The organism is Rhizobium sp. NFR03, from assembly GCF_900111275.1.
GTDB lineage: Bacteria > Pseudomonadota > Alphaproteobacteria > Rhizobiales > Rhizobiaceae > Ferranicluibacter.
Genome location: NZ_FOGR01000001.1, coordinates 57672 through 113992, shown reverse-complemented (window position 1 = coordinate 113992; position 56321 = coordinate 57672). Strand labels below are relative to the sequence as shown.

53 protein-coding genes, 1 tRNA gene, 3 pseudogenes and 2 riboswitches (1 of these 59 only partly in view) are annotated in these 56321 nt (G+C 61.9%); of the genes and pseudogenes, 20 read left to right on the top strand and 37 right to left on the bottom strand.

The window, feature by feature from the left end; genetic code table 11:
• Positions 1–363, top strand: a pseudogene (gene ttcA, locus BSG19_RS00530) (tRNA 2-thiocytidine(32) synthetase TtcA); its annotated part reaches 474 nt to the left of the window's first position; the annotation flags it as partial.
• The gene (locus BSG19_RS00525; protein WP_092983874.1) at positions 360–1187 is read left to right on the top strand and encodes an inositol monophosphatase family protein; all 828 of its coding nucleotides are present in this window, start codon (positions 360–362) and stop codon (positions 1185–1187) included. The pseudogene ttcA and the gene BSG19_RS00525, both read left to right, overlap by 4 nt.
• A gap of 74 nt (positions 1188–1261) precedes the next feature.
• On the opposite strand, the gene BSG19_RS00520 is transcribed toward BSG19_RS00525, so the two are convergent.
• The 8 genes from BSG19_RS00520 to BSG19_RS00485 all read right to left on the bottom strand — a co-directional run bounded on the left by BSG19_RS00520 (position 1262) and on the right by BSG19_RS00485 (position 9684).
• Positions 1262–2539: a multidrug effflux MFS transporter gene (locus BSG19_RS00520; RefSeq protein WP_092983872.1), complete on the bottom strand. Its 1278-nt coding sequence runs from the start codon at positions 2537–2539 to the stop codon at positions 1262–1264.
• A gap of 29 nt (positions 2540–2568) precedes the next feature.
• Positions 2569–3825: a multidrug effflux MFS transporter gene (locus BSG19_RS00515; protein ID WP_092983870.1), complete on the bottom strand. Its 1257-nt coding sequence runs from the start codon at positions 3823–3825 to the stop codon at positions 2569–2571.
• A 401-nt stretch (positions 3826–4226) separates the two neighbouring features.
• Complete coding sequence (grxD, locus tag BSG19_RS00510) at positions 4227–4562, bottom strand: Grx4 family monothiol glutaredoxin (RefSeq protein ID WP_092983868.1); 336 nt, start codon at positions 4560–4562, stop codon at positions 4227–4229.
• Positions 4563–4712: 150 nt separating this feature from the next.
• Positions 4713–4943, bottom strand: a complete 231-nt coding sequence (locus BSG19_RS00505) for a hypothetical protein (RefSeq protein ID WP_092983866.1) — start codon at positions 4941–4943, stop codon at positions 4713–4715.
• A gap of 4 nt (positions 4944–4947) precedes the next feature.
• Entirely contained in the window at positions 4948–5181 is a 234-nt protein-coding gene (locus BSG19_RS00500; RefSeq protein WP_062593005.1) for a BolA/IbaG family iron-sulfur metabolism protein, read from the bottom strand.
• A gap of 65 nt (positions 5182–5246) precedes the next feature.
• Entirely contained in the window at positions 5247–7478 is a 2232-nt protein-coding gene (purL, locus tag BSG19_RS00495) for a phosphoribosylformylglycinamidine synthase subunit PurL (protein WP_092983864.1), read from the bottom strand.
• A 104-nt stretch (positions 7479–7582) separates the two neighbouring features.
• Positions 7583–8176 (bottom strand): acyloxyacyl hydrolase, encoded by a 594-nt coding sequence (locus tag BSG19_RS00490; protein ID WP_092983862.1) that lies wholly within the window; start codon positions 8174–8176, stop codon positions 7583–7585.
• A 98-nt stretch (positions 8177–8274) separates the two neighbouring features.
• Positions 8275–9684, bottom strand: a complete 1410-nt coding sequence (locus tag BSG19_RS00485; protein WP_092985429.1) for an aminotransferase-like domain-containing protein — start codon at positions 9682–9684, stop codon at positions 8275–8277.
• A gap of 80 nt (positions 9685–9764) precedes the next feature.
• Between BSG19_RS00485 and BSG19_RS00480 the strand changes: the two genes are divergently transcribed.
• Positions 9765–10046, top strand: a complete 282-nt coding sequence (locus BSG19_RS00480) for a DUF1127 domain-containing protein (protein ID WP_244529046.1) — start codon at positions 9765–9767, stop codon at positions 10044–10046.
• A gap of 121 nt (positions 10047–10167) precedes the next feature.
• Here BSG19_RS00480 and BSG19_RS00475 read toward each other — a convergent pair whose 3' ends face one another.
• From BSG19_RS00475 to BSG19_RS00415, 13 genes are all read right to left on the bottom strand, one after another.
• On the bottom strand, positions 10168–10557 hold the full coding sequence (locus tag BSG19_RS00475) for a hypothetical protein (protein WP_092983860.1): 390 nt from the start codon (positions 10555–10557) through the stop codon (positions 10168–10170).
• 80 nt (positions 10558–10637) lie between these two features.
• A complete protein-coding gene (purQ, locus tag BSG19_RS00470; RefSeq protein WP_092983858.1) occupies positions 10638–11309 on the bottom strand; it encodes a phosphoribosylformylglycinamidine synthase subunit PurQ in 672 nt (223 codons plus the stop codon).
• Positions 11306–11563, bottom strand: coding sequence for a hypothetical protein (locus BSG19_RS00465; RefSeq protein WP_092983856.1), 258 nt, complete (start codon positions 11561–11563; stop codon positions 11306–11308). The genes purQ and BSG19_RS00465 overlap by 4 nt, the downstream gene beginning before the upstream one ends.
• An 18-nt stretch (positions 11564–11581) precedes the next feature.
• The gene (gene purS / locus BSG19_RS00460; RefSeq protein WP_092983854.1) at positions 11582–11824 is read right to left on the bottom strand and encodes a phosphoribosylformylglycinamidine synthase subunit PurS; all 243 of its coding nucleotides are present in this window, start codon (positions 11822–11824) and stop codon (positions 11582–11584) included.
• Between the two features lie 43 nt (positions 11825–11867).
• A complete protein-coding gene (gene purC / locus BSG19_RS00455; RefSeq protein WP_092983852.1) occupies positions 11868–12632 on the bottom strand; it encodes a phosphoribosylaminoimidazolesuccinocarboxamide synthase in 765 nt (254 codons plus the stop codon).
• Positions 12633–12819: 187 nt separating this feature from the next.
• On the bottom strand, positions 12820–14655 hold the full coding sequence (locus BSG19_RS00450) for a putative bifunctional diguanylate cyclase/phosphodiesterase (protein WP_139274702.1): 1836 nt from the start codon (positions 14653–14655) through the stop codon (positions 12820–12822).
• Between the two features lie 94 nt (positions 14656–14749).
• The gene (locus BSG19_RS00445; RefSeq protein WP_092983849.1) at positions 14750–15307 is read right to left on the bottom strand and encodes an RBBP9/YdeN family alpha/beta hydrolase; all 558 of its coding nucleotides are present in this window, start codon (positions 15305–15307) and stop codon (positions 14750–14752) included.
• Between the two features lie 85 nt (positions 15308–15392).
• Positions 15393–15677 (bottom strand): PilZ domain-containing protein, encoded by a 285-nt coding sequence (locus tag BSG19_RS26300; RefSeq protein ID WP_348272123.1) that lies wholly within the window; start codon positions 15675–15677, stop codon positions 15393–15395.
• A 188-nt stretch (positions 15678–15865) separates the two neighbouring features.
• On the bottom strand, positions 15866–17167 hold the full coding sequence (gene purB / locus BSG19_RS00435; RefSeq protein WP_092983845.1) for an adenylosuccinate lyase: 1302 nt from the start codon (positions 17165–17167) through the stop codon (positions 15866–15868).
• Between the two features lie 61 nt (positions 17168–17228).
• Positions 17229–17804 carry a hypothetical protein gene (locus BSG19_RS00430; protein WP_210185374.1) on the bottom strand — a complete coding sequence of 192 codons (576 nt, stop codon included), beginning with the start codon at positions 17802–17804 and terminating at the stop codon, positions 17229–17231.
• Positions 17801–18478 (bottom strand): ribulose-phosphate 3-epimerase, encoded by a 678-nt coding sequence (rpe, locus tag BSG19_RS00425; protein ID WP_092983843.1) that lies wholly within the window; start codon positions 18476–18478, stop codon positions 17801–17803. Before rpe ends, BSG19_RS00430 begins: the two co-directional genes overlap by 4 nt.
• A 140-nt stretch (positions 18479–18618) precedes the next feature.
• On the bottom strand, positions 18619–19632 hold the full coding sequence (locus BSG19_RS00420; RefSeq protein WP_092985425.1) for a P1 family peptidase: 1014 nt from the start codon (positions 19630–19632) through the stop codon (positions 18619–18621).
• 16 nt (positions 19633–19648) lie between these two features.
• On the bottom strand, positions 19649–20740 hold the full coding sequence (locus BSG19_RS00415) for an ABC transporter substrate-binding protein (RefSeq protein ID WP_092985423.1): 1092 nt from the start codon (positions 20738–20740) through the stop codon (positions 19649–19651).
• Positions 20741–21084: 344 nt separating this feature from the next.
• On the opposite strand from BSG19_RS00415, the gene BSG19_RS00410 reads away from it, so the two are divergent.
• Genes BSG19_RS00410 through BSG19_RS00400 form a run of 3 tightly spaced genes read left to right on the top strand, consistent with a single transcriptional unit; the run spans position 21085 to position 24092 of the window.
• Entirely contained in the window at positions 21085–22119 is a 1035-nt protein-coding gene (locus tag BSG19_RS00410) for an XdhC family protein (protein ID WP_092983841.1), read from the top strand.
• On the top strand, positions 22116–23765 hold the full coding sequence (locus tag BSG19_RS00405) for an NTP transferase domain-containing protein (protein ID WP_092983839.1): 1650 nt from the start codon (positions 22116–22118) through the stop codon (positions 23763–23765). The genes BSG19_RS00410 and BSG19_RS00405 overlap by 4 nt, the downstream gene beginning before the upstream one ends.
• A gap of 3 nt (positions 23766–23768) precedes the next feature.
• Positions 23769–24092, top strand: coding sequence for a TfoX/Sxy family protein (locus tag BSG19_RS00400; protein ID WP_092983837.1), 324 nt, complete (start codon positions 23769–23771; stop codon positions 24090–24092).
• Between the two features lie 63 nt (positions 24093–24155).
• Here BSG19_RS00400 and BSG19_RS00395 read toward each other — a convergent pair whose 3' ends face one another.
• The 5 genes from BSG19_RS00395 to BSG19_RS00375 form a co-directional block, all read right to left on the bottom strand.
• Positions 24156–24593: an NUDIX domain-containing protein gene (locus tag BSG19_RS00395; RefSeq protein WP_092985421.1), complete on the bottom strand. Its 438-nt coding sequence runs from the start codon at positions 24591–24593 to the stop codon at positions 24156–24158.
• Positions 24594–24740: 147 nt separating this feature from the next.
• Entirely contained in the window at positions 24741–26357 is a 1617-nt protein-coding gene (locus BSG19_RS00390; protein WP_092983835.1) for a DEAD/DEAH box helicase, read from the bottom strand.
• Between the two features lie 200 nt (positions 26358–26557).
• Positions 26558–27886: a M23 family metallopeptidase gene (locus BSG19_RS00385; protein ID WP_244529044.1), complete on the bottom strand. Its 1329-nt coding sequence runs from the start codon at positions 27884–27886 to the stop codon at positions 26558–26560.
• 92 nt (positions 27887–27978) lie between these two features.
• Positions 27979–28788, bottom strand: a complete 810-nt coding sequence (locus BSG19_RS00380) for a ferritin-like domain-containing protein (RefSeq protein WP_092985419.1) — start codon at positions 28786–28788, stop codon at positions 27979–27981.
• A gap of 71 nt (positions 28789–28859) precedes the next feature.
• Positions 28860–29333, bottom strand: coding sequence for a peroxiredoxin (locus BSG19_RS00375; protein ID WP_092983831.1), 474 nt, complete (start codon positions 29331–29333; stop codon positions 28860–28862).
• Positions 29334–29673: 340 nt separating this feature from the next.
• Between BSG19_RS00375 and BSG19_RS00370 the strand changes: the two genes are divergently transcribed.
• On the top strand, positions 29674–33138 hold the full coding sequence (locus BSG19_RS00370; RefSeq protein ID WP_092983829.1) for a YhdP family protein: 3465 nt from the start codon (positions 29674–29676) through the stop codon (positions 33136–33138).
• Positions 33139–33229: 91 nt separating this feature from the next.
• On the opposite strand, the gene tyrS is transcribed toward BSG19_RS00370, so the two are convergent.
• The gene (gene tyrS, locus BSG19_RS00365; protein WP_092983827.1) at positions 33230–34483 is read right to left on the bottom strand and encodes a tyrosine--tRNA ligase; all 1254 of its coding nucleotides are present in this window, start codon (positions 34481–34483) and stop codon (positions 33230–33232) included.
• A 125-nt stretch (positions 34484–34608) separates the two neighbouring features.
• On the opposite strand from tyrS, the gene BSG19_RS00360 reads away from it, so the two are divergent.
• Positions 34609–35733: an anhydro-N-acetylmuramic acid kinase gene (locus BSG19_RS00360; protein ID WP_092983825.1), complete on the top strand. Its 1125-nt coding sequence runs from the start codon at positions 34609–34611 to the stop codon at positions 35731–35733.
• Positions 35734–35743: 10 nt separating this feature from the next.
• Here the strand turns inward: BSG19_RS00360 and BSG19_RS00355 are convergent, their stop codons facing one another.
• The 3 genes from BSG19_RS00355 to BSG19_RS00345 are packed head-to-tail and all read right to left on the bottom strand — an operon-like array spanning position 35744 to position 37058.
• Positions 35744–35953, bottom strand: coding sequence for a hypothetical protein (locus BSG19_RS00355; protein WP_092983823.1), 210 nt, complete (start codon positions 35951–35953; stop codon positions 35744–35746).
• Positions 35950–36375: a putative toxin-antitoxin system toxin component, PIN family gene (locus tag BSG19_RS00350; protein ID WP_092983821.1), complete on the bottom strand. Its 426-nt coding sequence runs from the start codon at positions 36373–36375 to the stop codon at positions 35950–35952. Before BSG19_RS00350 ends, BSG19_RS00355 begins: the two co-directional genes overlap by 4 nt.
• Positions 36376–36380: 5 nt before the next feature.
• Entirely contained in the window at positions 36381–37058 is a 678-nt protein-coding gene (locus BSG19_RS00345; RefSeq protein WP_092983819.1) for an alpha/beta hydrolase, read from the bottom strand.
• 54 nt (positions 37059–37112) lie between these two features.
• On the opposite strand from BSG19_RS00345, the gene BSG19_RS25625 reads away from it, so the two are divergent.
• The 9 genes from BSG19_RS25625 to BSG19_RS00305 all read left to right on the top strand — a co-directional run bounded on the left by BSG19_RS25625 (position 37113) and on the right by BSG19_RS00305 (position 46429).
• Positions 37113–37301: a hypothetical protein gene (locus BSG19_RS25625; protein WP_139274701.1), complete on the top strand. Its 189-nt coding sequence runs from the start codon at positions 37113–37115 to the stop codon at positions 37299–37301.
• A gap of 23 nt (positions 37302–37324) precedes the next feature.
• The gene (locus BSG19_RS00340; protein ID WP_092983817.1) at positions 37325–38491 is read left to right on the top strand and encodes a cysteine desulfurase family protein; all 1167 of its coding nucleotides are present in this window, start codon (positions 37325–37327) and stop codon (positions 38489–38491) included.
• A 137-nt stretch (positions 38492–38628) separates the two neighbouring features.
• The gene (gene sufB, locus BSG19_RS00335; RefSeq protein WP_062593059.1) at positions 38629–40098 is read left to right on the top strand and encodes a Fe-S cluster assembly protein SufB; all 1470 of its coding nucleotides are present in this window, start codon (positions 38629–38631) and stop codon (positions 40096–40098) included.
• Positions 40099–40232: 134 nt separating this feature from the next.
• Entirely contained in the window at positions 40233–40988 is a 756-nt protein-coding gene (gene sufC, locus BSG19_RS00330; RefSeq protein WP_062694333.1) for a Fe-S cluster assembly ATPase SufC, read from the top strand.
• Positions 40989–41002: 14 nt separating this feature from the next.
• Positions 41003–42277 carry a Fe-S cluster assembly protein SufD gene (gene sufD / locus BSG19_RS00325; protein ID WP_092983815.1) on the top strand — a complete coding sequence of 425 codons (1275 nt, stop codon included), beginning with the start codon at positions 41003–41005 and terminating at the stop codon, positions 42275–42277.
• Positions 42278–42322: 45 nt separating this feature from the next.
• Positions 42323–43564 carry a cysteine desulfurase gene (locus tag BSG19_RS00320; RefSeq protein WP_092983813.1) on the top strand — a complete coding sequence of 414 codons (1242 nt, stop codon included), beginning with the start codon at positions 42323–42325 and terminating at the stop codon, positions 43562–43564.
• A gap of 10 nt (positions 43565–43574) precedes the next feature.
• Positions 43575–43967, top strand: a complete 393-nt coding sequence (locus BSG19_RS00315; protein ID WP_092983811.1) for an SUF system Fe-S cluster assembly protein — start codon at positions 43575–43577, stop codon at positions 43965–43967.
• Between the two features lie 75 nt (positions 43968–44042).
• Positions 44043–44435, top strand: a complete 393-nt coding sequence (gene sufA / locus BSG19_RS00310; RefSeq protein ID WP_092983810.1) for a Fe-S cluster assembly scaffold SufA — start codon at positions 44043–44045, stop codon at positions 44433–44435.
• 176 nt (positions 44436–44611) lie between these two features.
• Positions 44612–46429 (top strand): PAS domain S-box protein, encoded by a 1818-nt coding sequence (locus BSG19_RS00305; protein WP_092983808.1) that lies wholly within the window; start codon positions 44612–44614, stop codon positions 46427–46429.
• Positions 46430–46508: 79 nt separating this feature from the next.
• On the opposite strand, the gene gcvP is transcribed toward BSG19_RS00305, so the two are convergent.
• Genes gcvP through gcvT form a run of 3 tightly spaced genes read right to left on the bottom strand, consistent with a single transcriptional unit; the run spans position 46509 to position 50923 of the window.
• The gene (gene gcvP, locus BSG19_RS00300) at positions 46509–49379 is read right to left on the bottom strand and encodes an aminomethyl-transferring glycine dehydrogenase (protein WP_092985417.1); all 2871 of its coding nucleotides are present in this window, start codon (positions 49377–49379) and stop codon (positions 46509–46511) included.
• Between the two features lie 11 nt (positions 49380–49390).
• Positions 49391–49753 carry a glycine cleavage system protein GcvH gene (gene gcvH, locus BSG19_RS00295; RefSeq protein WP_092983806.1) on the bottom strand — a complete coding sequence of 121 codons (363 nt, stop codon included), beginning with the start codon at positions 49751–49753 and terminating at the stop codon, positions 49391–49393.
• A gap of 15 nt (positions 49754–49768) precedes the next feature.
• Entirely contained in the window at positions 49769–50923 is a 1155-nt protein-coding gene (gcvT, locus tag BSG19_RS00290) for a glycine cleavage system aminomethyltransferase GcvT (RefSeq protein WP_244529043.1), read from the bottom strand.
• 67 nt (positions 50924–50990) lie between these two features.
• A riboswitch (glycine riboswitch) is annotated at positions 50991–51065 on the bottom strand.
• A 3-nt stretch (positions 51066–51068) separates the two neighbouring features.
• A riboswitch (glycine riboswitch) is annotated at positions 51069–51153 on the bottom strand.
• A gap of 306 nt (positions 51154–51459) precedes the next feature.
• Between gcvT and BSG19_RS00285 the strand changes: the two are divergent.
• Positions 51460–51840 (top strand): annotated as a pseudogene (locus BSG19_RS00285) (copper chaperone PCu(A)C); the annotation flags it as partial.
• A gap of 9 nt (positions 51841–51849) precedes the next feature.
• On the opposite strand, the gene BSG19_RS00280 reads toward BSG19_RS00285, so the two are convergent.
• A complete protein-coding gene (locus BSG19_RS00280; RefSeq protein WP_244529042.1) occupies positions 51850–52959 on the bottom strand; it encodes a mechanosensitive ion channel family protein in 1110 nt (369 codons plus the stop codon).
• A gap of 186 nt (positions 52960–53145) precedes the next feature.
• On the opposite strand from BSG19_RS00280, the gene BSG19_RS00275 reads away from it, so the two are divergent.
• Together BSG19_RS00275 and BSG19_RS00270 are read left to right on the top strand one after the other, a co-directional pair.
• Entirely contained in the window at positions 53146–54174 is a 1029-nt protein-coding gene (locus tag BSG19_RS00275; protein WP_092983798.1) for a L,D-transpeptidase family protein, read from the top strand.
• Positions 54175–54461: 287 nt separating this feature from the next.
• Positions 54462–54821 carry a DUF4189 domain-containing protein gene (locus tag BSG19_RS00270; protein WP_092983796.1) on the top strand — a complete coding sequence of 120 codons (360 nt, stop codon included), beginning with the start codon at positions 54462–54464 and terminating at the stop codon, positions 54819–54821.
• A 698-nt stretch (positions 54822–55519) separates the two neighbouring features.
• Here BSG19_RS00270 and BSG19_RS25920 read toward each other — a convergent pair.
• From BSG19_RS25920 to BSG19_RS00255, 3 genes and pseudogenes are all read right to left on the bottom strand, one after another.
• On the bottom strand, positions 55520–55660 hold the full coding sequence (locus tag BSG19_RS25920; protein WP_170865816.1) for a hypothetical protein: 141 nt from the start codon (positions 55658–55660) through the stop codon (positions 55520–55522).
• 129 nt (positions 55661–55789) lie between these two features.
• Positions 55790–55978: pseudogene (locus BSG19_RS00260) on the bottom strand (hypothetical protein); the annotation flags it as partial.
• Between the two features lie 131 nt (positions 55979–56109).
• Positions 56110–56185, bottom strand: a tRNA-Lys gene (locus BSG19_RS00255).
• Positions 56186–56321 lie beyond the last annotated feature (136 nt).

Here is a 56321-nt window from a genome sequence, read left to right as displayed (position 1 = left end):
CGGCTGGCGACGATGCCTGCGAAGCTCGTCAATGACGAGGGCGACCTGACGGTTCTCAGGCCGCTGGCCTATGCCGCGGAAGACGATCTTACGAAGTTTGCCGCAGCCATGCAGTTCCCCATCATCCCCTGCGATCTCTGCGGCTCTCAAGACGGGCTGGAGCGCAATGCGATGAAGGCGATGCTTGCCGACATCGAGACACGCATGCCCGGCCGCAAGGACACGATGCTGCGCGCCCTTGGCCACGCCAACCCGTCACACCTGCTCGACCCCAAGCTTTTCGACTTCCACGCGCTGACGACGCAGGCAGCGAGCAAGCAACCCGAGCCATCCCAACCAAAGACATCGGAGCCCTCTTCATGACCCGCGAGATCGACATTGCCGGACTGGCCAACCTGCTGCAGGAGGCCGCCGCGATCGAAATCATGCCGCGTTTCCGCAATCTCTCCAGCGGGGATGTCAGGATGAAGACGGAGGCGATCGATCTCGTCACCGAGGCCGACGAAGCGGCGGAGCGCCTGATCAAGGCGCGCATCAACGATGTCGTTCCCGGTGCCCTGTTCATCGGCGAAGAATCCGTCGCGGCCGATCCCGCTTTGTTGGACAAGCTTGCAGGTGCCGACCTTGCCGTGATCGTCGATCCGATCGATGGCACGTTCAACTATGCTGCGGGCATGCCGCTGTTCGGCGTCATGGCGAGCGTGGTTTCCGGCGGGGAAACGATCGCCGGGATCATCTACGATCCGATGGGCAATGACTGGGTGATCGCCGAAAAAGGTGCCGGTGCCTGGGCATGCCGTGCGGATGGATCGCAGGACCAGCTCTCGGTGACCCCCGCGCCGACGACACTTGAGGATCTGGTCGGCTGCGCGTCCACCGGCTTCTATCCGCCGGAAGCGCGCCGCACCATCATGGGCAACATGGCAAGCGTGCGAATTGCGACCAGCTACCGTTGCGCGGCGCATGAGTATCGCGCCTTTTCGTCCGGGCACTTCCACTTCCTCATGTACCAGAAGCTGATGCCCTGGGACCATCTGGCGGGTTGCCTGATCGCCGAGGAGGCCGGCGCCTATGTCCGACGGTTCGATGGCTCCCGCTACCAACCGCAGCATCTCGACGGCGGCCTGCTGGTCGCCTCAGACGAAGCGAGCTGGCACCTGCTGCGGGAGCAGGTTTTCACGATCTGAGGACCGGCGACATGGTTTGATAAGAGAAGGGCAGCCACTGGCTGCCCTTTCTGATTCTTGGATAGTGGAACGTATCAGTGGCCGCCCATGCCGGGCTCCATCTCCGGCTCGTCGCCGGGATGGGTAAAGAGCTGGCCGCGTTCGGCCCAGAGCACGGCGAGGATCGTGAAGATGCCGAAGAGCGCGAAGCCGATGAAGAACGGGCGGACCGTGCCGTCGAACATTTGCCCGATCATGCCGCCGAGGATGGCGCCGCCTGTCGTGGAAACGAAGCCAGTCACGGCGGTTGCCGTCCCTGCGATATGACCCATGGGCTCGAGGCAGATGGCGGTGAAATTCGTGGCGATGACGGCGAAGAACATCAGCATGACGCTCAGCATCAGATAGGTGAAGAGGAAGGAGGGTGTGCCGATCAGCGCGACGCCGCTGGCAAGCAGTCCGAGCGCCGTGAAGGCGATCATGCAGGCATGAGAAATGCGGCGCATGCCGAAGCGGCGCACGAAATAACCATTCATGAAGTTTGCCACCGCGATGCCGGAGCCTGTGCCGGCAAAGGCGATGGGCAGCCAGTCCCCAAGCCCGTAGACCGTTCCGAAGATCTGCTGCACGGAGACGATGAAGGTGCAGATGACGGCAGAGAACAGCGTGAGGCCGAGCATGTAGCCGCAGGTGATGCGGTTGGTCAGGACCGTGCGAAAGCCGCCCGAGATGGCCGCGACCGAAAGCGGCAGACGCTCGTGCACCGGCAGGGACTCGCGCATGCGCATGCCGGCCCAGACGAACAGGATGGCGCCGATGACGCCGAGTAGCAAGAAGATCCAATGCCAGTCCGCATAGGTCAGTACGGCCTGGCCGAACGACGGCGCAAGGATCGGCACCAGCATGAAGACGATCATGATGTAGGACATGACCCGCGCCATCTCGCGGCCATCGAAGCAATCGCGCGTTATTGCTGTCGTGGTGATGCGGATGGCGGCGCCGCCGACCCCTTGCGCGAAGCGGAAGGCGAGCAGGGCGGTGAAACTCTCCGTCCAAGCAGCGGCGAAGGTCGTGACCGTGAAGATGGCGAGGCCGAGCAACAGGATCGCACGACGGCCGAAGGCATCGGCGAGGCTGCCGAACACGAGCTGAGCGAAGCCGAAGCCGAAGAAGTACACGGCGATGACCAGCTGCGCATCATTCGGGTTGGGCACGTTGAGCGAGCTGGCGATATGCGGCAGGGCCGGGAGCATGCTGTCAATGGCGATGGCGATGCTCGCCGTCATCAGGGCGATGGTGACGACGAACTCGCGGAAGCCGAGCCCGATGCGTTGCGAGCCTTGTGGCAGAGGAGGCTGGGGAGAAGTGGACATACGGATCTCGATCTATGAGGCGTTAAGGCTCAGCCGGCTGGGTTGTGTTGATCTGACGAGAAAAGGCGCCCGCGCTCTGCCAGCAGGACGAAGAAAAGACCGATAATGGCGACAGAGAGAAAGCCGAAGGCCAGTGGCGTAACCGTACCATCGAAAGCCTGCCCGATCATGGCGCCGATGAGTGCGCCGCCGATGGTTTGCATGAAGCCGATGACGGAGGATGCGGTGCCCGCGACATGGCCGAGCGGCTCCATGGCCATGGCATTGAAGTTCGCGCCGATCAGGCCGAACTGGAACATGGCGCTCCCGTAGAGGATCGCGAAAAGCCAGAACGGCAGGAAGCCGGCAGCGGAGAACAGAGCCCACACGGCGCTGGCCGCCACGAACAGCAGAAGCGCGATGTGGGAGACCCGGTGCATGCCATAGCGGCCGACGAGGCGCGAATTGACAAAGGACGCCACCGCCATGAGGCCGGCGAAACAGGCGAAGACCAAGGGAAAGTAATGACCGAGGCCGAAGACGCCGACCATGACCTGCTGTGCCGAATTGATGAAGCCGAACAGCGCGCCGAAGATGAAGGAGATCGCGAGCGCATAACAAAGCGCCGTACGGTTGCCAAGAACGATGGCAAAGGAGGCGGCGATGCCCTTGATGGTGAACGGGCGACGGCGCTCCGTGCCCAGCGTTTCCGGCAGATAGAGAACGACGAGCACCGTTGCAAAGAAGGCATAGATGGAGATGACGAGGAAGATCATATGCCATTCGGCAAAGAGCATGACCAGCTGACCGATGCTCGGCGCGATGACCGGGACGACCATGAAGACCATCATGACGAGGGACATGACCTCTGCCATCATGCGCCCGCCATAGATATCGCGGACGATGGAGACGCTGATGACGCGGGTGGCGGCAGCGCCGAGACCCTGTACGAAGCGAAGTGCGAGCAGCGCGCCGAAGCTTGGCACGAAGACGATGGCGAAAGCGCAGAGCGCATAGATCACCAGCCCGCCGATCAGCGGCATCTTGCGTCCGAACCGGTCGGAGAGCGGCCCGAAGAAGAGCTGGGCGCTACCCATGCCGATCAGGTAGGAGGTAATCACAAACTGGCGGCTATTCTCGTCAGCAACGCCGAGGCTCTGCCCGATCTCCTGGAGGCCCGGCAGCATCATGTCGATTGACAGGGCGTTGATCGACATCAGCATCGCCATGATGGCGATGAACTGACCCTTCGACAACGGCATGGCGATCGCGGGTTTGTTGACAGCGGGCTCTGTGGTGGACGTCATTCTCAAAAGTCCTTCCATCCCGCCGCTACGCGGCAGGCGGTCCGACGGCTGCATACGGTCGCTCCGCATGTCGGTCGGACGTTCAGCCACAGGTGTCAGCTGATCGCGAGATCACTGGCCTATGGCGTTTTTCAACGAAATCTGCCGGAAGCCGGCAATGATGGGAGGCGTCGCAACTATCCCGGCAGGTTTGTCCGGGGCAGGGCCAACGCGTGATTCGCAAACCGAAGCAACCATATCGCGATGTCCACCGCTTCGGTAGCACAATCGGGCAACAGCCTCGTGACGATATACTGTGCATAATTCGTCATATACGCAGTTATCGGCGATCTCTAGGCAAAGTGCAGAAACGATGACCCCGGCGCACGGCCGGGGATAGATTTTTCAAAGATGAAACCGGATCAGGCCGAGGCTTTGACCTCGACACCCTTTTCCTGAAGGTGCGTCTGAAGTTCGCCGGACTGGAACATCTCGCGGACGATATCGCAGCCGCCGATGAACTCGCCCTTGATGTAGAGCTGGGGAACCGTCGGCCAGTTCGAATAATCCTTGATGCCTTGACGGAGATCCGCATCAACCAGGATGTTGACGCCCTTGTAGTCGACGCCGAGGTAATCGAGGATCTGTACGACCTGTCCGGAGAAGCCGCACTGCGGAAACTGCGGGGTGCCTTTCATGAAGAGCACGATGTCGTTGGTCTTCACTTCGTTGTCGATGAAATCGTGGATGCCGGTCATGCTTGAAATCCTTCTCTGTCCCGCTTCAAGGACGGGTGTCGATCACAGTCACATAGCATGCCGCAACGCAGTTTTCACCCATGCGGCGTGAAAAAACGATGGGACCTCCGCATGAAGCGGAGGACAAGGTATAGCGCCGGAAGAAAGGGCTCAGACGCGTTTCTGCTTGCTGCGCGCAGCAGCGGTGCGCTTGCGGCTGACTTGTTTTTTCGGCGCCACCGCCTTGATGATCGCATCCTTTACCAGTCCGGTGACCACGCCGGTCGGGGTGCGTGCCTGCCGACGCGTCCGCTTCGTGGTGCCGGTGCCGCTCTTCTTCAGGATCTCTTTCAAGACCCCGTCTACGACGCCTGACACCAGCATCCTGAACAGACCGGCCATATGCTTACTCCGGAACCGAGGTCTGGAGGGCGAGGGCGTGGAGCACGCCGCCCATGTTTCCCTGAAGCGCGTTGTAGACCATCTGGTGCTGCTGCACCCGGCTCTTGCCGCGGAAGGCTTCCGCGACGACCTCGGCCGCGTAGTGATCGCCATCGCCCGCAAGATCGCGGATGGTCACCTGAGCACCGGGAATACCGGTCTTGATCATGTCTTCGATGTCGCCCGGTTTCATCGCCATGCGGTGTCCTCCTTGTTCCCGTACCGGTTAACCCCTTCAGCCGGGATCCGGTTCATTCCGTGGTCTTACTCGGTCGCGGGCAATTCGCCGGACATGAAGTCAGGGAACCACGATTCATACGCCTTTTGCAATCTCTCGATCGGAACGGGACGGGCAGAGCCGAGTGTGACGGTTGCGCCGCCCGTCTTGCCGATGACGGGAGCGTAAACGCCGCGGAGTTCGGCGATGTTCTGGATTTCCTCGACGTCGTCCGTCTTGACCGTGACGACGTAGCGAGCCTGATCCTCGCCGAAGAAAACGGGAATGGGGTCGCGGCCTGTGACCGGATCAATCGTTGCCCCGATGTCGGAGGCGATTGCCATCTCCGCAATGGCGAGAGCCAGACCACCGGACGAGCAGTCATGTACGGATGTGACGAGGCGATCGCGAATGAGTTCGCGGACGAAGTCGCCGGACTTGCGTTCCAGTGCGAGGTCGACATGCGGCGGCGGGCCGTCGGTGCGACCGTGGATGTCGCGCATGTAGACCGACTGGGCGAGGTGTGTGCCGAGTTCGGCCGGTGCGCCGATCAGCAGGATCGTCTGTCCTTCCGCCGCAAAGCGGATACGGGCCATCTTCGACCAGTCATCGATGAGCCCGACGCCGGCGATGGTCGGGGTCGGCAGAATCGCCTGGCCATGCGTCTCGTTGTAAAGGGAGACATTGCCCGAGACGATCGGGAAATCGAGCGCGAGGCAGGCCTCGCCGATGCCCTTGATGGCGTGAACCAGCTGGCTCATGATCTCCGGCTTTTCCGGGTTGCCGAAATTCAGGTTGTCGGTGGCGGCCAGCGGCAGAGCGCCGGTCGCGGTCATGTTGCGCCAGCATTCTGCAACGGCCTGCTTGCCGCCTTCGAAGGCATCGGCTTCGACATAACGCGGCGTGACGTCGGAGGAGAAGGCGAGCGCCTTGGTGGCATGTCCCTCGACGCGCACGACGCCGGCATCCCCGCCCGGCAGCTGCAGCGAGTTGCCCTGGATCAGCGTATCGTACTGCTCATAGACCCAGCGGCGCGACGCGTTGTTCGGAGAACCGACGAGTTTCAGCAGCGCGTCCGCAATATCCGCCTGGGGAATGTCGTCCGCCGCGAGGGGAGCCGGTACTTTTGCCGGTGTCCACGGGCGATCATATTCCGGAGCTTCGTCGCCAAGTTCCTTGATCGGCAGGTTGGCGACTTCCTCGCCCTGATGGAGAACGCGGAAGCGAAGGTCATCCGTCGTTTTGCCGACGATGGCGAAATCGAGCCCCCATTTGACGAAGATCGCCTTGGCGACCTCTTCCTTGGAGGGTTCGAGAACCATGAGCATGCGCTCCTGGCTTTCCGACAGCATCATCTCATAGGCCGTCATGCGCTCTTCGCGCACCGGTACCTGATCGAGGATCAGCTCGATGCCGAGGTCGCCCTTGGCGCCCATCTCCACGGCCGAGCAGGTGAGGCCGGCGGCACCCATGTCCTGAATGGCAATGACAGCACCCGTCTTCATCAATTCGAGGCAAGCCTCCAGCAGGCATTTTTCGGTGAAGGGGTCGCCGACCTGCACGGTCGGACGCTTCTCCTCGATCGATTCGTCGAATTCGGCAGACGCCATCGTGGCACCGCCGACGCCGTCGCGGCCGGTCTTCGCGCCGAGATAGACGACCGGAAGGCCGACGCCTTTGGCTTCCGACAGGAAGATCGCATCCGTCTTGGCGAGGCCCGCCGCGAAAGCGTTCACGAGGATGTTGCCGTTGTAGCGGGCGTCGAATTCGACTTCGCCGCCAACCGTGGGAACGCCGAAGGAATTGCCGTAACCGCCGACGCCGGCGACGACGCCGGAAACGAGGTGGCGGGTCTTGGGATGATCCGGCGCGCCAAAGCGCAGCGCGTTCATGGCTGCGATCGGTCTTGCACCCATGGTGAAGACATCGCGCAGGATGCCGCCGACGCCGGTTGCCGCGCCCTGATAGGGCTCGATGAAAGAGGGGTGATTGTGGCTTTCCATCTTGAAGACGACGCAGTCGCCATCATCGATATCCACCACGCCCGCATTTTCGCCCGGGCCTTGAATAACGCGCGGACCCTTGGTCGGCAGCGTCTTCAGCCACTTCTTCGAGGACTTGTACGAGCAGTGCTCGTTCCACATGGCCGAGAAGATGCCGAGTTCGGTAAAGCTCGGCTCACGGCCGATCAGATCCAGGATACGCTGGTATTCATCCGGCTTCAGGCCGTGGGAGGCGATGAGGTCCGGCGTGATCGGGCGGGCATTTGAGATGGCCATGTGCAGGTTCCCTGAGACGTTGGGCGGTTCTTAGCCGAAGCCCGCCCGTCGCGCGACAGGAAAATGCCTTGTGAATGATGCGAAATCGAGGGGGAATCTGTTTTTTAGAACCGATAGCCGACCATCAGGCCGGTTCGCGTGAAGCCGTCGTTCGGACCGTCGCAAAGCTTGGCATGGGATGCATGTTCCACTTGACCGACAAGGCTCCACTTTTCATCGAGGCGATAGCCGACAGCGGCATATTCGTGAAAGAGAAGCCGGCAGCCGAGGCGGGGTCCATCTTTGCGTGGCCCATCGAGATTGCCATCATGCACGAGGCCACCAAAGCCGGCATCGAGAAAGATCTTGGGGCTGACGTCGAAGGTCCAGTTGAGGCCGGCGAACGCCATGTCGGCGCCATCGCCTGTGCCGATCTCCCCGCCGACATGGACGCGTGGTCGCGCCAGCGCATCGCGCCATCCTGTTGCGGTTCCGCGATCGAAGGGATCGAAAAACAGAGTTGCCGAGGGAAAGGCGCCGTCCTCGTGGAGATTGCCATCCGCAACAGACGCAGTCGCGCCAAAGCGCAGTTCATCGAACGTGCGGTCACCGGCGAAAACGGGCGATGCAAGTCCGATCTGCCCGCCGACGAGAAGGAGACAGGCCAGCGCCACGGGGTGACGTCTCGGCTCTCGCTGGGTCTTGCCGGCAGGTATCATTTGAATGTCCACGCTTACGAAGGTCGTGCGCGGACTGAAGCAGGCCTGTCTTGCCGGAGGCTTACCTTCAAACCCTCCAAGCCGGCAATTGCCTTGCTTCAACTGTCGCTGTCATAGCCGGCAAGACCTCCATCCAGAACGTTTCTCAGCAGGTGGAAGCCGCGGCGGACATCCTCCCGGCTGTGATTGGAAAAGGCGATGCGGACCCGGTGGTGGACCTTGTCGGAGCGTCCCGCCCTGAACTCGTCCTCGCCATCGATCATCACGCCGGCCTCAAACGCCGCAGCCTTGAATGTGCCCGACAGCCAGGGCTCGGGCAATTGCAGCCAGAGGAAGGGGATCTGGGGGAGGGAGCGGAAATCGTGACCACTGAGGATCTCGCGGGCGAACGCTTCCCGGGCTTCCAGTTCCGCAATGACGCGGCTGCGGATCGATTTCGCCTGCCCTGATAGTACCAGCCTTGCCGCGCATTCCGCCAGCAGGAAGGCGGTGCCTCCGGTCAGCATCTTGTGAGCGATCCTCACGCGGGCAGCAAAGTGAGGCGGGCAGGAGACCCAGCCACCGCGAACGCCGGGTGCGACGGACTTCGACAGGCCGGACACGACGAAGGTCCGCTCCGGTGCAAGGGCTGCGAGCATGGGCTGGGTATCGTTCGTCAGAACGCCGTAGATGTCGTCCTCTATCATGAGAATATTGTGCCTGCGCGCGATGGCGGCAATCGCCTGACGTCGGGTGCGGTCCATGGCGGCCAGAGTAGGGTTTTGCAGTGTCGGCATCAGAAAGACGACGGATGGATGCTGTTGCTGGCAGATGCGCTCGAAATCCTCAGGGACAAGGCCCTGCTCATCGGTTTCACCGGCAAGAATGCGCCGCCCCATAAGGCTCAACGCGCGGGCAACCTGACTGTATGTCATGTTCTCGAAAAGGATGCGGTCTCCCGGTGCCGTGACCGCAGTAACGACGGAGACGATGGCGGCGTGGGCGCCCTGCGTGACGACGATGCCTTCGGCACCCGGCACCCAGCCGGCGCGCGCCATCCAAGCGGCGCCTGCCTCCTGCCAATGGACCGGTCCCGCGCGTGTGTAATCGGCAACTTCCGTCGGATGATCCGCTACGATCTGCGTGAGGGTCTCCTGGATCACGGCCGCTTGCCCGACATGCGACGCTCCCGTCGCATCGAAACGCAGCTTGCCTGTCGGCGCCTCGAACGGACGCGTGCCGCCCAGCGATTTCATGGATTCGGAAGCCGTGTCCGTGCCGGCCTTTCGCTCGCGGACATATGTGCCGCGCCCGACTTCACCGGCCACAAGCCCGCGTTCGTGCACGAGCGCATAAGCGCGGCTGACGGTGCCCAAGGTCACGCCGATATCAAAAGCGAGATTTCGCTGCGCCGGCAGCCTATCGCCGGGCGGCAGAGCACCGCTGTCGATCGCCGCCTCGATGGCCTGCGCGAGCTTGAGATAGAGCGGTCCGTCGCCGGCCGAGAGGTCAGGAAGCCAATTTGTCATGGTAACAATAATGACATTGCCCAATTGTATTTGTCAATTGTACGGATTGTCTACGCGCTGGATTGTCTAACGTAGGAGCAATGGAAATGTCTGTCAGTCGGTACAGTGATACAATTGGAACAATCTATCCGGATGGATTCGAGCGCGAGCGTTTGTTCCGGTCGAGTGGCGACATGCTTTCGCTGCCGGTGCCGAACAGGCTCGGCTTCTTCGGTCGAATGAGGGAAAGGCTCGCCGATTGGCGTATGAAGCGCGCGGGACGGCTCGTGCTCAGGGATCTGACGGATGATCAGTTGAACGACATCGGTCTGACGCGGTGGGAGGTTCGTCTTGAGCTCAGCAAGTCTACCTTCATCGAGTAGGTGCCGCACTCCCGTGTCCGGTCAGACAACAGGCGAATGGATGCTCATCGGCGGGCACGCGCAGCGTCCTCGACGCGGAGCGTGACAATGCGAACGCGGCAGTGAGACGGAGGGGTGGGGATCAGCAGCCTTTTTCGCCTGCCATCCAGCGCTTGATGTCGCCTGTCATGCGTGTGCCGACCGGCTCGCTGAACAGCGGGCCGAAGGCATCGACCTTGGCCGGGTGGCCTTCCGCCTGGATGACGGCAAGCGGACGGGCTTCGGGATTGTTGCGCTTGACGAGCAGGATGCGCGGGCGGCCGGAGAAGGAGTTGAGTTCCGGCGCCAGACGATAGGACTTGAAGGCTGCATCGCCCGACTTGAACCAGCACGCATTGGCGCTGAGCGCGATACGTTCCATCGTCGGCAGTGCCGCGACATTACGGACGGGCGCTGGCTCCGGTGCCGACTGGCAGCCGGTCAGGAGAGCCGCGATGGCGGCAGCGATGGAGGACAGGCAGGCAGGATTCATCGCTGGATCTCGATATGGGGCCGGATCTCGGTCTGGGCCGATAAGCCGGACGCTGTGTCGGAAAGAATCGCGGCCGGTAATCAGGCCGCGATGACGTCGAGCGCGGAGGCGAAGAGAGCGCGACCGTCAGAGCCGCCATGAGCGGCTTCGATCAGATTTTCCGGATGCGGCATCATGCCGAGAACATTGCCGCGAGCGTTGGTCACGGCAGCAATGTCGTTCATCGAGCCGTTGGGGTTCGTGCCGCCGGCGTAGCGGAAGACGACCTGGCTATTGCCCTCGATCTCCTTCAACGTTTCGGCATCGGCAAAGTAGTTGCCGTCGTGATGGGCGACCGGGCAGCGGATGATCTGCCCTTCCGCGTAAGCGCGGGTGAAGTCCGTCGAAGCGTTGACGACCTCGAGCTTGATCTCCTTGCAGACGAACTTCAGCGAGGCGTTGCGCATGAGCGCGCCCGGCAGCAGACCGGCTTCGACCAGAATCTGGAAACCGTTGCAGACGCCGAGCACGCGGACGCCCTGTTCAGCCTTGGCCTTGATCGCCTGCATGACGGGCATGCGGGCGGCAATGGCGCCGCAGCGAAGGTAATCGCCATAGGAAAAACCGCCGGGGATGACGATCAGATCGACATCCGGGATTTCGGTTTCCGTCTGCCAGATGGTGACCGGCGGCTTGCCGGAGATCATGGTGAGGGCGGTGATCATGTCACGGTCACGGTTGAGACCGGGGAGCTGAACGACGGCGGACTTCATGGGTGCGGATCGAACCTTGCCTGTGCCTCGGCAAGCTCACGCAGCTCGAGGCGGTTTTCAATGCGATCGAGACGGGTCTCGTGGCGTCCAAGGACGCCGTAGATGTTGTGAATGTCCTGCTGAACCGAAACGAGCGTGCCACGCATGCTCTGCATCTCGCTCTTCAACTCCGTCACGGAATTTCTGATGTGCGATATGTCGCCATTCATCCGTTTCAGGAGCTCATACATCAGTTCGTTTGTGACGTTCGTCATGCCACCCTCCCACAACCTTCAGTCGAGAGAGATAGTATAGTTCTCGATCACGGTGTTTGCCAACAGCTTATCGCACATGGCTTTTACATCGGATTCGGCTTTCGCGCGGTCGTCGGTGTCGACCGTGAGGTCGAATACCTTGCCCTGGCGAACCTGGCCGATGCCTTGGAAGCCGAGGGCGCCGAGAGCGCCTTCGATTGCCTTGCCCTGCGGGTCGAGAACGCCGTTCTTCAGCGTTACGGTTACGCGTGCGGTGATCACTTTTCGTTTTCCTCGAAACTCGATGCCGGCAGATTCTGGCAGCTTACTTGACCAGAACCGGACCGGTGCCGCGTGGCGGCTCGTTCTCATTCATGATGCCGAGACGGCGGGCGACTTCCTGATAGGCCTCGACCAGACCGCCCATGTCGCGGCGGAAACGGTCCTTGTCCATCTTTTCCTTGGTCTCGACGTCCCAGAGACGGCAGCTGTCCGGCGAGATTTCGTCGGCCAGGATGATCCGCATCATGTCGCCCTCGAACAGTCGTCCGCACTCGATCTTGAAATCGACCAGCTGGATACCGACGCCGAGGAACAGGCCGGTCAGGAAGTCGTTGACGCGAATGGCGAGCGCCATGACATCGTCCAGCTCCTGCGGGCTTGCCCAGCCAAAGGCGGTGATGTGTTCTTCGGAGACCATAGGGTCATCCAGCGCATCCGCCTTGTAATAGAACTCAATGATCGAGCGCGGCAGGACCGTGCCTTCCTCGATGCCGAGGCGCTTGGAGAGCGAGCCGGCCGCAACATTGCGCACGACGATCTCGAGCGGGATGATCTCGACTTCCTTGATCAACTGCTCGCGCATGTTCAGGCGGCGGATGAAGTGGGTCGGGATGCCGATGCGATTCAGGTGCGTGAAGATGTACTCGGAAATCCGGTTGTTCAGCACACCCTTGCCGTCGATGACGTCATGCTTCTTCTTGTTGAAAGCCGTTGCATCGTCCTTGAAGAACTGGATCAGCGTGCCTGGCTCCGGGCCCTCATAAAGGATCTTGGCCTTGCCTTCATAGATTCGGCGGCGACGGTTCATAGACTCTGTCTCTTATTGTTGCAGGCGCTGGGAGATGCGCCTTCTCGTGGGTACAGTGGGGGCATGTTTTTCTCCCGGGTCCATAGCGGAAAAGAAAACATTTCACAATCGGCGTCTCATCTCTCCCATGGAAACGCAAGGATCGACGTTGTTTTGCGAGGCGCTCGGCGCCTCTCCGCGCAGCGTGTCATTCCGCGGCAGGGGGCGAACTTTCCGTCCGGAGAGCGGCATCAGCGACCGCTACCGCGCGTGTCTGCAAAAAGACGGCCAGATTCTGTGCGCTCATCGGGCGGGCGAGGGCGTAACCTTGCAGGACATCGCATCCCATCGTCCGGAGCAGGTCGATCTGCGCCTGCGTCTCGACACCTTCCGCGACGATTTCGATATCGAGCGCGTGACCCATCTCGATAATGGCGGCGATCAGGCGGCGATGACGTTCGCCGCGCGTCAGCGGAGCAATCAGCGCGCGATCTATCTTCAGCCGCTTGGGGTGTAGGGTGGTCAAGCCGAGAACGGAGGCGTGTCCTGTGCCGAAGTCGTCGATCTCGATAGCGATACCGGCTTTCCGGATCCGATCGATGGCCCTGGACATCTCGCCGTCAAGGGCGTCGAGAAAAATCGATTCGAGCATTTCGAAAACGAAAGTCCCCTTGGGAAGGTTCTTCGTGGGGAAGGGAGCCAGCAGCTGGGGATCAAGCAGGCGGCGGGCGGAGACGTTCATCGACATACGGGGTACCTGAAGTCCTTCGCCTCTCCATCTTAAAAAGTCAGCGGAAGCTTTCTCTGCCAGCAAGCGGTCTATGCGCCACATCACATCGATGTCTTCTGCAATCTTCAGAAATCGATCCGGCGCGAGGATTCCGTGCTCAGGGTGTTGCCATCGCGCGAGTGTCTCGACACCGCAGACTTCAAGCGTTTTCGCATCGAACTGCAACTGGTAAAACGGAATGAAAGCGTCGTTCTCGAGACCTCTGAGAATATCGTCGGCCGTCTGCTTGATGGCGCGGTTGCGATTTTCGAGCTCCGCGGTGAAGACCATCGCGCGGCTGCCCTTCTGCGCCTTTGCATATGACAGCGCTATTGCCGCATTGATCAGCGCCTGGCGTCCGTCCACGGCATCGCTGGTGTGGGCTAGCCCGATGCTGACCCCGCAGCGGCAGAGGTGACCTTCGCAGGGAATCGGTTCTTCGAGAACGCGGATGATGTCCTCAGCTATAACGGCTGCGTTCCCGGAACGCTTGCCGACGCTCAGCATGAGCGCGAATTCGTCACCTCCGATACGCGCAAGCCATTCGTCCTGATGACGCAGGCCCTCCAGCAGACCAGCAACGTAGATGATGGCTGCGTCGCCGGCCCTGTGGCCGAGCGTATCGTTGATCTCCTTGAAGCGGTTCAGATCGATATGCAGGATCGCGCGGGAGGGGCAGGTATCGTCCGGCAGCGTGGGGAGGCTGTCCAGCCAGTGGAGGAGAGCGTGCCGGTTGGCAAGCCCCGTCAACTGGTCGTGCAGCGCGCGTCGTTCGATCTCGCGCCAGGCGCCCTCCAGAGCCTTGTACCGCGTCTCGGAGAGCGCGCGAGCCTGTTCCAGGCTCTGCTGCAACATGATGTCTTCCGTCACGTCCCAGTTGGCGCCGAGGAGGCGCTTATGGCCGTTATCATCTTGAAATGTCACCGAGCGGGAACGGATGTAGCGGACTTCGCCATCGGGCCTAATGATCCGGAACGCATTGAAGAACGGCTCGCCTGAGGCTATCCCCGCGTTGATGGTCGCCCAGGTTTGTTCTCGGTCGTCGGGATGGAGCGTTTTCTCCAGCAGATCTCCAGCGTCTTCATCCGGCAGGGCGTCGTAGCCGAAGATCTGCATCAGAACGGCATCGCGCGTTACGTGGCCGGTCTCCAGATCCGCATCGAACACACCGATTTTCGAGACATCGAGCGCAAGCCTCAGTCGCCGAGCCATGTCATCCGGAGAAACCGTGTCGAGGGGAGCGCCGTCGCTCTGGCTGCTTGGTTCGCTCGTCACATTCACGTCCGCCCAGCCGAGGAGTATCGCCCGAGACAGGTTCGTCTTCAGGCACCTTTCCAAGCGTCAGAATTCATCCAGATATAGGGGTAAGTCAAGGCTTTAGACGGCTGAGAAACTGCGCGAAGACCATCGTGCCCTCTGGCCACGGCCCGTGGCCGGACTCTGCGTTCAAATGACCCGACTCGCCTGCATCCACGAGGATGGAGCCCCAAGCATTGGCGATATCGCCGGCATGCTCGTAGGAGCCGAAGTGATCGTTGCGGCTGGCAACGATCATGGATGGAAACGGGAGCGGCTCGCGGGGATAGGGTCCGAACGTCATCAGATGCTTCGGGCGGATCTTCGGGTTCTCGACATCCGGCGGGGCGACGAAGAAAGCACCTGCGATCTTGTGCTGGTTTTCCTTCGAAATGGCGTGAACGGCAGTGGCGACACCAAGGGAATGCGCAATGATGACCACTGGCTTGGTTGCAGCCTCGATCTCCTCGTTCATCCGGGCGACCCAGTCCTCACGCACGGGCTTGACCCACTCCGCCTGCTCGACGCGACGGGCCGACGCGAGTTTGCTCTCCCAGCGGGTCTGCCAGTGATCCGGTCCGGAGTTGGTGTATCCGGGGACGATGAGGATGTCTGCTTCCGAGGCTTTCATGATGTCGCGATGTGAGGCGACAAGCCTCCCTTGTCAAGACCTGCAAGCATTGGGCATCGCTTTCGCGGCATGCGGAGAGCTCAGCCTATCGAAAAAACTTGTAGAAGGAGGCGATCTTGGCGCTGGTGTTCGATGACGTCATGAGGCGGACGCCGATCTTATCGCCGCGTGCCCACTGCACCATGCCGTTCAAACGTCCGAGTTCCTCGGTTTCGATGATGACCGCCTGTCCCTGCGTTGCCTGGATGTCGTAGCTCAGCTGAAGACTCATGCCCGCATCCGAAAGATCCACGACCTTTCCCGCGCTCGTCTTGTCGCGGCATGTAACGCGACCCGCCAGCTTCACACGGGACCGTACACCTCGTTCCATATCCATTTGTGCCGGCATGTCGATGATGCTCCCGTTATCTGCGCGTTAGCTGCAGTCTACAAATATCGGGAAGCCTTCACGAAATCCTTTCGCGGAACGGTCGCATTCTATCGAACGCGACCGTTCCCGGTAATTTTGGCCCGGTCATTTTGGCCCGGTAATTTTGGCACGGATCGACGTCGGGCCGATCAGCCGAAGACGCGGCGGAAAATCGTATCGACGTGTTTGGTGTGATAACCAAGATCGAACTTTTCGCGGATGTCGGCTTCAGGCAGGTAACCGCGGACTTCTTCGTCGGCGAGAAGCTCTTCCAGAAAGTCCTTGCCCTGCTCCCACACCCGCATCGCGTTGCGCTGGACGAGGCGATAGGCGTCTTCACGCGATGCGCCAGCCTGGGTCAAGGCGAGAAGAACGCGCTGCGAATGGACGAGACCCCGGAACTTGTTGAGGTTGCCCATCATGTTGTCGGGATAGATCAGCAGCTTGTCGATGACGTTGGTGAGGCGGGCGAGAGCGAAATCGAGCGTCACTGTCGCGTCCGGGCCGATCATGCGCTCAACGGAGGAGTGCGAGATGTCGCGCTCGTGCCAGAGGGCCACATTTTCCATGGCCGGGATGGAGAAGGCACGCACCATGCGGGCGAGACCCGTCAGGTTTTCCGTCAGCACCGGATTGCGCTTGTGGGGCATGGCCGACGAGCCCTTCTGGCCCGGCGAGAAATACTCTTCGGCTTCCAGAACTTCCGTGCGCTGCAAATGGCGGATTTCCGTCGCCACGCGCTCAACGGAGGACGCGATGACGCCGAGGATGGAGAAGTACATGGCGTGGCGGTCGCGCGGAATGACCTGCGTGGAGACCGGCTCCGGCTTCAGGCCGAGGGCGGCGGCCACATGCTCCTCGACGCGCGGATCGATATTGGCGAAGGTCCCGACGGCGCCCGAAATGGCGCAGGTTGCGATTTCCTCGCGAGCGGCGACGAGACGGGCGCGGCAGCGCTCGAATTCGGCATAGGCCAGCGCCAGCTTGACGCCAAAGGTCGTAGGCTCGGCATGGATGCCATGCGAGCGGCCGATGGTGACGGTGTCCTTGTGCTCGAATGCGCGACGCTTCAGAGCCTCCAGCAGGCGGTCCATGTCGGCCAGAAGCAGGTCCGTCGCCTTGACGAGCTGAACGCTGAAGCAGGTATCGAGCACGTCCGACGACGTCATGCCCTGGTGGACGAAACGGGCGTCCGGGCCGACGATTTCAGCGAGGTGTGTGAGAAAGGCGATGACGTCGTGCTTGGTCACGGCCTCGATTTCGTCGATCCGGTCGACGTCGAAGGTGGCAGCTCCGCCTTTTTCCCAGATCGTGCGCGCGGCCTCCTTGGGGATGACCCCGAGTTCGGCGAGCGCGTCGCAGGCATGCGCCTCGATTTCGAACCAGATGCGAAACTTGGATTCGGGCGACCAGATGGCGACCATTTCCGGCCGGGAATAGCGGGGGATCATCGGATGTCAGCTTTCTCTCGGATATCGTTGGCCGAGCCTCTATCAAAGATGACCGGCAAGCTCAACGCCGAACGGCGCTTCCGCGCTCATCCCCGCCCTTTCGCGTCAGCCAGAGGCTCATGCCGAGCAACGCAGGGAGGCCCACCGGCATGTAGAGCCTGACACCCATGACGATGAACTGGTAGACGGCGCCCGCACTCGTGAAGGCGAACTGGTAGAACCAGATGCGCGTGGCAAAGGGCGCATGCCAGCGGGCAAAGAACAGCCGGTACTGCATGGCAAAAAGAAACGCGGTCACGGCGATCGTCAGAAGCGTCAGGCAGAGAAAGGTGCAGGCAAAGCGTGTTTCGGCGCGCCGCCCCAGCGCAAGAGCCCTCGAAAGGAAAACGCTGATGGGAAAGGCGAGCACGCCGCCGAGAAGGTAAAGGACGAGCACCTGCGCGGTTTGGCCGGTTCCGGCGCGCCCGTGGTAGAACAGGGAGGCGAGGGCGCAGAGCGACATCAGCACCCCCCAGACCGGCGCAAGAAGCAGGTGGTGTCTTGCACCCTGCCAGCCGGTCCGCAACCGGGCCGGGACCGCCATGCCCAGGCGCCGGCCAGCCGTCGGCAGCCGCATCGGGCCGCCGTTGGTGCTCATCCGCGACCGCCCTCCGCGCGTGCGCGGAGCTTTTCGATGGAGGTGCGATAGGCCTCCGGCGAGCCACCGCCATAGATCGCGGAGCCGGCGACGAAGACGTTTGCGCCAGCGGCTGCCGCTGTGCCGATCGTGGCCTCCGTGATGCCGCCATCGACCTGGATGTCGATCGGACGGTCGCCGATCATGCTGCGAACCCGGCGGATCTTGTCGAGCGTCGGCTCCACGAATTTCTGCCCGCCAAAGCCAGGATTGACGGTCATGACAAGAACGAGATCCACGGTGTCGAGCAGGTATTCGACGGTCGCTTCCGGCGTTGCCGGATTGATGGCGACGCCGGCCTTCTTGCCGAGGCCGCGGATCGTCTGGAGCGAGCGGTGCAGGTGCGGTCCGGCTTCGGCATGCACGGTGATGCTGTCGCATCCGGCCTTGGCAAAGGCCTCCAGGTAGGGGTCGGCAGGAGAAATCATCAGGTGGCAGTCGAAGGGCGCGTCCGTCACGGGACGCAGAGCTTTAACGACATCCGGCCCGAACGTGATGTTGGGGACGAAATGGCCGTCCATCACATCGAGGTGGACCCAATCTGCGCCGGCTGCCACGACGTCGCGCACCTCTTCGCCGAGCCGCGAGAAATCGGAGGCAAGAATGGACGGGGCGATACGAATGGGAAGCGGCATGCTCAAATCTCCGGGACACGTTTCCGTCGCTTCGACGCAAGGAAAACGCCTGCATCATCTATCCTGAACCGATTCCAGTCCGAGTGCTGATGCAGTAGCACTGGTCGACAGGAGCGGCAATGTCGGCTGCTGGTTCGTTGTCAAGGCGCTTCGGACGCCAGATCGCTCCAGCACGGCTTGATGTCGCGATCGGCCGGCGTCGCATCATGCACGCCGCGCGCGATCGCCCGCGCCATCGTGGAAGCGGCAACCGCGCAGAGGGCAAGGAAATCCGCGGGGTTGAGGTTGCCGGGTCGCCGGCCGGTCGACACCGCAAAGACGAGATCGCCGTCGAGAGGCGTATGAGACGGCCAGAGCGCGCGGGAGAAACCGTCATGTGCGGCGACGGCGAGGCGCTTGGCTTCGGCCTTGGTCAGGGAGACATCGGTCGCGATGACGGCAATGGTCGTGTTGGCCATCGGCGTCACGGCGTCGAGTTTCGTGCGGATGGCCGTCGCATTGAGCGGCAGGGGCGTGGGCAGGCCCAGCCCGCCAAACTCGTCCTCCAGTTCGAAGGGGGCGGCCCAGAAGCAGGCGGTGTCGCCGATGGTCGCGGAGCCCAGCGGGTTGACGGCGGCGAGCGCTCCGACCGTGATGCCATTCGCAAGAACGGTCGACGCGGTGCCGAGGCCGCCCTTGACGGTTGCGGTATTTGCGCCGGTGCCGGCACCGACGCTTCCGGTCGCGACATCGCCAGCGGCGGCCATGGCGGCGGTGTAGCCGAGGTCGCGATAGGGCGCATAAGTGCCCCAGTTCTTGTCGCCGCCATTGTTGAGGTCGAACAGGATGGCGGCCGGGACGATCGGCACGATGGCCGGCCCGACTTTCAGCCCGCGACCCATGGCACGGAGGGCAGCCTGCACACCCGATGCGGCATCGAGGCCGAAGGCGGAGCCGCCGGCAAGGCATAGCGCATCCACCGTCTGCACGCTGTTATGCGGTTCCAGCAGGTCGGTTTCACGCGTGCCGGGCGAGCCGCCGATGATCGACACGGCGGCAACGGCCGGGGGATCGCAGAGGATGGCCGTCACACCGGATTTCAGGCGATCGTCCTGCGCGTGACCGACGGCGAGCCCCGGAACATCCGTCAGAGCATTGCGCGGTCCACGTTGCATCGTCATGTCGCAGCCCTCATTCGCCCGGAGGCGGCGCGTCCGCGAAACGGCCCTGGCGCCACTCCATCAGCCGGTAGGGATTATCCGCAAGCTCGTGGCCGGCATCGAAGCGGATGGCTCCGATAACGGTCGGGTAAGACGCCTTGAGCAAGGCGTCGGCCAGCGGGGTACTGTCCTTCAGCGCACGGTCCTTCGCCTGCTCCAGCAGCGTCATGGCTGCAAAGGCCGGCAGGGTATAGCCCTCCGGCTCTATGTTGGCGGCGCGCATTGCGCCCGCTGTCGCGGTGGCCTCCGGCAAGATTTCCGCTTCCGGCAGTGTGACCGCGAGGACTCCGTCTGCCAGTGGAACGGGTTGGTCGGCCGCATCCAGCGCCTCGCCGCCCAGAAGCGTGAGCGCCAGTTTTTCGCTGCGAGCGTCGCGCGCGATGATCGACGCGTCCGTCCGGTCGCCTCCGATGAGGACGCGCGTTGCGCCGCTGCGGCCGAGGCGGCGCACGAGGCTGACCTGCTGTTCCTGTGCCGGTCGATAGGTATCGGTAAAGACGGGCGTCAGACCTGTCTCGGCGAGCGCCGAGCGAACGCCTTCCACGAGATCGCGCCCATGAATCGTACCGTCATCGATCAAGGCGAGAGGTTCCCCTTTCCAGCGCTCGATGATGACGCTGGCGATCTTCTCGGTCTCCTTGCGAGCGTTCGGCACAAGTCGGTAGAACGGCCAGCCGTTCTTGCGTGCATCCTCCATGAGGATATCGGAGCGCACGCTGAGGCTGATCGCGGGAACGCCTGTGCCACCAAGCGTCGGCAGGATGGCGTCGAGACTTTCCGTGCAGAGAAAGCCGACCAGCGCCTCGGCGCCCGCCGCTGCCACGGCGGCCTTCAAGGCTTCGGCACCGTCAGCCTCGCAGGTCTCGGGGATCGCGATGACCTGGGAACCGCGCGCCTCCGCCTGAAACCGCGCTCCCTCCAGCACCTGCCGTCCGAGCAGGGCGAATGGCCCATCGACCGGCGCGACGACGCCGACTTTCAGCCCGGCAGCGACAGCACCGGAAGCGATGCCGGACGCGAGCGCGAAAGCAGGGATGAGAACGGATAACAGGAGGCGGGACATGGAACCTTCAAGGTTTCTGAGCAGAACAAGGGTGCGAGCGGCGTTGCCCACCGGATGTATCCGGGCTTGGGTACATGCCACAGGCTTCGATATGCCGTATGTTCGGCAATCCCGAGACGCGCGTCAAAGGAAAACGGCGGGTTGTCCTTGGGATGCCCATGTTTTCGCTCGGAGAACGCGGCAGAGCATCGCCACCTGCCGGTCGGAGCGATATGCCGTTGGGGCGAAGCCATCGCTGAGAATCCCCCGACCCCGCGGCTGAAAATTGTTGGCGCGCGCACTATATCGAGTGTCTTGCGGTAGCCGCCGGGCGGACCGCCGGTTCCACGATCAGAGACATTCCCATGACAAATGATGTCGACGCGCATGATCCACTCCTGCTCGCGCAGGCCTGGCACGAGCAGGGCCGGGCGGTTGCCCTCGCCACGGTGATCGAGACGTGGGGGTCCGCGCCAAGGCCCGTGGGCAGCCATCTCGTCATCGATGAAGACGGGAATTTCGATGGCTCGGTTTCCGGCGGGTGCGTGGAGGGGGCAGTGGTGGCAGAGGCGATGGACGTGATCGCTTCGGGCGAGGCGCGCGTCCTCGACTTCGGCGTGGCCGATGAGACGGCCTGGCAGGTCGGTCTCTCCTGCGGCGGTCAGATCCGGGTGCTCGTGCAGAAGGTCGATGCCGGGCTGGACCGGTCGTCCCTTCGCCGGCTCAATGATTTGCGCGCCAGTCGTCGCGCCGTAGCGTCCCGGACCGATATCGAGACAGGACAGACGATGGTTTTTGCCGAGGGCGAGAGTGCACCGGAGGATGTCTCGACGGCCTTCGTCTCGGGTGTTTCGCGGCTGGACGCCGACGGGGCCGGATTCATCAACGTCTATCGGCCGCCGCCGCGGCTGGTCGTCATCGGTGCGGTGCATATTGCACAGGCTCTGGTGCCCATGGCCGGGATCGCAGGCTTTACCACCCTCGTCATCGATCCCCGGACCGCCTTTGCCACGCCCGAACGGTTCGGCGGTGTCGATCTGGTCGCGGACTGGCCGGAAGACGTGCTGCCGGAAAGGCCGCTCGATGCCTACACGGCGCTCGCTGCCATCACGCATGATCCGAAGATCGACGATACCGCTCTCGAGGCTGCTCTGAGGGCCGGCTGTTTCTATGTGGGTGCGCTCGGCAGCCGGAAGACCCATGCGAGACGCGTCGAGCGTCTTCAAGCGCTGGGGTTGTCGCCGGAGGTCATCGCGCGCATTTCGGCGCCGATCGGCCTCTCCATCGGCGCAGCGACGCCTGCCGAAATCGCCGTATCCATTCTCGCCGATATCATCCAGTCCCTACGAACGCGGCCGGATTCGCAGAGCATTTCCGTGGTTGGGAAGGTCGGCGCATGAGGTTTGGCCCGGTGCCGCTCGGTGAGGCGGAAGAGACCATTCTCGCGCATGCCGTTATGCTTCCGGATCGAAGGCTTGCCAAGGGAACACGTCTCACCGCCCGTGATGTCGCTGACCTTGCTGACATCGGCATGGATGAGGTGGTCGTTGCCCGCCCCGGCCCCTACGATATGGGCGAAGACGAAGCTGCGGCGCTGATCGCAGCCGGCATTGTCATGGATCACATGACAGCCTCTCCAGCCTCGACCGGCCGCCTGAACCTTCACGCAGCGGCGGACGGTCTTTTCGTCGCCACACCCGAACGTGTGAACCGGGTCAACCGGATCGACCCTGCCATCACGCTCGCCTGTCTCGCCGATCATGCGACGGTGCGGGCCGGCGATATGATCGCGACGATCAAGATCATTCCGCTGGCTGTGGATCGGCGGCGCGCGGAAGTGGCCGCATCGATTCTGGCCGAGGCACCGGCCTTTGCGGTCAAGCCATTTACCGCGCATGATGTGACGCTCGTCTCCACCCTGTTGCCCTCGCTGAAGACACAGGTGATGGACAAGACGCGGCGCGTGCTGGAGGATCGTTTGCGTCGCTCTGGAAGCCGCCTGACAGGCGAAGTTCGCGTGGCACACCGGGAAGATGCGGTGGCCGAGGCGATCCGCGGAGCCGTTGCCGAACCGTGTGACCGCTTGCGTCTGGTGATCGTATTCGGTGCCTCTGCCGTGACGGATCAGGACGACGTCATTCCGGCTGCCATCCGTGCGGCGGGTGGTCGTGTCGATCACGTGGGCATGCCGGTCGATCCCGGCAATCTTCTCGTGCTTGGCAGTCTTGGCCATGTCAGGATCATCGGCGCACCGGGTTGCGCGCGCAGCCCGAAGGAAAACGGCTTCGATTGGGTGCTCGACCGGATTCTCGCTGGTGAGACGGTCGGAGCGCAGGAGGTTACGGGCATGGGTGTCGGCGGGCTTCTGGCGGAAATTCCGACGCGACCTCGTCCACGCGCCCGTAACGAACCCGATGGGAGCGGTGACACGAGGATGCCCCCGCCGACCGTGCGTGCCGTCATTCTTGCGGCCGGTCGGGCAAGCCGTATGGGCTCCGCGGGGCATCACAAATTGCTGGCGGAATTCGACGGCGTGCCGCTCGTGCGCCGGACGACCGAGGTGGCGCTTGCGGCGAGCCCTGAGCCGGTCACCGTGGTGACCGGTCATCGGGCGGACGACATCCGGGAGGCCTTGTCCGGACTTGATCTTGCGTTCGTGCACAATGACGATTTCGCTTCCGGCATGGCGTCTTCGCTGATTGCGGGGCTGGAGGGTATCGGACCTGAGACGGATGGAATGCTCGTGCTGCTGGCGGATATGCCGGGTGTGACGGCGAAGGATGTACGCCGCTTGATCGCGGCGTTCGAAGAGCAGGGTGGACAGGCGGTCGTGCGCGCCGTCCATGGTGGCAAGCGGGGCAATCCGGTGATCCTGCCGCGCGCGCTCTTTCCCGCCCTCCGCCGTCTGGAGGGGGATGTGGGCGCGCGGCATGTGGTCGAGACAGGGGGCTTGCCGGTTATCGATATCGACATCGGACCAGCTGCCCATCTCGATCTCGACACGCCGGAAGCCATTACGGCCGCCGGCGGTATACTGAAGGGATAGGAGATGGACACAGAGGCAATCGAGGACCTGTTTTCCGGACTGGGGCCGGTAACGATCAAGCGCATGTTCGGCGGCAAGGGCGTCTATCGCAACGGGCTGATCGTGGCAATCGACCTCAACAGCGAACTGATGCTGAAAGCGGATCGCGAGAGTGCGCCGCTTTTCGAGGCAGCCGGTGCCCGCCAGTGGAGTTACGAGGGAAAGGCGGGCAAGAGGCCGGTCTTCATGCCCTACTGGTCTATTCCCGATGCTGCACTCGACGATCCAGAGGAAATGACGCGCTGGGCGAAGCTTGCCTACGAGGCGGCGATGCGATCAGCCAAGTAGGCCGTTATCATCCTTGCGTCATTTTTGAAGAACGGATTTCAAGCGTTTGTATTTTAAGGAAATTCATTCCAAGATTGACGTGGCGGTTCTGATGGCTGCGATTGCGTCGGCAGCAAAGCGGGAGAGCGGCGCGGGCAGGGCCTCGAGATCGTACCATCCGATATCCGCCAGTTTGTCCGGCTCGGTCTCCTGCGGATCGCCGTGCGCATCACGCGTGACGTAGATCAGCGAGATCCAGTGCTGCCGGTCAGCCTCGAGGACATGCTCGCTGACGCAGAGAAAGTCGATGGCGTCGCCGATTGAGAGCCCGCTTTCCTCCACGCCCTCGCGCCGTGCGGTCGAACGGCTGCCCTCCATCATATCGACCTTGCCGCCGGTAATGGTCCAGTGACCGCGCTCGGGCGCCTTCAGCCGGCGGCAGAGGAGGATTTGGTTGTCGCGCAGGATCGCGAGGCCACAGCCGACGCCGGGGAAATCGACGCCGGGAGCGGCAGTCTTCACGTCTGTCACGGCGGAACCTCCATCGTCGGTCAGCAGGGTACCACACGCGAGCCACGTCTGCGAATAGCACTCCGGCTGTGCAGCATAACGCAAAAAGCGCAGCGGTTCCTGGAACACACTGCGCTTGAATGGTCTGGGAAAACCCGATCAGGCCTTGCCGGCAACCAGCATGAAAGCAGGAATTTCATCACCGAAACCAACCGGCGTCGGACCGTCATCATGGTCGCGGCGGTAGCGGTTGCGGCGGTCGCGGTTGTCGTCGTTGGCAGGCGACGCCGGGCGATGGTTCCGGGGGCCGGCGTTCTGCGGCTTCGGGTCTGCCTTGCGTTCTGCTCTCACGGGTTCAATCCTTGGCTGCACCGATTCGGTCTGGAGATAAGTATCGTCTGTCTTGATGTCAGGCTTGTGACCGACGGCCTTGCCGCCGTCCGCCTTCACCGCATCCGGCTTGTAGCTTTCCGGGCTGTAGCCGTCCGGCTTCGTGCCGTAGGGGCGGGGAGCGTCGGGGTTGTGATCCACGACGTGGCGCGGCGCGTGATCCCGCTCCCGCTCGCGTCCGCGACGCTTGCCGTCACGACCGCCCTTCTTTTCGGAGCGACCGTTGTCGGTGCTTTCCATCGGCGCCGGCAGGTCGTCAAGACCGCCATTGTGCCATTCGATTTTCTGATCGATCAGCTTTTCGATGGCGTCGGCAGCTTTCACATCGCGCCGGCTGACCAGCGTGAAGGCAGCGCCCGAGCGTCCTGCACGGCCCGTACGACCAATCCGGTGGACATAATCCTCGGCATGGATCGGAACGTCGAAGTTGAAGACGTGGCTCACATCCGGGATATCGAGGCCGCGGGCGGCCACATCGGAGGCAACCAGCAGCGTGATCGCATTGTCCTTGAAGCCTGCGAGCATTTTCGTGCGCGAGCTCTGGTCCATGTCGCCGTGCAGCGCACCGACGGAGAAACCGTGGCGGGTGAGCGAGCGGAAGAGTTCGGCAACATCGAGCTTGCGATTGCAGAAGATGATCGCGTTCTTCAGCTCGTCCTGCGAGCGGATGAGATCGCGCAGAATGGCGCGCTTTTCATAGTCCTTGCCGTGCGTGGCGACGAAGCGCTGCGTTACGGTCTTGGCGGTCGAGGAGGGCGGTGCGACCTCGATGCGCTCGGGATTCTGAAGGAAGCGGTCGGCCAGCTTCTGGATTTCCGGCGGCATGGTCGCCGAGAAGAACAGCGTCTGGCGCGTAAAGGGAATAAGCTTGGCGATGCGCTCGATGTCCGGGATGAAGCCCATGTCCAGCATGCGGTCGGCTTCGTCGATCACGAGGATTTCAACGCCGGTCATCAGCAGCTTGCCGCGCTCGCAGTGGTCGAGCAAACGACCCGGCGTGCAGATCAGCACGTCGGCACCGCGTTCCAGCTTGCGGTCCTGCTCGTCGAACGAGACGCCGCCGATGAGAAGCGCGATGTTGAGCTTGTGGTTCTTGCCGTACTTTTCAAAGTTCTCGGCAACCTGTGCAGCGAGTTCGCGTGTCGGCTCGAGGATCAGCGTGCGCGGCATGCGCGCCCGGGCCCGACCCTTTTCGAGAAGCGTCAGCATCGGCAGCACGAAGGAGGCCGTCTTGCCGGTCCCTGTCTGCGCGATCCCGAGGATATCGCGGCGCATCAGCGCCGGCGGAATGGCGTTCGCCTGGATCGGCGTCGGGATCGTGTAGCCCGCATCGGTGACGGCGGAGAGAACTTTTTGGCTCAGGCCAAGATCAGCAAACGTTGTCAAAGGGAAATCTGTTTCCGTTCCGGTTCTAACGAACTCTGGTGCCGCGGGCCGCGCTCTCGAGGTCCGTCGAGGGCGCTCATATGCCCAAGCGTGCGGAAAGTCAAGAAAACTGGCTCTTTGCGGTCACCAAGACGCTCCGAGGCGGCGAATCCGGCTCGAACACGCAGAATATGGGACGGAAATGCCGTATTTAAAGAGGTTCAGTTGATATAGCTGGTCAGCTTCATCCCCGCATTCAGGAAGCGCATCGGATCGACCGCATCCCCGTGTAGCCGGACCTCGTAATGGAGGTGGGGGCCGGTGGAGCGGCCGGTGCTGCCGGAGCGAGCTATGGCCTCACCGGCCTTCACGACGTCGCCGACATTGACGAGAATGGTGGAGAGATGTCCGTAGCGCGTGCTGACGCCGTTGCCGTGATCGATCTCGACCATATTGCCATAGCCGCCGTTGCGGCCGGCAACCACGACCTTGCCCGGCGCCGTCGAGCGGACGCTCGTGCCTGTGGCAACCCGGAAATCGATGCCGGCGTGCAGCGCGAGGCGGCCAAGGAAGGGATCCATCCGATTGCCGAACTGGCTGGTGATGTCGCTCTGCGGGGCCGGGTTGCTGAACGGCAGCTTGCGAACTTCGCCGCGCACCTGCTCCAGTCGCACGAGTGCGGTGTCGAGTTCGACCAGCTGGCGATCGAATACATCCGTGGTTTCCGGCTCGACATAGGGGCCGCCCACGGCCGTATTCGTGTCACCACTTTCGCTCGCCGTGCGCGCTTCGTCGGCATCCGCTGGATCGGGCGTGATGGAGAGACCCGTGCGGGCGACGATGGTTTCGATGGCATCGGTCGCGCTGATGGCACCGGACGTGAGCGTCGCGATCCGGTCTTTCTGGGAGCGCTCGATATCCTTCAGGGAATGCGTGACGCGCGAGAAGAGCCGGTCGGCACGATCGGTAATCGTGTCGCCGCCGCGCGCGTCGGTGCGGGTGAAAGGAGCGGCATAGGCGAGAGCCGGACCCTTGGGAGCCGTCTTCGCAGCCAGGCCCATCAGCCGCTCGATCGCCTGTATTCCGCCGGTGGCGTCTGCGTGTTTGTCGGTCTCGTCCTTATCCTTGCCGGGATCGGCAAGGCCGGATTCCTCGGCGCGCTCGATGAGGGAGCCGAGCTTGCCGTGGCGCGAGGTGAGGGCCTGCTGCTGCTGGAGAAGTTTTTCGACCTTTTCCTCCACCACCTGCTGGTCGAGCAGCTGCCGGCTGGTGACGCGATCGACCTGCGCCCGCAACGCCGATATGCGATCCTCGTAATCGTGCTGCATGCGCGCCTGACGCGCCATGGTGCCACCGATGAGATCGTCGCGCAGAACCAGGTACGATGTCGAGGCAAGGTATCCAACGGCGAACAGGGCGCCGAGCGAAACACCGACGGCCGTCATCCAAGGGCGTACCGTCATGTGATGAACTTTTTCACCACGCGCGAGGATCAGGATGGGCTGTTCCTTGCGCTTGCCGAATATCGGGCTTCCCGAACTCTGAGACACAATTCACTCCCGCCGCATGCCCTTATTCATGCAGCGGAGTAGAGCTTGTTAAGGTTAATATTTGCTTGATATCATCTAGGGAATGCGCTGTCTCAGATGTTCACGGAGGCTGTCATCGAGCGGTAGAAGGACGGCGTCAGACCGGCTTCCGCGCGTGCAACATCGTTGAACGGCGCCTTGAGAGGACCGCGAAAATTGGCACGGACGAGGTCCTGGAAGGCCCGGGCAGGATCCTTGCCTTCGCGGGCGCACAGGAATCGAAACCACTTCGCGCCCACGGCGACATGCCCTTTCTCGTCTTCGTAGATGATGTCGAGGACGGCGGCACTGGCGTCGTCGCCTGATTGCCGCATCTTCTCCTGCAAAGCGGGGGTTACGTCGAGGCCTCGGGCTTCGAGGATCAGCGGAACGACGGCGAGGCGGGCGGTCAGGTCGTTGCGGGTGTCGTGCGCCGCCTGCCAAAGCCCGTCATGCGCCGGAAGGTCGCCGTAATCAGCGCCAAGATCGCGCAGGCGGTTTCGCACCAGCCGGAAATGCTTCGCCTCCTCGAAGGCGACGCGCATCCAGCCATCGAAGAACGAGTTCGGCACACGCTCGGTCGCAAACCGCGCGACGATGTCGAGGGCGAGATCGACGGCATTCAGTTCGATATGGGCAATGGCGTGAAGAAGGGCGATGCGTCCGCGCAGGGTTGTCAGCGCGCGACGTGGGACACGCTGTGGCGGTATCAGTTCGGGCTTTTCCGGGCGTCCGGGGCGGACGGGCACCGCTGTATCCAGCGGCGAGCGCAGGGACAGGCGGCGCTCGCTCCAGCGACGCGCAGCCTCCTGTGCAAGATCCGTCTTGAGGTCGAGATCGGCCGTGCGAATGGCAAGCGCCGCGCCGTCGCGCAGCGATCGCATCGCAAGCGAACCGTTCGTTCCATTGCCCGGGGAGGCGGTCTCAAGAGCGCCATCCGGCATCGCCTCGTCGCTCACGCGGCTGCGGCCTGAACAGCGGCAAGAACCTCTTCAACATGCCCGGGAACCTTCACCTTTTCCCACACCCGGGTGACGATGCCGTCCGGTCCGATGAGAACGGTGGTGCGCTCCACGCCCATGTACTTCTTGCCGTACATGCTTTTCTCGGTCCAGACGCCATAGGCTTCCAGCGTCGTTTTCTCCTCATCCGCCGCAAGGATCACAGCGAGATCATGCTTGGCGACGAACTTGTCGTGCTTTTTCGCCGAATCGGGCGACATGCCGATGACGACCGCGTTGGCGGCCTCGAACGCCTTGATATTCGCAGTAAAAGCGATCGATTCGGCCGTGCAGCCGGTGGTGTCGTCCTTCGGATAGAAAAAGAGCACGACCTGACGTCCTGCTTGCTCGGCAAGCGAGACCGTTCCGCCACCATCGCGCGGCAGATGAAAGTCCGGTGCTTTTGTGCCTGTGGCGATGACGGTCATGGTGGCTCCTGTTTCTCTGCGGTCTGTCAGCGAATTATAACGGAATACATCGTTTCGACCATTTGTCGCCTCACTTATATGGTGCAAGGCAGCACGCCGTCATCCCCATAGGGGGAACGGCCGATCATGGACGGCAATTTGACGGCTCGTCTCCTTCATCATGATCACCGGCGCACATGGTTTTCGTGGCGCAAGCACGTAACTCCGGTTGCTGCATCGTCTGCCGGAAGGCAAGATGTTTGGGGCGATCCACTGATTTGTAAAATTAGGTTTACGCTTCGAGCCACGGGATTTTGCCGACACATGCATTTTTCGACCTTCGCAGAGGCCGACACGGCTCATGAGTGAGATCCGGGGTGAGAAGACCGTCTTCCGCAAGGAGGACATCGTCGCGTTGCATTCGCTGCCCTCGGCTCAGGCGCACGATCCCTGTATCCTGCACGCAACCACACGCCGGCGCTGGCCGCGGCGTTGTGTTCAGGGTGTGCTCGGGCTCGTCTCCATCGTCATCCTGCTTGCAGCCGGTCTCGTCGTCGCCGTTGAAGCCGGCGGGATCGATCGCGTATTGAACACGCGTGCCCAAGCGGCCCTGAACAATGCGCTCGGCGAGCCCTATCACGTCGATGTGGGAAGCACGGTGGTGCGCCTGACCGGTGACGGCGCGCTGGCTCTCAAGGCGCAGGATGTGTCGCTGAAGCGCAGCTCCTCGGACGAGCAATTGCTGACGACTGAATCGGTCTTTATCGAGCTTGATCCGCTTTCGCTGCTTTCCGGCAAGATTTCCGTATCCCGTATCGAGGCGGAGGGTGCGCGTCTCGCCCCGGCCATCCTGCCGCAAGGCAAGCCCCTCGACCTGACCCGCATTCGCATTGCCGACGTCGGCAGCGCAATGGAAGCGGTCTTTGCGCAGATGGACACGATATCGAGCCTGATCGCCCGCAGCGGCACGCAGGTCGTGCGTATTGCCGATGTGATGCTGCCGCTTTCCGGGCCGCGCAATCGCGTCGTCAAACTCGACATTCATTCTCTCGACTTCGCCCGCGCAGAGAACGGGTCCATGACCATCCGCGGCGATGCCGCGATCGACGGGACATCGACAGCGCTGCAACTGACCGCCGATAGCGACAAAGGGCGCATCATCCGCCTTGGCGGTGCCGTGACCGGTCTGCCCACCTCGGCCCTTCTCTACCGCGCTGAGACTGCCACCGAGCCGCCGTTCGGTCTCGATACCAAGGCCTCGATCAATCTGTCTGCTGTGCGGGCAGGCGAGGGCATTGCGCCCGAACTGACTATGTCCGGCGCTCTCGCCGAGGGCGTCTTCGTCGCGAGCGGCCTGCAGTCCGATCTCATGCCGTCCGACGTCAATCTGGCTTATGATTTCGATCGCGGCAGCATAGAGGTGCAGACGTCGACCGTTCGGCTCGGCAAGTCGGTGTTCCCGTTCAGCGGCGCCGTCCGCGATATCGATTCGAACAGCGCTGCATCCATGGCACCGGCTGCGACCCTCTCTACGGCGCCGCCACCTTCCGACCCAATGTCGCTGACGCTGCCTAAGGGCTTCAGTATCGATGTCTTGGTAAAAGGCGGGACCTCCGCGCCGATCGACGTCAACGAGCCGCCGCTGATCTTCGACGCGAAGATCTCGGGCGACTTCCAGTCCGAGCGGCATGCCTTGCTGTTTCGCGAATTGTCCGTCTCCAGCAACCTCGGCACCTTCGCCGGTTCCCTTTCGATCGCGTTTTCGGATACGTCGCCGCAGATCAATTTCGCGGGCCTGACGACGGAGATGCAGACGGCCGGTATCAAGCAGCTCTGGCCGTGGTGGGTGGCCAAAAAGGCCCGCAGCTGGGTCATCTCCAATATCTTCGGCGGCACCGTCAACAACGGCAAGGTCGAACTGGCGATCGAGGAAGGCCGGCTCGCCCAGACGGCAGGCCCGGTGGAGCTGGGTGCGGGCGAACTGAAGATCGATTTCGATATCGGCGGCGCGCGCGTGAACATTGCCGGCGATATCCCGCCGCTGCGTGACGCGACGGGGCATTTCACGCTGGAGGGCGAGCGCGCGCAGGTGGATATCAACAGCGGCACGGCGTACTTCCCGTCCGGGCGGACGGTCACGCTGAATGGTGGCAACCTCATTCTTCCGAACACCTATGGCAAACCTCTCATGGCGGAACTGAAGCTGCAGGTGAGCGGCGAGGCGGATGCGATTGCCGAACTCGTGAGCTATCGGCCGCTGGAAGCCCTGCAGAAGACACCGTTCAAGGCGGAGGACTTCTCCGGCCCCATGACGGCCAATGTCGGAGCCCGCTTTGGGCTCGTTCGCGATCAGCACCCTCCACCACCGGAGTGGCAGGCGGAAATGCAGCTGAACGGCGTTTCGCTGAAGACGCCGATGGCCGGGCGCGAGATCTCCAACATCGATGGAACGCTGCGTATCGACCCCCAGCACGCCATTCTCGACGCAAAGGCAGCTGTGGATGGCGTGACGATGAAGCTCGACGCAGTGGAGCCGATCGGGGCGAACAGCCCTGTGAAGCGCATCCGCACCGTCTCCGGAACCTTGCCCGACGGTGCACTCTCCAAGTTCGCGCCGGGGCTGAGCGGCATCGTCGATGGACCCGTGGGGCTCGACGTGGACCTCCAGGATGGCGATCGGCAGGTGGTCAAGGTCGATCTGGAAGCTGCGACACTGTCCCTGCCGTGGATCGGCTGGAGCAAGGGGCGCGGCGTGCCCGCAACATCGAGCCTATCCGCCGTGACGAAGGACGGGGTGACCTCGATCAGCGACTTCAAGATCTCCGGCGAAGGCTTCGGGGCAGGCGGCTCGATCTCCATCGACAAGTCCGGACTGGCATCGGCGGATCTCACCTCCGTGCGCCTTGCGGCTGGCGACAACTATGCCGTCTCCGTGAAGCGGCAGAAGAGCGGTTATGGTGTCACGGTGAACGGTACCTCCGCCGATATCCGCTCGGTCATCGACAGCCTGAAGTCGCCGGGCGTCAAGGGTGACGTCTCCCAGGCGGCGGCCAAACGCGTGTCGATCGACGCTTCGCTGGAAAGCGTGCAGGGTTTCCACTCGGAAACGCTCTCCAACGTCGATCTTTCCTACACCGCTCGCGGAAAAGCGATCGAAGGGCTCAAGCTGAAGGCAGTGACATCTACCGGACAGGCCGTGGTTGGCGATCTCGTGGCGTCCGGCGCCGACAATATCGTCCAGCTGACAAGTGGCGACGCAGGTGCACTTGCCCGGTTCGCCGATATCTATGCCAATATGCGTGGGGGCCTGTTGAACCTGAAGCTCCGCGACCGCGGCGGCAATTCCTGGCGCGGAACGCTCGATATCCGCAAGTTCGCGCTCGTTAACGAGCAGCGGTTGCAATCCATGGTCTCTTCACCGTCCACCTCCGACGGGCGCAGCCTGAACCAGGCGGTGAAGAAGGACATAGACATGAGTTCGGTGAAGTTCGAGCGTGGTTTTGCTAACCTCGCGCTTGATGGCGGACAAATCGCCCTCGACAACGGCGTCGTGCGCGGGAACGATGTCGGCGCGACCTTTCAGGGCGTGGTGCGCGATCCCAACGGCAAGATCGACATGACCGGCACCTTCATGCCGGCCTACGGCCTCAACCGCCTCTTCAGCGAACTGCCGCTCATCGGCACTCTGCTCGGAAACGGCCGCGACCGGGGACTCCTCGGCATCACCTTCAAGCTGACGGGATCCTTCACCAAACCGAACCTCACAATCAACCCGTTATCGATCATCGCGCCGGGCGTGTTCCGGAATATCTTTGAGTTCAATTGACGAATTTATAGGAAGCGGATGAACGCAGAAGGCGTCGGCAACCATGCTGCCGATGCCCTTGCGTGCGTTTTGATGGGCGTTCCCGCTCGTGTTAAGACGGACGAACGAGAATGTGCTTCTTCTTCCCGAGGGAGAGCTTGATCACGCCGTCGGATGTCAGTTCGCTCGAACCGATGGCTTTTCGCTCGTCGGAGATCGCAACGTCGTTGATGCGGACGGCGCCGCCCTGGACGTGGCGGCGGGCTTCGCCGTTGGAAGCGGCGAGGCCGGAGCGGACGATCAGGGTTAGAAGACCGAGGCCGGCGTCGAGTTCGGCTGCGGGGATCGCGATCGACGGGAGATCTTCGGCAAGCGCGCCTTCCTCGAAGGTCTTGCGCGCGGTTTCCGCGGCGGCCTCTGCGGCGGCGCGGCCGTGCAGGATCGCGGTCACTTCCGTTGCCAGCATCTTTTTTGCCTCATTGATCTCGGCGCCGCCGAGAGCCGTCAGCTTTGTGATCTCGTCCATGGGCAGCGTGGTGAAGAGCTTGAGGAAGCGGCCGACATCGGCGTCCTCCGTGTTGCGCCAGTATTGCCAGAAATCGTAGACCGGCAGCAGTTCGGCGTTCAGCCAGATCGCGCCGGAGGCGGACTTGCCCATTTTCGCGCCGGACGAGGTCGTTAGCAGGGGCGACGTCAGGGCGTAGAGCTGCGGTGTCCCCATGCGATGGCCGAGGTCGATGCCGTTGACGATGTTGCCCCACTGGTCCGAGCCTCCCATCTGGAGGCGGCAGTCGTAGCGCTTGGCCAGTTCCACGAAGTCGTAGGCCTGCAGAATCATGTAGTTGAATTCGAGGAAGGACAGCGACTGCTCGCGATCAAGCCGCGTCTTGACGCTGTCGAAAGACAGCATGCGGTTGACCGAGAAGTGCCGGCCAACATCGCGCAGGAATTCGAGGTAATTCAGCGGGCGGAGCCATTCAGCATTGTTGACCATCAGGGCCGCGTTTCCCGGCCTGTCATAGTCGAGGTAATTTGCAAAGCAGCGCTTGATCGAGGCGATGTTCTCCTCGATCGTTTCGACCGTCATCAGCTTGCGGGCCTCTTCCTTGAACGAAGGGTCGCCGACCATGCCGGTGCCGCCGCCCATCAGAGACAGGGGCCGGTGGCCGGTTTCCTGCAGCCAATGCAACATCATGATCTGCGTGAGGTGGCCCACATGCAGGCTCGAGGCGGTCGGATCATAGCCGATATAGGCCGTCACGACCTCCTTCTGAAATAGCGCGTCCAGCCCGCTCTCGTCGGAGAGTTGGTGGAGGAAGCCGCGCTCATCGAGCGTGCGAAGGAAATCGGACTTGAACCTGGACATGGACCTGAACTCTTCAATCTGGCTGAAGCCGGGCCTTTAGCATTGTTTTTTGCGAAGTGCATCCGTCTCGGTCATGAATGTTGCTGACAGGAAACGCTGATGCGATTCGGCAGGAGTGACGGGACATGACGGCGGTGAAGACGGCGATCGGGCTGATGAGCGGCACCAGCATGGACGGGATCGACATCGCGTTGCTGGAAACCGACGGCGAGACGATCGTCAAACGCGGTCCGTCCCATGGCCTTTCCTACGACAGAAGCTTCCGCGAACGGTTGAAGTCGGCGCTCGTCATGGCAGGTCCGATCCGGCAACGGTTGGAGCGCCCGGGGGATCTCGCGCGGATCGAGCGCGATCTGACGCTGCTACATGCCGTTGCCGTTCATGATTTTCTCCATGCGCACGGGCTGAAGGCGTCCGACGTCGATGTGATCGGTTTTCACGGGCAGACAGTGCTGCACCGGCCGGATGCCGGGCTGACCGTGCAGATCGGCGATGCACCCTTATTGGCTGCCGAAACCGGCATCGACGTTGTCGGTGACATGCGGGCCGCCGACATGGTCGCGGGCGGGCAGGGCGCGCCGCTCATCCCCGTCTATCATCAAGCGCTCGCTGCCAACCTGCCGGGCGATCTCGAAGGTCCGGTCGTTTTCGTCAATATCGGCGGCATCTCCAACCTGACCTTCGTCGGCGAGGATGGGCAGCTCTCGGCCTTCGACAGTGGTCCCGGTAACATGCTGATCGACCAGTGGATCGAGGCCCATGGCGGCGGGTCGTTCGATGCCGGGGGTGCTGTTGCCGCGGGAGGGAGCGTCGTGCCTCGTCTGGCGGCGCGGTATCTGGATCATGCGTTCTTCGCGGGCAATCATCGCCGGTCCCTTGATCGGGGCGATTTCTTGCCGCCGGTCAAGGGCGAGGTCTCGCTCGAAGACGGCGCTCGGACGCTCGCCCATGTCACCGGTGCCGCGATCCTGCGCTGCGCGACCCATCTGCCGGCCCGGCCGAAGACCTATATCGTCTCGGGTGGAGGCCGGCTCAATCCGGTCATCATGGATGAGTTTTCCGCGCTGGCTGCCGAGAGCGGCGCCCGCGTCGTATCGTCCGATGCCATGGGGCTGGATGGCGGGGCCATGGAGGCGGAGGCCTGGGCCTATCTCGCGGTGCGGTCGCTGCGCGGGCTTCCGTTGACATTCCCAGGGACGACGGGTGTGCGGGAGCCGGTGAGGGGTGGTATTCTCAATCCAAGGCCGTGATCGATGGGGATCAAGGACGTCTCAGAAGCTCCAGTGCTTCGTCGATCTCATGTTGCCCGCGTTCGGCCTCTTGGAGGTAGAGCTTGTGGGTTTCGAATTGTTCGACCATATGCACAGCGACATCCGACATCAATGTCTCGACGCTCACGCCGCGTTCGCCGGCAATGCGCGCAACTTTCTCTGCCGTGTCTTCGGATACCGGAATGACGATCGCGTTCATGGCATCATCCTTTGCAGCAGCGACTGAGGCGTTTCGACGACGATCTCCGGGAACTTGAGGTCCATGGACCGAAAGTCCCGGAGATTGTTCGTAACGATCGTAGCGCCGTTTGCTGCTACAGCCAATTCGAAAACGTGATTGTCGGCTTCATCGACGAGGTTCGGCCGCCAGCTGAAGTAGATGTCATGCCATCGGCACGTCGATACAAAGGCGCGCAGCAGCAGGCTGCGTTCCACACTGTCGAGACGCGCCCTACCGAAAATCGCCTCGCGGGACAGGACGTCTCTATACTCCAGAAAAAGCGAAGCCGACAAAACCGGCGTCAATGTCTTCAAAAGGCAAAGCTCGATAATCTTCGAAGAGGCGCCGCTACCTATACAGGCACTTGTCAGCACATTCGTATCGATAACGATGTTCGCCATCGTCCTTATCGAATACGTTTCGCAGCCGGCTCCGGCGTCAGTTCGCCGTTCAGGCGGCGGTCGAGATAGTCCTCGCACTCGGCCATCAATGTATCCACCTGGCCACTGAAGAAGTGATTGGCGCCGGGGATGGTGCGGTGCGTGATCAGGATGCCCTTCTGGGTCTTCAGCTTCTCGACCAGCGTGTTCACATCCTTCTCCGGCGCAACCTTGTCGACATCGCCGTTGATGATCAGGCCGGAGGAAGGGCAGGGTGCCAGGAACGAAAAGTCGTAGGTATTGGGTTGCGGCGCGACCGAGATGAAGCCTTCGATCTCAGGCCGGCGCATCAGCAGCTGCATGCCGATCCACGAGCCGAACGAATAGCCTGCAACCCAGCAGCTCTTGCTGTCCGGGTGCATGCTCTGCACCCAGTCGAGCGCCGATGCGGCATCGGACAATTCGCCGGCACCGTGATCGAACTCGCCCTGGCTACGGCCGATGGAGCGGAAGTTGAACCGTAGCGTGGTAAAACCGCGCTTCTGGAACATGTAGAAGAGCTGGTAGACGATCTGATTGTTCATCGTCCCGCCGAACTGGGGATGGGGATGCAGAACGATCGCGATCGGTGCATTCTTCTGCTTGGAAGGCTGATAGCGGCCTTCCAGTCGGCCAGCGGGTCCGTTGAAAATGACTTCGGGCATTGGGTCTCCGGCGTGAGCATGGTTCCGAAAATCGGATAAGACGGCCGAGCAGTCTTGACGAAAGCACTCAGCTTTTCTAAAACCAGTTTAGAACCATTCAAAACTTGGCACGGCGTACGTGCAGGTGTCGTCTCTTACGGCAAGCGAAGCGAAAACTTCAAGGAAAATGCGGTGCCTGCTCCGGTTAAGATGGACCGGCAGGCGCTTTTGGCAAGAACAGATCCCCGTACGCCGTATGCGTGAGGGACAGGATACGGACGGTCGACATGGCCATGCCACGGATCTACATGGATTGGAATGCGACGGCGCCTATCTCGGCCGCCGCGCGTGACGCGTTCCTGTCCGCGTTCGACCTGACGGGCAACGGTTCCTCCGTTCACGCAGAAGGCCGGCGGCTGAAAACGGTGATCGAGGCCGCGCGCCGCGATGTGGCGGCACTCTGCGAGGCCGAGCCGGCCTGCGTCACCTTTACCAGCGGTGCAACGGAAGCTGCCAATATGGTGCTGACGCCGGATTTCCGCATGGGAAGAACGCCGCTCGGCATCGGCCGTCTGTATGTCTCCGCCATCGAGCATCCGGCCGTGCGCGAGGGTGGGCGCTTTCCGAAAGATCGCGGTCAGGAATTGCCGGTGACGCAGGCCGGCACGATCGACCTCGATGCGCTCGATGGCGCGCTGGCGGCCCATCCGCGAGAAGAGGGCATCCCGATGGTGGCGGTGATGCTCGTCAACAACGAGACCGGCGTCATTCAACCGATCGCTGAAGTTTCCAAGCGTGTGAAGGCTGCGGGCGGACTGCTGGTCGTGGATGCCGTTCAGGCGGTTGGGCGTATCCCGGTGTCGATCTCGGCGCTGGGCGCGGACTTTTTGATCCTCGCATCGCACAAGATCGGCGGGCCAAAGGGGGCTGGTGCACTTGTCGCATCCGGCGAAGTATTGATGCCCCGTCCGCTCATCCATGGCGGCGGGCAGGAGAAAGGGCATCGCTCGGGTACCGAAAACCCGGCGGCACTTGCCGGTTTCGGTGCGGCTGCGCGTGCAGTGAAGGATGCGCTTGACCTTTACCATGTGCAGGTGACGACCTTGCGCGACAGGCTGGAAGCCGGCATGCGGAACGCTGCGCCGGATGTTCTGATCCACGGCGCGGATACCCTGCGGGTCGCGAATACGGCCTTCTTCAGTCTGCCCGGCCTGAAGGCGGAGACGGGCCAGATCGCGTTCGATCTGGAGGGGGTTGCCCTCTCTGCCGGATCTGCCTGCTCCTCGGGCAAGGTAGGACAGAGCCACGTGCTGATGGCGATGGGGCAAGATCCGTCGCTTGGGGCGCTGCGTATCTCCATAGGACCCGCGACGACGGTCGAGGAGATCGACCGTGTTATCGACATCTTCGCTCGGATTGCCGGGCGACGGCGGCTGCACATTGCGGCGGCATGAAGAAAGCGTGTGAAAGCTGAATTTCCGAGGCCGAAAAAGGGTGAAACTGCCTGCTCGGCCCATTACATAGACGGCACGACACAATCGTGCCTCACAGAGGGCCGGATCCTTGACATCCGGCAAGACGGGAGAATGACATGGCTGCCGTGCAGGAAACAATCGATCAGGTGAAGCTGATCGACGTTGACCAGTACAAGTATGGTTTTGAATCGATGATCGAGATGGACAAGGCCCCGAATGGCCTGTCCGAAGAGATTATCCGGTTCATTTCCGCGAAGAAGGATGAGCCCGACTGGATGCTCGAATGGCGTCTGGAGGCTTATCGCCGCTGGCTCACGCTGACCGAGCCGGATTGGGCGCGCGTCAACTATCCGAAGATCGATTTCAACGCGATCTCCTACTATGCCGCGCCGAAGAGCACGCCGGGTCCAACCTCCATCGACGATGTCGATCCGGAAATTCTAAAGATCTACGAGAAGCTCGGCATTCCCTTGCGCGAGCAGGAACTGCTGGCCGGTGTGAAGACGTCTAAGATCGCGGTCGATGCCGTGTTCGATTCGGTCTCTGTCGTCACGACCTTCAAGGAAGAGCTGAAGAAGGCCGGCGTGATCTTCATGTCGATCAGCGAAGCCATCCGCGAACATCCTGATCTCGTGAAGAAATATCTCGGCACCGTCGTACCGACGACGGACAATTACTACGCGACGCTGAATTCGGCTGTCTTCACCGATGGCTCGTTCGTGTTCGTTCCCAAGGGTGTTCGCTGCCCGATGGAACTGTCCACCTACTTCCGAATCAACGAGAAGGGCACCGGGCAATTCGAACGCACGCTGATCATCGCGGAAGAGGGCGCCTACGTCTCCTACCTCGAAGGCTGCACGGCACCCCAGCGCGACGAGAACCAGCTTCATGCGGCCGTGGTCGAACTTGTGGCGCTCGACGATGCGGAGATCAAGTATTCGACGGTCCAGAACTGGTATCCGGGCGACAAGGACGGCAAGGGCGGCATCTACAACTTCGTCACCAAGCGCGGCGACTGCCGGGGAGACCGGTCTAAGATCTCCTGGACGCAGGTCGAGACGGGCTCTGCGATCACGTGGAAATACCCCTCCTGCATTCTGCGCGGCGACGACAGCCGCGGCGAGTTCTACTCGATCGCCGTTTCCAACGGTCACCAGCAGATCGATTCCGGCACGAAGATGATCCATCTCGGCAAGAACACGTCGAGCCGCATCATCTCCAAGGGTATCGCTGCGGGCGTCAGCCAAAACACCTATCGCGGTCAGGTTTCGGCGCATCGCAAGGCGACGAATGCCCGAAACTTCACCCAGTGCGATTCGCTCCTGATCGGCGATCGCTGCGGTGCGCATACGGTGCCCTACATCGAGGCGAAGAACTCGACGGCGCAGTTCGAGCACGAGGCAACCACGTCGAAGATTTCCGAGGATCAGCTGTTCTACTGCCTTCAGCGCGGCATTCCCGAGGAAGCGGCGATCGCACTGATCGTCAACGGCTTCGTCAAGGAAGTCATCCAGGAGTTGCCGATGGAATTTGCGGTCGAAGCACAGAAGCTGATCGGGATTTCGCTGGAAGGGTCTGTGGGCTGATCGTCCCGACTTCCGGCAGCTACGATCCGGCTGGCCCGCATGAGGGCCGGCCTCCATCGCTGCGAACATGAATGGAACTGAACGACTGACCCTCTGCACGACAGGTCGGTACCGTTGTACGAAAGAGTGAACCAATGCTTGAAATCAGAAACCTCCATGCCCGGATCGCCGAGGATGGTACCGAGATCATTCGCGGCCTGAACCTGACCGTCAAGGCCGGCGAAGTCGCCGCCATCATGGGGCCGAACGGCTCGGGGAAGTCTACGCTCTCCTATATCCTCTCGGGTCGTGAAGACTACGAAGTGACGGAAGGCGACATCCTTTATAATGGCGAGAGCATTCTCGAGCTCGACGCGTCGGAGCGCGCTGCAAAGGGCATTTTCCTTGCCTTCCAGTATCCGGTCGAAATCCCGGGCGTTGCCACCATGCAGTTCCTGAAAGTGGCGATGAACGAGCAGCGGAAGTATCGCGGCGAGGAAGAGCTGAAGACCCCTGACTTTATCCGTCGGGTCAAGGAAGCCGCAGCCGAGCTGAAGATCAATCCGGATATGCTGAAGCGGCCGCTCAATGTCGGCTTCTCCGGCGGTGAAAAGAAGCGCGCCGAGATCTTGCAGATGGCGCTGCTGGAGCCGAGCCTCTGCATTCTCGACGAGACGGATTCCGGCCTCGACATCGATGCGCTGAAGATCGTGTCGGATGGCGTCAACGCTCTTCGTTCGCCCGATCGTGCCGTGATCGTCATCACACACTACCAGCGCCTGCTGGAATACATTGTGCCGGATACGGTTCACGTCCTCTACAAGGGACAGGTGATCAAGACCGGCGACAAGTCGCTGGCGCTGGATCTGGAAGCCAACGGCTATGCCGACATCATCGGCGCGGCGGCTTGAAGGAGCGTTTGCTCATGAACATTCAAAACACGATCACGCGGACAGCTGCCGAAACGGCGCTGCTGGAAGCGTATAACCATCAGCTGAGCGACCTGCCCGGCGACGGCGCCGTTCTCTCGGCACGCGACCTGCTTTTGTCTGATCTGAAGGATGCTGGTCTGCCGACCCGGCGGCTGGAAGCCTGGCATTACACGGACCTGCGCGCACTGCTGCGCAATGTGCCTGCATTCGATGGCGCTGCCTTTGCCGAAGCCGTCGCACCCTTGGCCGTCGGATCGTCTGTGCTCACGGTCCTCAATGGTCGGGCCGATGCCGGAGATGCGCCGCAGGGCGTCGTCGTCAAACGGTACGGCGAGAGCCTGCTCGATGGCACGGCTGCCGGCGATCTGGTCGAGCGGAATGCTGAAGACGCCATCGGCCGTATCAACGGCACCTTCGTTCGCGATGGTTTCGAGATCGAGATTCCGGAAGACACAATCCTCTTGCAGCCGCTGGAACTTCAGATCGTCCAGAGCGCCGGGCAGAGCCACAGCCGCTTTCCGGTGACGTTCGGCCCCGGTTCCAAGGCGACCGTGATCGAGCGGCATCTGTCGGTCGATGGTCGGCAGAGCCTCGTCTCGTCCGTCTCCGATCTCATCATCGAGGCGGGCGCCGAGGTGACGTGGATCCTGCTGCAGCAGCAGGGCGATGAGGATACGCATCTCGGCCAGCTCAATTTCGAGCTGGGCGAAAACGCCTCCTTCCGCCTGTTCGTCATCAATGCCGGCGGCAAGCTGGTGCGTCAGGAAGTGCATGGCGTGGTGACTGGCGAAGGTTCGGACTTCAAGCTGCGCGGCATCAACCTGATGGGCGGCGACACGCTGACGGACGTGACGTTCACGCTCGGCCACGACGTTGCCAACACGACCTCGACCGAGATCATCCGCAACGTGCTCTTCGACCGGGCGCGTGGCGTGTTCCAGGGGCAGATCCGCGTGGCGCAGGATGCGCAGAAGACGGATGCGAAGATGGCATGCAATACGCTGCTTCTGTCGGACGATGCGGATTTCTCTGCAAAGCCCGAACTGGAAATCTTCGCCGACGACGTCCAGTGCGGTCACGGTGCAACCGTGATCGATCTGAACCCGACGCATCTCTACTATCTCCAGGCCCGTGGCATTCCTGAAAACCGGGCGCGCGCCATGCTGGTCAACGCCTTTGTGGACGAGATCGTCGAGGAACTGGAGAGCGAGACATTGATCGAACCGCTGGAACTCATCATCTCCGAATGGCTGGCGCGGCACGCCTGATCGTATCCGTCACGCGCTCGGACCGGGGCAGAAAGCAGAGGCATCATGGACCAGACGGTCTCAACACAGGCATATGACGTCGAGCGGATACGGCAGGATTTCCCGATCCTGTCGCGGACCGTCTACGGCAAGCCGCTCGTCTATCTCGACAATGGCGCCTCGGCCCAGAAACCGCAGGCTGTCATCGACGCGATCAGCCATGCGTATGCCAATGAATATGCCAATGTCCATCGCGGCCTGCATTTCCTTTCGAATGCCGCGACGGACGCCTATGAGTTGTCGCGCGAGACGGTGCGGCGCTTCCTGAACGCGCCGTCTGTCGATGACATCGTGTTTACCAAATCCTCGACCGAGGCGATCAACACGGTCGCCTATGGCTGGGGCATGCCGAAGCTCGGGGCGGATGACGAGATCCTGATCTCGATCATGGAACACCACTCCAATATCGTGCCCTGGCACTTTATCCGTGAGCGGCAGGGCGCGAAACTCGTCTGGGCGCCTGTGGATGATCAGGGTGCGTTCCATATCGATGATTTCGTCAAATGCCTGACTCCGAAGACGAAGCTCGTCGCGATCACGCATATGTCGAACGCGCTTGGCACGATCGTCGACGTCAAGGAAATTTGCCGCATCGCGCATGAGCGTGGCATTCCCGTTCTGGTCGACGGCAGCCAGGCGGCGGTGCACATGCCGGTCGATGTGCAGGACATCGATTGCGACTGGTATGTGATGACCGGTCACAAGCTCTACGGTCCGTCCGGTATCGGCGTGCTCTATGGCAAGAAAGAGCGGCTGGCCGACATGCGGCCCTTCATGGGCGGCGGCGAGATGATCATCGACGTCAGCGAGGATGCGATCAGCTACAACGAACCGCCCCATCGTTTTGAGGCAGGCACACCGCCGATCGTTCAGGCCATCGGGCTTGGCGTCGCGCTCGACTACATGGACGGCATCGGACGTGACAGGATCGCGCGGCACGAGGCGGATCTAGCGGCCTATGCGGCCGAGCGCCTGCAGTCGGTCAACGCGCTGCGCGTGATCGGGCAGGCGCCCGGCAAGGGCGGCATCTTCTCCTTCGAGATCGAAGGAGTCCACGCCCATGATGTGTCCACGGTCATCGACCGGGCAGGCGTTGCGGTACGGGCCGGCACCCATTGCGCCATGCCGCTTCTCAAGAGGTTCGGCGTGACGTCCACCTGCCGGGCTTCATTCGGGCTTTACAACACGCGCGCCGAAGTCGACGTGCTGGTCTCTGCGCTGGAACAGGCGCGGAAATTCTTTGCGTGAGGATACGAGCATGACCCTTGAGACCCAGGCTGAGACCACCGGCGAAGTATCGGATGCCCGCGGCGGGATCGTCCAGTCGGCCATCCCGCCGGAAGAGCTGGCGCGCCTGTCTGACGATGTGATCTCCGCTCTGAAGACCGTCTATGATCCGGAAATTCCGGCCGATATCTACGAGCTCGGGCTGATCTACAAAATCGACATCGAGGACGACCGCATGGTGAAGATTGCCATGACGCTCACGGCTCCCGGCTGCCCGGTGGCCGGGGAAATGCCGGGCTGGGTCGAAAATGCGGTCGGCGCCGTCGAAGGCGTTTCCGGCGTCGAGGTGTCCATGACATTCGACCCGCCATGGTCGCCGGATCGCATGTCCGAGGAAGCGCAAGTCGCCGTCGGCTGGTATTGATCGTCGGCCGATTGGGGCATACATTTACATCCGAAGCACCGGGCCTTGAACCCGGTTGTTGCAAGGAGACTTTCCATGGGTTTTGCGGTCATGAGCCTGTCCGACGCCGCTGCACAGCGCGTCAATGCCATCGTTGAGAATGCGGGTGGCGACACGAAGGGCATACGGCTCTCCATCAAGAAAGGTGGCTGCGCCGGCATGGAATATGCCGTCGATCTCGTGGCGGAACCGAACCCGAAGGACGACCTGATAGAGCACGCGGGTGCCCGGGTCTGGGTCGCGCCCGAGGCTGTGCTGTATCTGCTCGGCACGCGCATGGATTTCGAGGTGACGAAGATGCGTTCGGGCTTCACCTTCAACAATCCCAACCAGACATCGGCCTGCGGTTGCGGCGAATCGGTCGAACTCAAGCCGGCGGATCTCGCAGCGCTTGCGGCCAAGGGTGAGGCCGTGGTGCGCGTCGGCTGACAGCCTGTCGGCCGTCACGTCTGGCAAATGAAGAGTGCTCGTTCTGGCCGCTACAGCATAGCGTGCTGAACAACCTCCTGCTTTGAGAAACGCCTGTTTCCTCACTGACATCAACCGGCCGGAAATCTCTAGGCCGTACTGTTCGTTGATGCTCACCAAAGCCGCAGAGGCCTGACTTGCCCATTCTGGACCCGATAATCCTTGAGGCGCTTTACAATGATCATCCCGACGCCGTTATCGTAACGGCGCCCGAAGGCGAGATCGTCTCGGCAAACAAGGCCGCGTTAATCCTCTTCGGCATGGATGCAGGCATGATGGTCGGCCACCGGATTGCACGTCTGCTGGACGATGCTTTTCCGGATCAGTCGATAGACTCGTATGACAGCTCCGTTCTCTACAAGCACGCCAACGGTACCCCCTTCAGCGGGGTGACACGGACGATTGCCGTGCAGAATTCCGGTGAGCCAGCAAGCGCGTTCCTCCGGATCATTCGTTCCGAGCGCCAAGGCGATGGCGCGGACGTCGCGCCGGCGACGCGTGCTGTGGATACGGCGCTCGACGCGATCGCCGAGGGTATCGCGATTTACGACAAGAACGAACGGCTGATCCTCTTCAATAGGGCCTATCGTCAGCTTTTCGGTGCTGTCGGAAAGCGTTTGCAGATCGGCATGCCGGTCGCAGATATCGTGTTGCAGATGTTATCGCGGGACGGGTTGGCGCCCGATCCGCCAGGATCGGCCGAGGCCGAGGCCTGGATGCGGCGACAGTTGGACCTGTTCCGCAGGGCTGACGGCGTGCCGGAGATCTTTCCCTACAACAACGGGCGGTGGCTGCGGGCTGAGAACACCCTGACAGCCGACGGCAACACCGTTGCCATTCGTGTGGATGTGACCGACCTGAAGAAGGTTGAACAGGCGCTGGAACGGCAGCGGCAGGACTATGCGACACTCGTCGAGACCATTCCCGACCTTATCACCCGCATATCGCCCGACCTCATTTACACGTTCGTCAACCAGCGATTCCTTGCCTTCATCGGATTGCCCGCTGACGCCGTCGTCGGCCGCAGCTGCCTTGATTTCATCGTCGAAGGCGATTCGCTGGCAGAGATCCTGCGAGAGCTGACGCTGGATGCGCCCGCGACGACGCGGGAGCAGCACCGTGTATCCGCAGATGGCACTGAAATCTGGATTCTATGGTCGAACCTCGCAGTCTTCGAGGATGGGCGCCTTGTCGAATACGTCACGGTGGGTCGCGACATCACACAGATGAAGCGGCAGCAGATGCGTATTGCCGAACAGAGCTCGGAACTGCAGCGCAAGAACGATGCGCTCGGCCAGTTCACAAGCACTGTCTCGCATGACCTGAAGGCCCCCATGCGGCAGATTTCCATGTTCGCCGAAATGATTGCGGAAGACATCGCTACAAGCAGACTGGAAGATGTGCCGCGATACGCGGAGCAGTTGCGGGGCAAATCGCGGCGTCTGATGCAGCTCGTCGACAGCCTGCTCGACTATGCGCGGATCGCAGACCGGATCACGAGCCCGCAGCGTGTGGCGCTCGGCGACGTGGTCGAGGATGCGCTCGGCAACCTCCAGAACGACATTGCCGAGAGCCGCGCACAGATCACGGTCGGGACGCTTCCCGACGTCATCGGCGACTCAGAACTGCTGACGCGCCTGTTCCAGAACGTCATCGGCAATGCGATAAAGTACCGGCGGGCCGGTGTCGCACCGGAACTGAAAATTTCGGGATGTCGGGACGGTGGCTTTGCGCGCATCGTCTTTTCGGACAATGGAGTCGGCATCGATCCGCAACATGCTGACCGGATCTTCGACATCTTCCAACGGCTGTACCGGGACGAAAGCATCTTTCCCGGTACCGGCGTCGGTCTTTCACTCGCCAGGCGCATCGCGGAAAGCCATGGCGGCACGATCGAGCTGGACCCTGACTATAGCGACGGCGCTTGCTTTATCGTCAGCCTGCCAGCTGCGTGACGAGACAAGAATACGAACGATCTACCACCGGACGTTTAATGCAAAAGGCCCGCTCCTGGCGGGCGGGCCTCTTTTCTGTTTACTCCGCGGCTTCCGCATAATCCTCAAGCGGCGGGCAGGTGCAGACGAGGTTGCGGTCCCCATAGACGTTGTCGACGCGATTGACCGGAGACCAGTATTTGTCGACACGGAACGCGCCGGGCGGGAAGCAGGCCTGTTCGCGGGAGTAGGGGCGGTCCCAGTCTCCAACGAGGTCTTCCACCGTGTGCGGGGCGTTCTTCAGCGGGTTGTTCGTCCGGTCGAGACGGCCTTCCTCGACGGCGCGGGCTTCCTCGCGGATGGCCAGCATCGCGTCGCAAAAGCGGTCGATCTCGGCCTTGGTTTCCGACTCGGTCGGCTCGACCATCAATGTTCCCGCAACAGGCCAGCTCATGGTGGGCGCGTGGAAGCCGCAATCGATCAGCCGCTTGGCCACATCGTCCACCGTAACGCCGGCGCTTTCCGAAAGAGGACGCGTGTCGATGATGCACTCATGGGCAACGCGACCCTTTGCCGACTTGTAGAGCACGTCGTAGGCACCCTTCAGACGGGCTGCGATGTAGTTGGCGTTGAGGATGGCGACCTTGGTTGCCTGCGTCAGGCCTTCACCGCCCATCATCAGGCAGTAGCTCCACGAGATCGGCAGGATGGAGGCCGAACCGAAGGGAGCCGCCGAGACCGCGCCCGTGCCGGCGCTGTCGGGATTGGACGGATCACGCGGCAGGTAGGGCGCGAGGTGCGCCTTGACGCCGATCGGCCCCATGCCCGGACCGCCGCCGCCATGCGGAATGCAGAAGGTCTTGTGCAGGTTGAGGTGGCTGACATCGGAGCCGATATCGCCCGGGCGTGACAGGCCGACCATCGCGTTCATATTGGCGCCGTCGAGATAGACCTGACCGCCATGCTTGTGGACGATTTCGCAGACCTCGCGCACGCTTTCCTCGAACACGCCATGTGTCGAGGGGTAGGTGATCATGCAGCAGGAGAGCGTTTCGGCATACTGTTCTGCTTTTGCACGAAAATCGTCCATGTCGATATCGCCGTTGGCGCTGACCTTGACGACCACGACCTTCATGCCGACCATCTGGGCGGAGGCGGGATTGGTGCCATGCGCCGAGGTCGGGATGAGGCAGATGTCGCGATGCCCCTCGTTATTGGCGAGGTGGTAGGCGCGGATCGTCAGGAGGCCGGCATATTCGCCCTGCGCACCCGAGTTCGGCTGCATCGAGATTGCGTCGTATCCAGTAACGGCGCAGAGCTTTTCGGAGAGATCGTCGATCATCGCCTTGTAGCCGAGCGCCTGATCGGCGGGAACGAAGGGGTGGATCTCGGCGAATTCCGGCCAGGTGATCGGCAGCATCTCGGCCGTTGCGTTCAGCTTCATCGTGCAGGAGCCGAGCGGAATCATGGCCCGGTCCAGCGCGAGGTCGCGATCCGAGAGCCGGCGGATGTAGCGCGTCATCTCGCTTTCCGCGCGGTTCATGTGGAAGATCGGGTGGGTCAGGTACGCGCTACGCCGCAGCAGCGCTGAGGGCAGGCGGTAGTCCGGCTCGAACTGCGCCACGGTGAAATTGCCGCCGAAAGCGCGCCAGACGGATTCCAGCGTGATCGGTCGCGAGCGCTCGTCTAGGCTGATGCCGATGCGGGTCTCGCCGATCTTGCGCAGGTTGACGCCTTCCGCAACAGCCGCCTTCATGATGACCGACTGCAGCTTGCCCACTTCGACAGTCACCGTGTCGAAGAAGGTTTCCGGCTCGACGGCGTAGCCCAGAGCTTCAAGACCCTTCGCCAGCCGAACGGTCTTCTGGTGGATGCTTTGCGCGATGGCCTTGATGCCTTCCGGCCCATGGAAGACCGCATACATCGACGCCATGACGGCAAGCAGCACCTGCGCGGTGCAGATGTTGGATGTAGCCTTCTCGCGGCGGATGTGCTGCTCGCGGGTCTGAAGCGACAGGCGATAGGCGCGGTTCCCGCGGCTATCAACCGAGACGCCGACGAGGCGACCGGGCATGGAGCGCTTGTGCGTGTCCTTGACGGCCATGTAGGCAGCGTGCGGACCACCATAGCCAACGGGAACGCCGAAGCGCTGCGTCGAGCCGATGGCGATGTCAGCGCCCATTTCGCCGGGCGACTTCAGAAGTGCCAGCGCCATGGGATCGGCTGCAACGACGGCGATCGCACCCGTCTGGTGCAGACGCGAGATCAGACCTGTGAAGTCGCTGACGTGCCCGTAGGTGCCGGGATACTGGAAGATCGCGCCGAAGACATCGGCGGACTGCATATCCTCGAACGGATTGCCGACGAGGATCGTCCAGCCGAGCGGTTCGGCGCGGGTCTTCAGGAGCGCAATTGTTTGCGGGTGGCAGTTCTCGTCCACGAAGAAGGTCTTCTGCTTGGACTTGGAGACACGTTCCGCCATCGCCATGGCTTCGGCGGCAGCAGTGGCTTCATCCAGCAGCGAGGAGTTGGCGACGTCGAGACCGGTGAGGTCGCAGACCATGGTCTGGTAGTTCAGCAGGGCTTCGAGGCGTCCCTGGCTGATCTCCGGCTGGTAGGGCGTGTAGGCCGTGTACCAGGCCGGGTTTTCCAGAATGTTGCGCTGGACGACCGGCGGCGTGATCGTGCCGTAGTAGCCCTGGCCGATCAGCGACACCAGCGGCTTGTTCATGTTCGCCGTTTCGCGCAACGTATCGAGCGCTTCGCGCTCGGTCAGCGCCGCACCCCAGGCGAGCGGCGTCTTCTGGCGGATGGTTGCCGGAACCGTGTCGTCGATCAGGGCGTCCAGCGAGGGATAGCCTATCACCTTCAGCATCGCATCCATTTCGGACGGCGAGGGGCCGATATGGCGGCGGTTGGCGAAATCGTAGGGCTGATAATCCGTGAAGGTGAAATCGGCCGGCGTTGTCACAGGCGTTGTCATCAGGCGATCAGCTCCTTGTAGGCGTCCTCGTCCAACAGCGCGTTGGCGGCAGACGGGTCGGAGAGTTTCAGCTTGAAGAACCAGCCGGCCCCCTGCGGGTCACCGTTGACGAGGGCAGGGTCTTCAACGATGGCCGGATTGGTTTCCAGAATCTCGCCGTCCAGCGGACAATAGACGTCGGAAGCTGCCTTGACGGATTCGACGGTTGCCGCGCTCTCGCCTTTGGTCAGGGCCGTCCCTGTTTCAGGCAGTTCCACGAAAACGAGGTCGCCGAGCTGGTCGGCAGCGTGCTTGGTGATGCCGACAGTCGCGACGTCGCCGTCGATCTGCAGCCACTCATGTTCGTCGGTGAATTTCAGCATGGGATCGGCTCCTGATCAGCGCTTGTAGGTGGGGGTGATGAAAGGAAGGACGGAAACGGTCATCGGCAGATACCTGCCGCGCAGCTCCGCGAAAACGGTGGTGCCGGGTGTTGCAAGCCCGGTCTCGACATAGCCCATGGCCACGGGATGGCCGACGGTCGGGCCAAAGCTGCCCGAGGTGACCTTGCCGACTTCCGTCGCACCGGTCGCGTCGGAAAAGAGGGTGGCGCCACCACGGATGGGCGCCTTGCCTTCCGGCTTCAGGCCAACGCGGCGGATCGCCGTGCCATTCGTCTGTGCATCCAGAATGGCGCCGGCACCCGGAAAGCCGCCGCTGCGGGCGCCGCCCGTCCGGCGTGCTTTCTGGATGGCCCATTCGAGAGCCGCCTCGATCGGGCAGGTGGTCGTGTCGATATCGTTGCCGTAAAGGCAGAGACCGGCTTCCAGCCGCAGACTGTCACGGGCGCCAAGCCCGATCGGCAGAACATCGGGATGATCGAGCAGGCGGCGGGCGATATCCTCGGCTTTATCGGCCGGAATGGAGATCTCGAAGCCGTCCTCTCCGGTGTAGCCGGAGCGGGAGATGATGCAGGGAACGTCATGGATCAGCGCCTCGGCCACATCCATGAAGCGCATGGCGGCGACATCGGCCCAAAGTTCCGCCAGAACGTCTTCCGCGCGGGGTCCCTGCAACGCCAGCAGCGCACGATCCTCTAGCAGCGCCAGTTCGAAGCGATCGCCCAAATGCGCCTTCAAGTGAGCAAAATCGGCATCCTTGCACGCCGCGTTGACCACGATCAGGAACCGGTCGGGCAACCGCGCAATCATCAGATCGTCGAGGATACCACCGGTTTCGTCCGTAAAGAGAGCGTATCGCTGGCGACCTTCGGCGATACCGAGCACATCGACGGGCACGAGGCTTTCGAGTGCGAGGGCTGCGTCCTCCAGCGTGCCGGAGGCCGCCCGCAGTTCCACCTGGCCCATATGGGACACGTCGAACAGACCGGCTGCGGCCCGGGTGTGCAGATGCTCTTTCAGGACACCGGCCGGATACTGAACCGGCATGTCGTACCCGGCGAAGGGCACCATGCGCGCATCAAGCGAGATATGCAGGGCATGCAGCGGCGTCTGCTTCAGCGGGGCGTCGTTCGAGGCTGTGTGTTCGTCCAAATCCGGTCTCCAGGTTGGCGCCATGCGCGCCGGCTCGTGTCAACGCACACGGATTCGTGACGTCGATTGAGCCCCCTCTGTTCCTGTGCCTGAGATTGTTATCCCTTCGGCGAGCGAAATGCTTCTCTCCAGAGTCCTGCCGGCATCCTGCTGGTTCGTGGGCCTGAGAGTTTCCGGGGCGGTTGCTCCTTCGGCACCAGCTCGAAGCTGGATTCTCCCAACAAGATCAGGTTCAGATAAGAAGGATAAGGCGCCCTTGGCAAGCAGAAAATGTCGCAAGGACAAAGATTTTCGTCGTCGCTGGCATGGTGCGGAAATACCGACGGAAGGCCGTGAGAACATGTTTTCGTCTTTGCTTTATCATGGCCTCGCGATAGCATTGTGGCCGGATCAATTGCTATTGCGCGGACGCGCATGGAGACGACGACATGTTTTCGGTGAAGACCATCTTCATAGCCGCTCTGGCGAGCGCAGTGCCCGTGGGGTTCGCCGCCACGCCTGCTGCATCGGCCGAAACTGCAGGAAACGCCGGGCAGGTGGTCGTCGGGGCGCTGACACTTTCCGGCGGCGCCGCCAAGCCGATGCCGCCGGGCGCGAAGGTCGGGGGCGGCGGGTTGACGATCGTGAATGCGGGGCCGGCTGACGACCGCCTTGCCGCCGTCGAAAGCCCTGTGGCCGGCCGGGTTGAACTGCACGAGATGACGATGGAAAACGACGTTATGCGGATGCGCAAGCTCGATGGCATCCCCGTTCCGGCGGGTCAGACGGTGACGCTTGCCGGCAGCGGTTTGCACCTGATGTTCATGGACGTCGTCAAGCCGTTTCGCCAGGGCGACACCATCCCGCTCGTCCTGACCTTCGAGCGGACAGGAAAGATCGCTTACGATCTTCCGGTGGGCACTCTCGCAGGGCAGTAATTCACCGTTTCATGCCTGCGCGCGCCACGGTGTCGTGACTGCAATGTTGCCGACTGTCTCAGCCATCTTGAGTTCCGCGCGCACGTGCGGGAGGGCGGTCGGATATGTTTCGGCGATGAAGCCGATTATTTTTTCGCGCATTTCACAGCGCAGGTCGAAGGCGCGCGCGGCATTGGATGCCGAGCAGAGAATGCGGATCTCCACGGTCTCCGGCTTCAGGTCCGTCACCGCGATGTTTATCACCTGCCCATCCCAGAGTGGCGAAGCCTTAGCGATCTTCTCGGCTTCCTTTCGGATGGCGCCGACGGGCACGCTGTAGTCGAGATAGACCATTACGGTGCCGATCAGAGCGGCGGTCTCACGGGTCCAGTTCTGAAAGGGCTTTTCGATGAAGTAGCTGAGCGGCAGCACGAGGCGCCGCCAGTCCCATATCTTGACGACGACATAGGTCGCGGTGATTTCCTCGACATTTCCCCACTCTCCTTCGATCAGCAATGCGTCATCGAGCCGGATGGGCTGGGTAATGGCCAGCTGAATGCCGGCGAAGAGGTTCTTGAGAACCGGCTGGAGTGCCAGACCGAGCACGATACCCGCGACACCTGCGGAGGCGAGAAGGCTGACGCCATATTGCTGAACGGCCGGAAACGTCATGAGGCAGGCGGCCACGCCGAGGATGATGATAACGAAGCCGGCAATGCGCTCCATAATCCGCGACTGTGTGACGTGCTTGCGCGCGAGAAGATTATCTTCCGCATCCAGTTTGAACCGGCGCAGATAGACCGTCGTCCAGATATGCAGCGTGACCTTGCCGATCCAGGCGAAGACGAGGATGAAGCCGAGCAGCAGCAGGTGGTGCAGCGTCTCTGCCTGTCCGGATGTCAGGGGCGCAATGGAGACGCCGAAAGAAAGCGCAACCATGATGGCAACCAGTCGCGTCGGTCGCTCAGAGCGCGCAACCAAAGACCGCCAGAACAGGTCGTATTTTGCCGCGATGCGCGTTGCGATCTCGAAAAGCACCCTGTGGACGAAGATGCCGATGCCGAACAGCAGCGCGAGGAGGATGACGCTGACGGCCCAGTCGGGCACCCAGCGTAAGGATTGGTCCAACCATGTGATCATATCGCTCATGCGAAGAGGTTAGGGTGCATTGCAGCATTGTATAGCCCTGACGCAGGCTTTTCTGGAGAAAGGGATGACGCAGACCGGCTTCAGGAAAGATTAACCATGTAGGGAGAGTGTGTTAGCGGTGTACTTCACGCGCCGCTGCGACACAACTTCGTCGCGATTGTGATCGATAGAGACCGCATGCCAGCATTTTCGACCCTGAAAGCCCTTCGCAAGGCCTGCGTTCAGACCGCCGCTATTGCCGCGCTCGGCATTGCGTTGAGTGGCTGCATGGCGCTCGACGTCACGGAGGCGCCGCCGAAACTGTCGTCGAAGATGGTAGCGGAGATGACCCGCAAGGGCATGAAGGCGGAGAGCCCCGTGCTCGTGCGCATTTTCAAGCAGGAAAGCGAACTGGAGATCTGGAAGGTCGACCGGAGCGGCAAATACGCACTGCTGAAGACGTACCCCATCTGCCGCTGGTCCGGTGATCTCGGGCCGAAGCGGAAGTCGGGAGACCGGCATGCGCCGGAAGGTTTCTACCATGTGACGAAGGGCATGCTCAATCCGAACTCGCAGTTCTACGTCTCTTTCAACCTCGGCTACCCGAACCGGCTGGAAAGCGCGCTCGGCTACACCGGCGAAGCGCTGATGGTCCATGGCGCGTGCTCGTCTTCCGGCTGCTACGCGATGACTGACCAGGGCGTCGGCGAAATCTATGCGATCGTGGCGCGGGCGCTGGAAGGCGGTCAGGCGAGTTTTCAGGTGCAGGCCTTTCCCTTCCGCATGACGGCCCAGAACATGTCCGCGCATCGTGGCGATCCGAATCTTGCCTTCTGGCGCGTGCTCAAAGAGGGTTACGATGCCTTCGAGATCACCCGCAGGCAGCCGAAGGTATCGGCCTGCGGCGGACGCTACGTATTCGACAAGACGTTCCTGAACGGCGAGCCGACAGACCCGCTTGCGGCATGTCCGGAAGCCACACCGGGCATCGAACCGCAGGCGCTGGCAAAGATTGCCGAGGAGAACCGCGCGATCGATGCTCTCGTCGGTGGGCCCGTGCCGATTGCCGCCTCCATGAGCGCGTACGTCGATGGCGGCATGCATCCGGTTTTCCGCACGCTTTTGAAGCAGGCAGGCGCCAAAGCCATGGCTGCCAAGGTCTCCGGTACGAAGTACCCTATCAGCCGGCCAGAGGCTGCTCTCGCCGATCCATTCGCCGGGAAATAACGTATGCACGCAGCGGCTGTATACAATGGCAGGCTGTCGGTGCACCTTTGCGGTTGAGGTGAATGCAACGTCTTCAACGCCCATCGACCGCCAGCAACTGTCTGACGAGAATGGGCCAGCCGACGTTCACCATGTGCATTAGCTATGCCCAACATAAAATCATGGGCGACGGCTGCGCCTATATTGTCGTGTTCCCCCGGGTCCTGTAGCCATACTCCCCAGGTCCCCGTCATTCCGGCAGGGACGCTCGACGATAGTCGGGACATTCGACCTCGGGGGAGATTTTCATGAAGACCTTTATTCGTATCGCTTTTGCAACAACCGTTCTTCTCGCCGGCCCGGTCAGTTCGGCTTTCGCGTTCGGCGCCATCGCGGTCAATGACGAACAGGGCATGGCAGCCGACGAAGCCGGCTATGGAATGGGCTGGGGAAGCTCGCGGAAGGAAGCGGAAAGAAACGCTGTTCAGGAGTGCAAGTCCGCCGGAAACGACGACTGCAAGGTTGCCGTATGGTTTGAACAGTGTGGCGCCTACGCCGGGGATCGCGTCAATTATGGTATCGGCTACGGCTCGACCCAGAAGGCTGCCGAAACGATGGCAACCAAAGATTGCCCGAACTGCAAGATCGTCGTTTCGGATTGCCAGTAAATCGAATTCGGCCGCTGCGCTCTCTTCAAGCCTGAAGCGCATCGGTCCTTCGGAATAGCTGAAAACGCTTGCAAAGCCCGTTATGTGAAGGAGACGTCACGCGACGGGCTTTCTGCCATTCAAGCCGATGCGCGTTCTGCGCGACAGGCCTACAGCCGCTGAATGGAATCTATGCCTGCCCGTGGAGCTGCGGCGCCTCGATGTGGAACGAGAACGATCGTCAGGACGGTTGCGACGAGGGAGGCGATCAGGATAACGCCAAGGGGCAGGGAGGTAAGCTTCATCGTCACAGCGTCCGCTTGGTCGACTGAAGGCGATAGCACGTCGCACTGCGTCGCGGTATTCGCTCCAAACATTGATCTTCTGCACGTTCGGTGACCGGAGATTCGGACGCCTGTGCAGTGAAATCATTGTGCCGGGAGAAACTGTCCGCAAGCTGTCTGCCACGCCGTGCGGCCGTAAGATGCGATCCCCGCAGCCCCGCCATCACGATGTGTTGCTCCGGGCACGCTTGCGTTGAAAATATTCGATCTTACATCGGTGCAAACAAAGGGTAATGCGCCATGTATAAATTCATGATGAAGGAATTGATTGTCGTCATAGCGGCGCTATGCGCCATCTCGGGATTGACGTTCGCGATGCTTGCACTGTCTGCCTGATCGCAGACAGGAAGCCGGATCGACTTGTGTGTCTTTCCGTCAGAGAACGAGCATACCGATAACCATCGCGATGGGAACGGGAACGCCAACGAGCCAGACCAGAAGCTCCCGAACCATGAATACGCTGTAATCGTCCAGAACAGCGCCTCTTCGCTTCCGCTGTCTCCAAGCTTCCAGCATCGCAATCTCCTGTCTCAGCCTGACTGTCGCCGCATCAACTCGGAATATGCGTTTTCGTTCCGCTTCGGATGACGCGAAGTCACGCGTTCATCCATAGAAGGCCGTCTATGACTGCTCTTTAGAGGACGGCGAACGTCCCGATGGAATTGCAGTCTCCGTTACGGAAACCGGATCGCTTGCAGGAAACGTATCTTCGAGCCCCGCTTCCAACGCGTCCCCCTTATCTTCACGAGCGGATTTCTCCTGCCGCACAGATTGAACGGCCTGCGATTCCGCTTCGTCGTCCGGACGGAAGTCGCCGTTCTCGCCACCTGTCATCGGCACCTTCTTGAACTCGATCACGTCCTGTCTCCTCATAATTTAGGCACTCCGGAAACTGCCTCGAAGACAGAATGTTCCCGCCGGCCTCTGGGCTTCGGCTCGTTATGGACAGGGGCTGGAAAGGAGAGTGGTGAGCGCGCAGGGATTCGAACCCTGGACCTACAGATTAAAAGTCCGTTGCTCTACCAACTGAGCTACGCGCTCCCGCGCCGGCCACCAAGGTGCCCGGCGAAAGTTGGCGGAGATATGCATAGGCGTGCGGTTGCGGTCAACCCATAAATCCGCAGATCCCCGATTTCGCGGCGGTAACATCCGCTGGCGCGGAACGGGTATGCGACAC

Bases quoted from the DNA above. Each gene is read 5' to 3' on its own strand.
- BSG19_RS00525 (WP_092983874.1), top strand. From the start codon at position 360: ATGACCCGCGAGATCGACATTGCCGGACTGGCCAACCTGCTGCAGGAG.
- BSG19_RS00520 (WP_092983872.1), bottom strand. From the start codon at position 2,539: ATGTCCACTTCTCCCCAGCCTCCTCTGCCACAAGGCTCGCAACGCATC.
- BSG19_RS00515 (WP_092983870.1), bottom strand. From the start codon at position 3,825: ATGACGTCCACCACAGAGCCCGCTGTCAACAAACCCGCGATCGCCATG.
- grxD (WP_092983868.1), bottom strand. From the start codon at position 4,562: ATGACCGGCATCCACGATTTCATCGACAACGAAGTGAAGACCAACGAC.
- BSG19_RS00505 (WP_092983866.1), bottom strand. From the start codon at position 4,943: ATGGCCGGTCTGTTCAGGATGCTGGTGTCAGGCGTCGTAGACGGGGTC.
- BSG19_RS00500 (WP_062593005.1), bottom strand. From the start codon at position 5,181: ATGGCGATGAAACCGGGCGACATCGAAGACATGATCAAGACCGGTATT.
- purL (WP_092983864.1), bottom strand. From the start codon at position 7,478: ATGGCCATCTCAAATGCCCGCCCGATCACGCCGGACCTCATCGCCTCC.
- BSG19_RS00490 (WP_092983862.1), bottom strand. From the start codon at position 8,176: ATGATACCTGCCGGCAAGACCCAGCGAGAGCCGAGACGTCACCCCGTG.
- BSG19_RS00485 (WP_092985429.1), bottom strand. From the start codon at position 9,684: ATGACAAATTGGCTTCCTGACCTCTCGGCCGGCGACGGACCGCTCTAT.
- BSG19_RS00480 (WP_244529046.1), top strand. From the start codon at position 9,765: ATGGAAATGTCTGTCAGTCGGTACAGTGATACAATTGGAACAATCTAT.
- BSG19_RS00475 (WP_092983860.1), bottom strand. From the start codon at position 10,557: ATGAATCCTGCCTGCCTGTCCTCCATCGCTGCCGCCATCGCGGCTCTC.
- purQ (WP_092983858.1), bottom strand. From the start codon at position 11,309: ATGAAGTCCGCCGTCGTTCAGCTCCCCGGTCTCAACCGTGACCGTGAC.
- BSG19_RS00465 (WP_092983856.1), bottom strand. From the start codon at position 11,563: ATGACGAACGTCACAAACGAACTGATGTATGAGCTCCTGAAACGGATG.
- purC (WP_092983852.1), bottom strand. From the start codon at position 12,632: ATGAACCGTCGCCGCCGAATCTATGAAGGCAAGGCCAAGATCCTTTAT.
- BSG19_RS00445 (WP_092983849.1), bottom strand. From the start codon at position 15,307: ATGAAAGCCTCGGAAGCAGACATCCTCATCGTCCCCGGATACACCAAC.
- BSG19_RS26300 (WP_348272123.1), bottom strand. From the start codon at position 15,677: ATGGAACGAGGTGTACGGTCCCGTGTGAAGCTGGCGGGTCGCGTTACA.
- purB (WP_092983845.1), bottom strand. From the start codon at position 17,167: ATGATCCCCCGCTATTCCCGGCCGGAAATGGTCGCCATCTGGTCGCCC.
- BSG19_RS00430 (WP_210185374.1), bottom strand. From the start codon at position 17,804: ATGAGCACCAACGGCGGCCCGATGCGGCTGCCGACGGCTGGCCGGCGC.
- rpe (WP_092983843.1), bottom strand. From the start codon at position 18,478: ATGCCGCTTCCCATTCGTATCGCCCCGTCCATTCTTGCCTCCGATTTC.
- BSG19_RS00420 (WP_092985425.1), bottom strand. From the start codon at position 19,632: ATGCAACGTGGACCGCGCAATGCTCTGACGGATGTTCCGGGGCTCGCC.
- BSG19_RS00415 (WP_092985423.1), bottom strand. From the start codon at position 20,740: ATGTCCCGCCTCCTGTTATCCGTTCTCATCCCTGCTTTCGCGCTCGCG.
- BSG19_RS00410 (WP_092983841.1), top strand. From the start codon at position 21,085: ATGACAAATGATGTCGACGCGCATGATCCACTCCTGCTCGCGCAGGCC.
- BSG19_RS00405 (WP_092983839.1), top strand. From the start codon at position 22,116: ATGAGGTTTGGCCCGGTGCCGCTCGGTGAGGCGGAAGAGACCATTCTC.
- BSG19_RS00400 (WP_092983837.1), top strand. From the start codon at position 23,769: ATGGACACAGAGGCAATCGAGGACCTGTTTTCCGGACTGGGGCCGGTA.
- BSG19_RS00380 (WP_092985419.1), bottom strand. From the start codon at position 28,788: ATGCGATCGCTGCGCGACGGCGCGGCGCTTGCCATTCGCACGGCCGAT.
- BSG19_RS00375 (WP_092983831.1), bottom strand. From the start codon at position 29,333: ATGACCGTCATCGCCACAGGCACAAAAGCACCGGACTTTCATCTGCCG.
- BSG19_RS00370 (WP_092983829.1), top strand. From the start codon at position 29,674: ATGAGTGAGATCCGGGGTGAGAAGACCGTCTTCCGCAAGGAGGACATC.
- tyrS (WP_092983827.1), bottom strand. From the start codon at position 34,483: ATGTCCAGGTTCAAGTCCGATTTCCTTCGCACGCTCGATGAGCGCGGC.
- BSG19_RS00360 (WP_092983825.1), top strand. From the start codon at position 34,609: ATGACGGCGGTGAAGACGGCGATCGGGCTGATGAGCGGCACCAGCATG.
- BSG19_RS00355 (WP_092983823.1), bottom strand. From the start codon at position 35,953: ATGAACGCGATCGTCATTCCGGTATCCGAAGACACGGCAGAGAAAGTT.
- BSG19_RS00350 (WP_092983821.1), bottom strand. From the start codon at position 36,375: ATGGCGAACATCGTTATCGATACGAATGTGCTGACAAGTGCCTGTATA.
- BSG19_RS00345 (WP_092983819.1), bottom strand. From the start codon at position 37,058: ATGCCCGAAGTCATTTTCAACGGACCCGCTGGCCGACTGGAAGGCCGC.
- BSG19_RS00340 (WP_092983817.1), top strand. From the start codon at position 37,325: ATGGCCATGCCACGGATCTACATGGATTGGAATGCGACGGCGCCTATC.
- sufB (WP_062593059.1), top strand. From the start codon at position 38,629: ATGGCTGCCGTGCAGGAAACAATCGATCAGGTGAAGCTGATCGACGTT.
- sufC (WP_062694333.1), top strand. From the start codon at position 40,233: ATGCTTGAAATCAGAAACCTCCATGCCCGGATCGCCGAGGATGGTACC.
- sufD (WP_092983815.1), top strand. From the start codon at position 41,003: ATGAACATTCAAAACACGATCACGCGGACAGCTGCCGAAACGGCGCTG.
- BSG19_RS00320 (WP_092983813.1), top strand. From the start codon at position 42,323: ATGGACCAGACGGTCTCAACACAGGCATATGACGTCGAGCGGATACGG.
- BSG19_RS00315 (WP_092983811.1), top strand. From the start codon at position 43,575: ATGACCCTTGAGACCCAGGCTGAGACCACCGGCGAAGTATCGGATGCC.
- sufA (WP_092983810.1), top strand. From the start codon at position 44,043: ATGGGTTTTGCGGTCATGAGCCTGTCCGACGCCGCTGCACAGCGCGTC.
- gcvH (WP_092983806.1), bottom strand. From the start codon at position 49,753: ATGCTGAAATTCACCGACGAACATGAGTGGCTGCAGATCGACGGCGAC.
- BSG19_RS00280 (WP_244529042.1), bottom strand. From the start codon at position 52,959: ATGATCACATGGTTGGACCAATCCTTACGCTGGGTGCCCGACTGGGCC.
- BSG19_RS00275 (WP_092983798.1), top strand. From the start codon at position 53,146: ATGCCAGCATTTTCGACCCTGAAAGCCCTTCGCAAGGCCTGCGTTCAG.
- BSG19_RS00270 (WP_092983796.1), top strand. From the start codon at position 54,462: ATGAAGACCTTTATTCGTATCGCTTTTGCAACAACCGTTCTTCTCGCC.
- BSG19_RS25920 (WP_170865816.1), bottom strand. From the start codon at position 55,660: ATGCTGGAAGCTTGGAGACAGCGGAAGCGAAGAGGCGCTGTTCTGGAC.